This is a genomic window from Enemella dayhoffiae (assembly GCF_002250625.1).
Classification (GTDB): Bacteria; Actinomycetota; Actinomycetes; order Propionibacteriales; family Propionibacteriaceae; genus Enemella; species Enemella dayhoffiae.
This window is the reverse complement of sequence record NZ_NMVQ01000023.1, coordinates 227944-284284: the sequence shown is the minus strand read 5'-3', so window position 1 is coordinate 284284 and position 56341 is coordinate 227944. Positions and strand designations below refer to the sequence as shown.

The 56341-nt window shown below is 69.9% G+C and carries 51 protein-coding genes and 2 tRNA genes (2 of these 53 running past the window's edge); 23 read left to right on the top strand and 30 right to left on the bottom strand.

What is annotated here, in order from left to right; translation table 11 throughout:
* A protein-coding gene (locus CGZ93_RS12275) for an NAD-dependent malic enzyme (protein WP_094364423.1) crosses the window boundary here: on the top strand, positions 1-1406 show its 3' portion. It extends 337 nt beyond the left edge of the window; 1406 of the gene's 1743 nt are visible here — the last part of the coding sequence; the start codon falls outside the window, past its left edge; its stop codon occupies positions 1404-1406.
* 17 nt (positions 1407-1423) lie between these two features.
* Here CGZ93_RS12275 and CGZ93_RS12270 read toward each other — a convergent pair whose 3' ends face one another.
* The 6 genes from CGZ93_RS12270 to CGZ93_RS12245 all read right to left on the bottom strand — a co-directional run bounded on the left by CGZ93_RS12270 (position 1424) and on the right by CGZ93_RS12245 (position 8879).
* A complete protein-coding gene (locus CGZ93_RS12270) occupies positions 1424-3424 on the bottom strand; it encodes an AAA family ATPase (RefSeq protein ID WP_094364421.1) in 2001 nt (666 codons plus the stop codon).
* 65 nt (positions 3425-3489) lie between these two features.
* Positions 3490-5463 carry a TIGR03960 family B12-binding radical SAM protein gene (locus tag CGZ93_RS12265; protein ID WP_094364419.1) on the bottom strand — a complete coding sequence of 658 codons (1974 nt, stop codon included), beginning with the start codon at positions 5461-5463 and terminating at the stop codon, positions 3490-3492.
* Positions 5464-5476: 13 nt separating this feature from the next.
* Positions 5477-6640 (bottom strand): CPBP family intramembrane glutamic endopeptidase, encoded by a 1164-nt coding sequence (locus CGZ93_RS12260; protein WP_094364417.1) that lies wholly within the window; start codon positions 6638-6640, stop codon positions 5477-5479.
* Between the two features lies 1 nt (position 6641).
* The gene (gene ndk / locus CGZ93_RS12255; RefSeq protein WP_094364415.1) at positions 6642-7064 is read right to left on the bottom strand and encodes a nucleoside-diphosphate kinase; all 423 of its coding nucleotides are present in this window, start codon (positions 7062-7064) and stop codon (positions 6642-6644) included.
* Positions 7065-7098: 34 nt separating this feature from the next.
* A complete protein-coding gene (locus CGZ93_RS12250; RefSeq protein ID WP_229117407.1) occupies positions 7099-7443 on the bottom strand; it encodes a DUF4233 domain-containing protein in 345 nt (114 codons plus the stop codon).
* Complete coding sequence (locus tag CGZ93_RS12245; protein ID WP_229117406.1) at positions 7443-8879, bottom strand: bifunctional folylpolyglutamate synthase/dihydrofolate synthase; 1437 nt, start codon at positions 8877-8879, stop codon at positions 7443-7445. Before CGZ93_RS12245 ends, CGZ93_RS12250 begins: the two co-directional genes overlap by 1 nt.
* Positions 8880-8905: 26 nt before the next feature.
* Between CGZ93_RS12245 and CGZ93_RS12240 the strand changes: the two genes are divergently transcribed.
* The 5 genes from CGZ93_RS12240 (at position 8906) to CGZ93_RS12220 (ending at position 14996) form a co-directional block, all read left to right on the top strand.
* Positions 8906-9475, top strand: a complete 570-nt coding sequence (locus CGZ93_RS12240; RefSeq protein ID WP_094364411.1) for a MauE/DoxX family redox-associated membrane protein — start codon at positions 8906-8908, stop codon at positions 9473-9475.
* Positions 9472-10239 (top strand): DsbA family protein, encoded by a 768-nt coding sequence (locus CGZ93_RS12235; RefSeq protein WP_094364410.1) that lies wholly within the window; start codon positions 9472-9474, stop codon positions 10237-10239. The genes CGZ93_RS12240 and CGZ93_RS12235 overlap by 4 nt, the downstream gene beginning before the upstream one ends.
* Before the next feature lie 54 nt (positions 10240-10293).
* Positions 10294-11058 (top strand): DedA family protein, encoded by a 765-nt coding sequence (locus tag CGZ93_RS12230; protein WP_094364408.1) that lies wholly within the window; start codon positions 10294-10296, stop codon positions 11056-11058.
* Between the two features lie 193 nt (positions 11059-11251).
* Positions 11252-13807 carry a valine--tRNA ligase gene (gene valS / locus CGZ93_RS12225; protein WP_094364406.1) on the top strand — a complete coding sequence of 852 codons (2556 nt, stop codon included), beginning with the start codon at positions 11252-11254 and terminating at the stop codon, positions 13805-13807.
* 172 nt (positions 13808-13979) lie between these two features.
* Positions 13980-14996, top strand: coding sequence for a zinc-binding dehydrogenase (locus CGZ93_RS12220; RefSeq protein WP_094364404.1), 1017 nt, complete (start codon positions 13980-13982; stop codon positions 14994-14996).
* Between the two features lie 11 nt (positions 14997-15007).
* Here CGZ93_RS12220 and CGZ93_RS12215 read toward each other — a convergent pair whose 3' ends face one another.
* The 7 genes from CGZ93_RS12215 to CGZ93_RS12185 form a co-directional block, all read right to left on the bottom strand.
* Positions 15008-16351, bottom strand: a complete 1344-nt coding sequence (locus CGZ93_RS12215) for an MFS transporter (RefSeq protein ID WP_094364403.1) — start codon at positions 16349-16351, stop codon at positions 15008-15010.
* 190 nt (positions 16352-16541) lie between these two features.
* Positions 16542-17834, bottom strand: a complete 1293-nt coding sequence (gene clpX / locus CGZ93_RS12210; RefSeq protein ID WP_094364402.1) for an ATP-dependent Clp protease ATP-binding subunit ClpX — start codon at positions 17832-17834, stop codon at positions 16542-16544.
* Positions 17835-17989: 155 nt separating this feature from the next.
* Positions 17990-18685, bottom strand: a complete 696-nt coding sequence (locus tag CGZ93_RS18450) for a glycoside hydrolase family protein (protein ID WP_141211197.1) — start codon at positions 18683-18685, stop codon at positions 17990-17992.
* Positions 18686-18916: 231 nt separating this feature from the next.
* On the bottom strand, positions 18917-19147 hold the full coding sequence (locus CGZ93_RS12200; protein ID WP_141211196.1) for a hypothetical protein: 231 nt from the start codon (positions 19145-19147) through the stop codon (positions 18917-18919).
* 140 nt (positions 19148-19287) lie between these two features.
* The gene (locus tag CGZ93_RS12195; RefSeq protein WP_094364398.1) at positions 19288-19989 is read right to left on the bottom strand and encodes an ATP-dependent Clp protease proteolytic subunit; all 702 of its coding nucleotides are present in this window, start codon (positions 19987-19989) and stop codon (positions 19288-19290) included.
* 17 nt (positions 19990-20006) lie between these two features.
* Positions 20007-20576 (bottom strand): ATP-dependent Clp protease proteolytic subunit, encoded by a 570-nt coding sequence (locus CGZ93_RS12190; protein WP_094364504.1) that lies wholly within the window; start codon positions 20574-20576, stop codon positions 20007-20009.
* A 140-nt stretch (positions 20577-20716) separates the two neighbouring features.
* Positions 20717-21619, bottom strand: a complete 903-nt coding sequence (locus CGZ93_RS12185) for a LysR family transcriptional regulator (RefSeq protein ID WP_176451745.1) — start codon at positions 21617-21619, stop codon at positions 20717-20719.
* A 94-nt stretch (positions 21620-21713) separates the two neighbouring features.
* On the opposite strand from CGZ93_RS12185, the gene CGZ93_RS12180 reads away from it, so the two are divergent.
* Both CGZ93_RS12180 and fgd read left to right on the top strand, forming a co-directional pair.
* Positions 21714-22652: a DMT family transporter gene (locus CGZ93_RS12180; protein WP_229117405.1), complete on the top strand. Its 939-nt coding sequence runs from the start codon at positions 21714-21716 to the stop codon at positions 22650-22652.
* Positions 22653-22709: 57 nt separating this feature from the next.
* Positions 22710-23711: a glucose-6-phosphate dehydrogenase (coenzyme-F420) gene (gene fgd / locus CGZ93_RS12175; RefSeq protein ID WP_094364394.1), complete on the top strand. Its 1002-nt coding sequence runs from the start codon at positions 22710-22712 to the stop codon at positions 23709-23711.
* A gap of 131 nt (positions 23712-23842) precedes the next feature.
* Here the strand turns inward: fgd and tig are convergent, their stop codons facing one another.
* The 4 genes from tig to CGZ93_RS12155 all read right to left on the bottom strand — a co-directional run bounded on the left by tig (position 23843) and on the right by CGZ93_RS12155 (position 26607).
* Positions 23843-25267 carry a trigger factor gene (gene tig / locus CGZ93_RS12170; protein WP_094364392.1) on the bottom strand — a complete coding sequence of 475 codons (1425 nt, stop codon included), beginning with the start codon at positions 25265-25267 and terminating at the stop codon, positions 23843-23845.
* 161 nt (positions 25268-25428) lie between these two features.
* A tRNA-Pro gene (locus CGZ93_RS12165) sits at positions 25429-25501 on the bottom strand.
* A gap of 80 nt (positions 25502-25581) precedes the next feature.
* On the bottom strand, positions 25582-26337 hold the full coding sequence (locus CGZ93_RS19495; protein WP_171196907.1) for a class F sortase: 756 nt from the start codon (positions 26335-26337) through the stop codon (positions 25582-25584).
* A 199-nt stretch (positions 26338-26536) separates the two neighbouring features.
* Positions 26537-26607 (bottom strand) — tRNA-Gly (locus CGZ93_RS12155).
* 58 nt (positions 26608-26665) lie between these two features.
* On the opposite strand from CGZ93_RS12155, the gene CGZ93_RS12150 reads away from it, so the two are divergent.
* Entirely contained in the window at positions 26666-27046 is a 381-nt protein-coding gene (locus CGZ93_RS12150; protein WP_229117404.1) for a YidH family protein, read from the top strand.
* Between the two features lie 3 nt (positions 27047-27049).
* A complete protein-coding gene (locus CGZ93_RS12145; RefSeq protein WP_094364389.1) occupies positions 27050-27376 on the top strand; it encodes a DUF202 domain-containing protein in 327 nt (108 codons plus the stop codon).
* Between the two features lie 79 nt (positions 27377-27455).
* On the opposite strand, the gene CGZ93_RS12140 is transcribed toward CGZ93_RS12145, so the two are convergent.
* The 4 genes from CGZ93_RS12140 to CGZ93_RS12125 form a co-directional block, all read right to left on the bottom strand.
* Positions 27456-28289 carry an alpha/beta fold hydrolase gene (locus CGZ93_RS12140; protein WP_094364387.1) on the bottom strand — a complete coding sequence of 278 codons (834 nt, stop codon included), beginning with the start codon at positions 28287-28289 and terminating at the stop codon, positions 27456-27458.
* Positions 28289-31543 (bottom strand): bifunctional lysylphosphatidylglycerol synthetase/lysine--tRNA ligase LysX, encoded by a 3255-nt coding sequence (gene lysX, locus CGZ93_RS12135; protein ID WP_229117403.1) that lies wholly within the window; start codon positions 31541-31543, stop codon positions 28289-28291. The genes CGZ93_RS12140 and lysX overlap by 1 nt, the downstream gene beginning before the upstream one ends.
* A gap of 147 nt (positions 31544-31690) precedes the next feature.
* Complete coding sequence (locus CGZ93_RS12130; protein ID WP_141211195.1) at positions 31691-33133, bottom strand: hypothetical protein; 1443 nt, start codon at positions 33131-33133, stop codon at positions 31691-31693.
* Positions 33106-33912, bottom strand: a complete 807-nt coding sequence (locus CGZ93_RS12125; RefSeq protein WP_094364385.1) for an Fpg/Nei family DNA glycosylase — start codon at positions 33910-33912, stop codon at positions 33106-33108. Before CGZ93_RS12125 ends, CGZ93_RS12130 begins: the two co-directional genes overlap by 28 nt.
* A gap of 47 nt (positions 33913-33959) precedes the next feature.
* On the opposite strand from CGZ93_RS12125, the gene CGZ93_RS12120 reads away from it, so the two are divergent.
* The gene (locus CGZ93_RS12120; RefSeq protein WP_094364383.1) at positions 33960-34970 is read left to right on the top strand and encodes an NAD(P)H-dependent flavin oxidoreductase; all 1011 of its coding nucleotides are present in this window, start codon (positions 33960-33962) and stop codon (positions 34968-34970) included.
* Between the two features lie 26 nt (positions 34971-34996).
* Here the strand turns inward: CGZ93_RS12120 and CGZ93_RS12115 are convergent, their stop codons facing one another.
* Positions 34997-35617 (bottom strand): mycothiol-dependent nitroreductase Rv2466c family protein, encoded by a 621-nt coding sequence (locus CGZ93_RS12115; RefSeq protein WP_094364382.1) that lies wholly within the window; start codon positions 35615-35617, stop codon positions 34997-34999.
* A 126-nt stretch (positions 35618-35743) separates the two neighbouring features.
* On the opposite strand from CGZ93_RS12115, the gene pepN reads away from it, so the two are divergent.
* Genes pepN through CGZ93_RS12100 form a run of 3 tightly spaced genes read left to right on the top strand, consistent with a single transcriptional unit; the run spans position 35744 to position 40383 of the window.
* Positions 35744-38329, top strand: coding sequence for an aminopeptidase N (gene pepN, locus CGZ93_RS12110; protein WP_094364380.1), 2586 nt, complete (start codon positions 35744-35746; stop codon positions 38327-38329).
* A 24-nt stretch (positions 38330-38353) separates the two neighbouring features.
* Positions 38354-39484 (top strand): Nif3-like dinuclear metal center hexameric protein, encoded by a 1131-nt coding sequence (locus tag CGZ93_RS12105; RefSeq protein WP_094364378.1) that lies wholly within the window; start codon positions 38354-38356, stop codon positions 39482-39484.
* Positions 39481-40383 (top strand): DNA-3-methyladenine glycosylase family protein, encoded by a 903-nt coding sequence (locus CGZ93_RS12100; protein WP_176451744.1) that lies wholly within the window; start codon positions 39481-39483, stop codon positions 40381-40383. Before CGZ93_RS12105 ends, CGZ93_RS12100 begins: the two co-directional genes overlap by 4 nt.
* On the opposite strand, the gene CGZ93_RS12095 is transcribed toward CGZ93_RS12100, so the two are convergent.
* From CGZ93_RS12095 to CGZ93_RS12080, 4 genes are read right to left on the bottom strand one after another with little or no spacing between them, the layout of a single operon-like run.
* Positions 40367-41023, bottom strand: coding sequence for a GntR family transcriptional regulator (locus CGZ93_RS12095; RefSeq protein WP_094364375.1), 657 nt, complete (start codon positions 41021-41023; stop codon positions 40367-40369). The genes CGZ93_RS12100 and CGZ93_RS12095 overlap by 17 nt on opposite strands.
* Positions 41020-42294, bottom strand: coding sequence for an aminotransferase-like domain-containing protein (locus CGZ93_RS12090; RefSeq protein WP_229117402.1), 1275 nt, complete (start codon positions 42292-42294; stop codon positions 41020-41022). Before CGZ93_RS12090 ends, CGZ93_RS12095 begins: the two co-directional genes overlap by 4 nt.
* A complete protein-coding gene (locus CGZ93_RS12085; protein WP_094364371.1) occupies positions 42287-43741 on the bottom strand; it encodes an NAD-dependent succinate-semialdehyde dehydrogenase in 1455 nt (484 codons plus the stop codon). The genes CGZ93_RS12090 and CGZ93_RS12085 overlap by 8 nt, the downstream gene beginning before the upstream one ends.
* 34 nt (positions 43742-43775) lie before the next feature.
* Positions 43776-45029, bottom strand: coding sequence for an aspartate aminotransferase family protein (locus tag CGZ93_RS12080; RefSeq protein ID WP_094364369.1), 1254 nt, complete (start codon positions 45027-45029; stop codon positions 43776-43778).
* A gap of 62 nt (positions 45030-45091) precedes the next feature.
* Here CGZ93_RS12080 and CGZ93_RS12075 point away from each other — a divergent pair, with 62 nt between their 5' ends.
* Positions 45092-46051 (top strand): D-2-hydroxyacid dehydrogenase, encoded by a 960-nt coding sequence (locus CGZ93_RS12075; protein ID WP_094364368.1) that lies wholly within the window; start codon positions 45092-45094, stop codon positions 46049-46051.
* 73 nt (positions 46052-46124) lie between these two features.
* Here the strand turns inward: CGZ93_RS12075 and CGZ93_RS12070 are convergent, their stop codons facing one another.
* Together CGZ93_RS12070 and CGZ93_RS12065 are read right to left on the bottom strand one after the other, a co-directional pair.
* Positions 46125-46514 (bottom strand): DUF5130 family protein, encoded by a 390-nt coding sequence (locus tag CGZ93_RS12070; RefSeq protein ID WP_094364366.1) that lies wholly within the window; start codon positions 46512-46514, stop codon positions 46125-46127.
* Positions 46501-46809: a hypothetical protein gene (locus tag CGZ93_RS12065; protein ID WP_141211194.1), complete on the bottom strand. Its 309-nt coding sequence runs from the start codon at positions 46807-46809 to the stop codon at positions 46501-46503. Before CGZ93_RS12065 ends, CGZ93_RS12070 begins: the two co-directional genes overlap by 14 nt.
* 71 nt (positions 46810-46880) lie before the next feature.
* On the opposite strand from CGZ93_RS12065, the gene pyrR reads away from it, so the two are divergent.
* From pyrR to CGZ93_RS12035, 6 genes are all read left to right on the top strand, one after another.
* The gene (pyrR, locus tag CGZ93_RS12060) at positions 46881-47462 is read left to right on the top strand and encodes a bifunctional pyr operon transcriptional regulator/uracil phosphoribosyltransferase PyrR (RefSeq protein ID WP_094364362.1); all 582 of its coding nucleotides are present in this window, start codon (positions 46881-46883) and stop codon (positions 47460-47462) included.
* Positions 47459-48409, top strand: a complete 951-nt coding sequence (locus tag CGZ93_RS12055; protein WP_094364361.1) for an aspartate carbamoyltransferase catalytic subunit — start codon at positions 47459-47461, stop codon at positions 48407-48409. Before pyrR ends, CGZ93_RS12055 begins: the two co-directional genes overlap by 4 nt.
* Entirely contained in the window at positions 48406-49671 is a 1266-nt protein-coding gene (locus CGZ93_RS12050) for a dihydroorotase (RefSeq protein ID WP_094364360.1), read from the top strand. Before CGZ93_RS12055 ends, CGZ93_RS12050 begins: the two co-directional genes overlap by 4 nt.
* The gene (locus tag CGZ93_RS12045; protein WP_094364359.1) at positions 49668-50393 is read left to right on the top strand and encodes a mechanosensitive ion channel family protein; all 726 of its coding nucleotides are present in this window, start codon (positions 49668-49670) and stop codon (positions 50391-50393) included. Before CGZ93_RS12050 ends, CGZ93_RS12045 begins: the two co-directional genes overlap by 4 nt.
* A 104-nt stretch (positions 50394-50497) precedes the next feature.
* Positions 50498-50902: a globin gene (locus CGZ93_RS12040; RefSeq protein ID WP_094364358.1), complete on the top strand. Its 405-nt coding sequence runs from the start codon at positions 50498-50500 to the stop codon at positions 50900-50902.
* Positions 50903-50997: 95 nt separating this feature from the next.
* Positions 50998-52719, top strand: a complete 1722-nt coding sequence (locus tag CGZ93_RS12035; protein WP_229117401.1) for a glycoside hydrolase family 13 protein — start codon at positions 50998-51000, stop codon at positions 52717-52719.
* Between the two features lie 27 nt (positions 52720-52746).
* On the opposite strand, the gene CGZ93_RS12030 is transcribed toward CGZ93_RS12035, so the two are convergent.
* Positions 52747-53619: an acyl-CoA thioesterase gene (locus tag CGZ93_RS12030; protein ID WP_141211193.1), complete on the bottom strand. Its 873-nt coding sequence runs from the start codon at positions 53617-53619 to the stop codon at positions 52747-52749.
* Between the two features lie 3 nt (positions 53620-53622).
* Entirely contained in the window at positions 53623-55485 is a 1863-nt protein-coding gene (locus CGZ93_RS12025) for an AMP-dependent synthetase/ligase (RefSeq protein ID WP_094364356.1), read from the bottom strand.
* A gap of 196 nt (positions 55486-55681) precedes the next feature.
* On the opposite strand from CGZ93_RS12025, the gene CGZ93_RS12020 reads away from it, so the two are divergent.
* Both CGZ93_RS12020 and CGZ93_RS12015 read left to right on the top strand, forming a co-directional pair.
* The gene (locus CGZ93_RS12020; protein WP_094364355.1) at positions 55682-56143 is read left to right on the top strand and encodes a MarR family winged helix-turn-helix transcriptional regulator; all 462 of its coding nucleotides are present in this window, start codon (positions 55682-55684) and stop codon (positions 56141-56143) included.
* Positions 56144-56235: 92 nt separating this feature from the next.
* On the top strand, positions 56236-56341 hold the start of the coding sequence (locus tag CGZ93_RS12015; RefSeq protein WP_094364354.1) for an FAD-binding and (Fe-S)-binding domain-containing protein. Its footprint extends 2717 nt past the window's final position; only the first 106 of its 2823 coding nucleotides appear in the window; the start codon lies at positions 56236-56238; its stop codon lies beyond the right edge, outside the window.

The following is a 56341-nucleotide window of genomic DNA, read 5'->3' as shown; positions in this document are numbered from 1 at the left end:
CCATCGGTGAGGCGATCCAGCAGTTCTCCAACTGGTTCGCCCGTCCGCGCGGGGTGTTCCTGTCAATCGACGCCCCCGACGGCATCGAGCAGGCGCTGGACGCGTTCGGCCAGGGTCCCGACGACGTCGACCTGATCGTGGTCACCGACTCCGAGGGCATCCTCGGCATCGGCGACCAGGGCGTGGGCGGGATCCGGATCTGCGTCGGCAAGCTGTCGGTCTACACCGCCGCGGCCGGGGTGCACCCGCTGCGGGTGATGCCGGTGGTGCTCGACGTCGGCACCGACAACCTCGAGCTGCTGAACGACCCGGGTTATCTGGGCGTCCGCCACGCCCGGGTCCGCGGCCAGGCGTACGACGACTTCGTGGAGAAGTTCGTGCACACCGCGACCCGGATGTTCCCGAAGGCCGTGCTGCACTGGGAGGATTTCGGTGCCTCGAACGCGCACCGCATCCTGCAGCAGTATCGCGAGGAGTGCCTCACCTTCAACGACGACATCCAGGGCACCGCCGCGGTGGTGGTGGCCGCGCTGCTGGCGTCGGTGAAGGCGAAGGGCGAGACCCTCTCGGAGCAGAAGATCGTGATCCACGGCGCCGGCACCGCCGGGATCGGGGTGGCCGACCTGATCGTGGACATCATGGTCCGCGAGGGGTTGAGCGAGCAGGAGGCGCGCAAGCGGTTCTGGTGCCTCGGCTCGCGCGGACTGATCCACACCGGTGCGACGATGCGCCCGTTCCAGGAGCCGTACGCCCGCGACGAGGCCGAGCTGGCCGACTGGCCGCTGCGCTCGGGCACCGCCGACCTGGCGACGGTGGTCGGCCGGGTGAATCCGACCGTGCTGATCGGCACCTCGGCCCAGCCGGGCAGTTTCACCGAGGCGATCGTGCGCAGCATGTACGCCCACTGCTCGCGCCCGATAATCCTGCCGCTTTCCAACCCCACCAAGAAATCCGAGGCGCTGCCGGTCGACCTGCTCAACTGGACCGAGGGCAACGCGCTGATGGCGACCGGGTCGCCGTTCAAGCCGGTCACCTTCCAGGGCACCACCTACGACATAGCCCAGGCCAACAATGCGCTCGTCTTCCCCGGCATCGGGCTGGGCGCGATCGCGGTCGAGGCGAGCCGGATCACCGATCACATGATCGCCGCGGCGGCCGAGGCGGTCGCCGACCTGACCGACGCGTCGCGGCGTGGTTCGGCGGTGCTGCCGTCGATGGCGCACCTGCGCACCGTCTCGGCGACGGTCGCGGTGAAGGTGGCCGAGGCCGCCGTCGCCGACGGGGTCGCCGGCAAGGCGTTGGACAACCCGATCCAGGACATCTACGCCCAGATGTGGAAGCCGGAATATCCGAAGGTCAAGGTCGTCACCAACGAATACACCCCGACCCGGAACCGGACGGCCTGATCCGGCGAGGGCCGGGCTCAGAGGTAGTTGCCGTAGTGCATCGGCTGTTCGGTCCGCGGGCCCTCGGGAAGGTCCTCCGGTAGCAGCGTGCACACCTGTTCCTGGCTGGGCGCGCTCATTCCGACCAGGCGTACGCCCTGCTTGGAGATGGCCTCCTCGAACAGGTTGCGGACGAACCGGCCATTGCCGAAACCGGCCGGACGGGGTTGCGGGAAGTGGCTGCGGACGGCGTCCGCCAGACCCGGCCCGGCGACGAAACTGGCCGCGGTCAGCTGCCGGGTGAAGATCTCCATCAGCTCGTCGTCGCTGTAACCGGGGAAGGTGATGGTCACCGGGAATCGGCTGGCCAGCCCGGAGTTGGCCTTCAGGAAGTGCTGCATCTCCATCGGATAACCGGCCACGATCACGACCACCTCGTCACGGTGGTCCTCCATCAGTTTCAACAAGGTGGCGACAGCCTCGTGGCCGAAGTCCTTGCCCGAATCGCGCGGCACCAGGGCGTACGCCTCGTCGATGAACAACACCCCTCCGCGGGCCTGCTCGAAGACCGACTCCACCTTGGGCGCGGTCTGCCCGATGTACTCCCCGACCAGATCGGTTCGGGTGGCCTCGACCAGGTGCCCACGCTCCAGGACCCCGAGGTCGGCATAGATCCGGGCCAGGATCCGCGCCACCGTCGTCTTGGCCGTGCCGGGATCACCCAGGAAAACCATGTGCCGGGAGCGGGCGGGCACCTGCATCCCTGCCTCGGAGCGGATCCGGTCGGCCTGGATCTCGGCCACCAGCCGCTGCACCCGCTCCTTGACCGCGCCCAGCCCGACCAGGTTGGCCAACTCCGTCCGCGGATCGACCTCGGCGAGCGAATCCACCCGGGCACTGGCCCGCGGAGCGTCCGGGTCCCCCTCGGCGCGAAGCGGCTGCGGGGGGCCCTGGGCCGCCCGCCGACGCCAGGCCGAGTCCCGGTTGCGCCGGGTCGCACCGGCCTTGAACACCGAGGCGAAGTCCTCCAGGAAGCCCTTGGTGACGGAGGCGGTGGCGAAGTCCAGCCGGTCGTCCTTGGCGCTGGCGGCATCCAGCGCCGAATAGGCCGCCACCCAGCCCCGGCAGGCGTCCACCTGTCCGTTCACCATGCCGCGCACCAACCAGCGGCGCAGCCGCGAGGACCAGGTCGATCCGTCGTACGCCGGCAGAGCGGCCAGGCGGTCATCGGCCTCGGTGACCAGCGCCGCACCGCCGGCACCGAGAAAGGCCGCACTCAGGTGGGATCGGCCGTGGGACTTGGCGAGGGTGGCCAGCACCTCCGTGGCCTCAGGAGCCCCCTCGACCTGATCGGCCAGGTGATCGTGCACGTCGTCGAAGCGGTGCCAGATGTCGGCCACCACATACGGGTGCAGGAAGTCGGGCATGGCCTGGTTGTCCTCGGCACTCAGCAGGGTGTTGGCGAACCACACGCCGCGCCGCTCACCGAACACCCGCTCATCGGCCAGGGCCCGATCCAGGTGCCCGCGGGCGAGGTGCATGCGCTCGGTCAACTGGGGCAGCCCGGCAAAGATGTCGAGCACGGCCCGGGTGATGTCGCTCGCTTGCCGGAACTCCTCCGGTCCCGGCTCCCCGCTGATCCAGGCCCAGTTCGACAGCGGCCAGGACTGGTAGTTGGTGCTCACGTAGTTCAGGTGGTTGTGCGGGGCGGGACGCTTGCCGGGCTGCACCCAGTCGGCCACCAGCTCGTGACGCAGCAGTCGCAACGGCCCGGTCCACACCGAATAGGCCCCCGCCGCGAACCCCTGCAGGTCGAACAGGGTGCGTATCACCAGGGGCACCGGTCCCGGGCCGAGCACCTCGGAGCTGGTCGACACCAGATGCGGGTGCAGCTCCCGGGCCATCGTCGCCAACCGTTCCCGGGTGTCCTCCAGCCAACGGGGCGGCAGCGGCCACGGGTCGTGGTCACCGAGGATGTCGATGTACGGGTCGTCGGTGAGCAGCACCTTCAGGTGATCGGGCAGCTCCAACTGGCTCACTGATCCCTCCTTGCAGCGTTTCGGGTCCGGGCCACGCTAGATGCTGACGAGGCCATCGGCGTCACTCAGGCGTCGTCGGCGAGCACGCTGGGGCGTACCGTCGGCAGCGGCAGCAGCACCTGGCCGGTGGGGCCGATCTGGATCTCGGTGTCCAGCTGCTGACACACCCCGCAGTCGAAGCAGGGGGTCCAGCGGCAGTCGTCGACCTCGACCTCGTCGAGGGCGTCCTGCCAGTCCTCCCAAAGCCAGTCCCGGTCGAGACCGGAGTCGAGGTGGTCCCAGGGCAGCACCTCGTCATAGTCGCGCTCGCGGGTGGTGTACCAGTCGACGTCCACCCCGAGCGGGGCCAATTCCTTGTCCGCGCAGGACATCCAGCGGTCATAGGAGAAGTGCTCCGACCAGCCGTCGAAGCGACCGCCGTCGCGCCAGACCGCCTCCAGCACCCGGCCGATCCGCCGGTCACCGCGCGACAGCAGACCTTCGACGATGCCCGGCTTTCCATCGTGGTAACGGAATCCGATCGCCTTGCCGTATTGCCGGTCGGAGCGGATCGCGTCGCGCAGCTTCGCCAGCCGGGCGTCGGTGGTCTCGGTGTCCAGCTGCGCCGCCCACTGGAAGGGGGTGTGCGGCTTCGGCACGAAGCCGCCGATCGACACGGTGCAACGGATGTCGCGGGTGCCGGCCTCGCGGCGTCCGGTCTCGATCACCCGTTTGGCCAGGTCGGCGATCGCCAGCACGTCCTCGTCGGTCTCGGTCGGCAGGCCGCACATGAAATAGAGCTTCACCTGGCGCCAGCCGTTGGCGTAGGCCGTCGCGACCGTGCGGATCAGGTCTTCCTCGTCGACGGTCTTGTTGATCACCCGGCGCATCCGCTCCGAACCGCCCTCGGGGGCGAAGGTGAGCCCGGACCGCCGCCCGTTGCGGGTCAGTTCGTTGGCCAGGGTGATGTTGAACGCGTCGACCCGGGTTGACGGCAGCGAGAGCGAGACATTGCTGCCCTCATAGCGATCCGCGAGCTGCTTGGCCACCTCGGAGATCTCGCTGTGATCGGCGCTGGACAGCGACAGCAGCCCGACCTCCTCGAGACCGGTCGCCTTCAGCCCACCCTCGACCATCTCGCCGATGGTGTTGATGTTGCGTTCGCGCACCGGCCGGGTGATCATCCCGGCCTGGCAGAACCGGCAACCGCGCGTACACCCGCGGAAGATCTCCACCGAATAGCGCTCGTGCACGGTCTCGGCGAGCGGCACCAGCGGCTTCTTCGGATAGGGCCAGGAGTCCAGGTCCATCACGGTGTGCTTGGCGATCCGGAACGGTACGCCGGACCGGTTCGGCGCGACCCGCTGGATCCGCCCGTCGGGCAGGTATTCCACGTCGTAGAACTTCGGCACGTAGACCCCACCCGAGGCTGCCAGCCGCAGCAGCAGCCCGTCGCGACCACCGGGACGTCCCTCGGCCTTCCATTCGCGGACCACCTCCGAGATCGCCAGCGAGATCTCCTCCCCGTCGCCGAGCACCGCACAGTCGACGAAGTCGGCGATCGGCTCGGGGTTGAACGCGGCGTGCCCGCCGGCGATCACCACCGGGTCGAACTCGCGCCGTTCCGCGGCGTGCAGCGGCAACCCGGCCAGGTCGAGCGCGTTCAGCAGGTTGGTGTAGCCGAGCTCGGTGGAGAACGACACCCCGAACAGGTCGAAGGCGCCGACCGGCCGGTGCGCGTCCAGGGTGAACTGCGGCAGGTCGTGCTCGCGCAGCACCCGCTCCATGTCCGGCCAGACCGAATAGGTGCGCTCGGCGAGGATCCAGTCGCGCTCGTTGAGCACCTCATAGAGGATCGCCACGCCCTGGTTGGGCTGGCCCACCTCGTAGGCGTCGGGATACATCAGGCACCAGCGCACCTCGGTGGCGTCCCACTGCTTCACCACGCTGTTGTGCTCGCCACCGACGTACTGGATCGGTTTGCTCACCTGCGACAGCAGGGGTTCGAGGCGGTCGAAGATGCTTTCGGGCGAGGGTGCGGTCAGCTGCTCAGCGCTCATAAGAGCACCAAGCCTACGGGCCGGGCGGCGGGCCTCCAAGTGGTCCGGGCGGTCCGGGGTGGTGCGGCGGCGGTGGTACGCCCGGCTGCGGCGGGTGCGGAGAGGGACCCGGGCCGTACGCCGCGGGCGGCGGCGTGACCGGCTGCATCGACGGCTGGGCGGCGATCAGCTCGCGGCCCGGGGCGCCCGTGCGCTGGAGCTTGAGCGTGCGGCGTACCAGCTCGAGAATCGCCACCACGACCAGGCCCAGCAACGGCGCGATGATCATCGTCCAGTCACCGGTCACCCCCGACATCTGCATCGGTTCGTCGATCTGGCCGTAATAAACGGCGGCCAAGAAGGAGATCAGGTTGTTCACGGTGTGCAGGGCGATGGACGCCTCCAGCCCGCCGGTGCGCCAGGCGAGCAGCGCCAGCACCACGCCCAGCCCGAAATAGAACGAGTTGGCCCACAGGTCGGTGGACCCGTGCGCGAACGCGAACAGCGCCGAGGAGACCAGGGTGCCGGCGACCAGCCCGGCCTTGTCGCTGCGGAAGAAGCCGGCCACGCCGCGGTTCACCAGCCCGCGGAAGCCGTATTCCTCCCCCGCGCACTGCAGCGGGGTGGTGATCAGGATGATCGCCAGATAGAGCTGCCACCGCGCCGACGGCCCGCCCGTCGTGTCCTCGGTCAGCCCCTCGCCGCCGAGCAGCCCCTGCACGGTGAGCACGCCAAACCAGAGTGGGATCAGCAACGCCAGGCTGATCCCCAGCCAGCCCCAGCGGAAGCGGCCAACCACCGAGTGGATCCAGCGCGGCCGCTGCCGGAAGAAGGCCCACTGGCCGAACATGGCGATCGGAATCATCGCGGCCAGCGACAGGTTGGTGCCGAGCAGCACCCACGGGGTCATCAGGATCTTGCCGGCGGTGAGGTCCTCCGGCTTCATCCGCCCGGCGGCGATCTCGGTGATCATCGGGATGCTGCCGATCAGGCTGGCACCGAGCCACAGCGCGGCACCGACCAGGATCGCCACGATCGGCTGCCAGAAGGCGAACGCGGGCGTGCGCAGGAAATGGTGGTACGCCGACTCCTCCACCGGCAGCGGGACCGGTCTGGGCACCGGCTGGTATGCCTGCGGCGGCGGTCCTTGTGGGTACGCCGGCTGCGGCTGAGCCGGATCCGGGGGTGGGTAGCTCATCTCAGACCGAGGGGCTCACGTCGGGGAACCAGATCGTCAGCTCCCGGGCCGCCGACTCGGCCGAATCGGAGCCGTGCACCAGGTTTTCCCGGTTGGACAGCGCCAGGTCGCCGCGGATCGACCCCGCCTCGGCCACCCGGCCGTCGGTCTTGCCGTTGAGCAGGCGTACGCACTCGATCGCGTTGTCGCCCTCCAGCACCAGCGCCACCAGTGGGCCGGAGAGGATGAACTTGCGCAGCGGCGGATAGAAGTCCTTGCTGGTGTGCTCGGCGTAGTGCTCGTCGGCCAGCGCGCCGGTGGCGGTGCGGTGCTCCAGCGCGACCAGGGTCAGCCCCTTGCGCTCGTAGCGGGACAGGATCTCCCCGACCAGCCCCCGGCGTACGCCGTCGGGCTTGATCAGGACCAGGGTGCGCTCGATGCTCATGCCCGCCAGCCTATTGGGTCTGCGGGGTCCCTCTTCAGCGACCGGCGTGCTGGGCTTCGAGCCGGCGGCCGAGCACGAAGCAGACCACCCAGAGCGCGGCGAACATCCCGCCCACCGCATACATCCCGTAGGTGAGCACGCCGAGCGCGATCCCGACCATCTGGGTCAACCAGCCCAGCGGATAGCCGACCGCCGGGCGGCGCATCAGCGCCGCAGCCAGCACCGCCAGCAGGGCCGCCCCGCCACCGGCCAGCGCGGCCACCACGGGCGACACCTCGTGGATCATGATCATCACCGGGATGGCCAGGCCGAATGCGATCACCTGCAGAAAGAGCATCGCCATCATCACCCGACCCATCGGGTTGCCCACGGGCAGCATCAGTAGTCCTCCGGATCCGCGGTGCGGTCCGCGGACAGCTCGTCGAGGGGGCCGCCGTGGTCCTCGGCCTCCCAGTCGACCTCCTCGCGCTCGGTCGCGCCGGCGTCGGCGACCAGCAGCGCCCGCGCCTCACCGGCGGCGATCACCGAACCGGTGACGAGTACGCCGGGGTTGCCGGAGTCGTCGTCGGCGAGCTGGGTGGCCCATTCGAGGGCGTCGTCGAGACGCGGGCGGACGTGCACCCGCTCGGCGCCGAAGATGCCGGCGGCCACCTCGGCGAGTTCCTCGGCGGGCAGCCCGCGCCCGGTCGAGGACACCTGGCTGCACACGATCGAGGTCATCAGCGGCTCCCACACACGCAGGATCTGCTCGACGTCCTTGTCCCGCATCACCGCGAGGACGCCGACGAGCGGGTTGAAGGCGTACGCCTCCGCCACGGCCTCGGCACTGGCCGTGGCAGCGTGCGGGTTGTGCGCCCCGTCGAGCACGATCGGCGGGGACTGGCGTACGGCCTCGAGCCGGCCGGGTGCGGTGACCTCGGCGAACCCGTCGCGCACCACCTCGGGGTTCATCGCCTGGAAGCCGAGGAACGCCTCGGCGGCGGCCAGCGCGACGGCGGCGTTGCGCGCCATGTGCGCCCCGTGCAGCGGCAGGTGGATGTCGTCGACCGGTCCCCCGGCGGCGTTGAGCCGGATCAGCTGGCCGCCGACCGCCAGCCGGCGGTCCAGCAGCCCGAAGTCGATCCCCTCGCGCAGCGGCAGCGCCCCGACCTCGGCGCAGCGGGCGAGCAGCACGTCGGCCGCCTCGCGCGGCTGTCCGGCCAGCACGGCCTGGGCGCCCGGTTTGATGATCCCGTCCTTCTCGGCGGCGATCTCGGCGACAGTGGAGCCGAGCAGGTGGGTGTGGTCCAGGTCGATCGGCATCAGCACCGCGACCGTGCCGTCGGCGACGTTGGTGGCGTCCCAGCCGCCGCCCAGCCCGACCTCGACGACGGCGACGTCGACCGGGGCGTCGGCGAAGGCGGCGTACGCCATCCCGGTCAGCACCTCGAAGAAGGTCATCGGTACGCCGTCGTGGGCCTGCTCGTCGACCAGGCGGACGTAGGGCTCGATGTCGGACCACACCTCGCCGAACCGCTCGGCGCTGATCGGCTGCCCGTCGATCGCGATCCGTTCGGTGACGTCGACCAGGTGGGGTGAGGAGTAGCGCCCGGTCCGCAGCCCGGCCGCGCGCAGCAGCGACTCGATCATGATCGCGGTGGAGCCCTTGCCGTTGGTGCCGCCGACGTGGATCACCGGATAGGCCCGCTGCGGGTCGCCGAGCAGCTCCGTCAGCGCACGGATCCGGGTCAGGCTGGGCGCCACCCGGTGCTCCGGCCAGCGGGATGTGAGTTCGCCCACCAATCGCTGGTGTGCGGCGTTCTGATCAGTTGGCATTTCAATCGCCATTCTATGCTGAGGGCATGGATGAGGCTGAGGCTCCGACCGCCCCGCGCGCCCGGCGGTCGATCAGCGGCTGGATCGGCCTGGCCGCCCGGGTGGTGCTGGCGGTCGTCTGGCTCTGGGCCAGCCTCGCGAAACTACCGCACCTGGAGGAATCGGTGCTGGCCGTGCGCGGCTATCAGCTCCTGCCCTATCCCGTGGCGGTGCTGGTCGGCTATCTGCTGCCGATGCTCGAGCTGGTGGTCGGGATCCTGCTGATCCTGGGTCTGTTCACCCGGTTTGCCGGGATCATGAGCGCGCTGCTGATGCTGGCGTTCGTGATCGGGATCGCCCAGGCCTGGGCGCGCGGCCTGGCCATCGACTGTGGTTGTTTCGGCGGCGGTGGGGAGATCGCTCTGGCCGAGGCCCAGGCGAAGTATCCTTGGGAACTGGCCCGCGACGCCGCACTGATGCTGCTCGGCCTGTGGCTGGCGTGGCGTCCGCGGACGCCGTTCAGCCTGGACGACAAGCTGTTCGGTGAGCCGGCGTACGCCACCGACGATGCCGACTTCGACGACACCGCCGAACTGGAAGAGGAACACCTGCGATGAGCAAAGCCAAGCCCGCCCGTCCGGACAGCCGGCGGGCTCAACTTCGGGCCGCCCAGATCGCCGAGGCCAAGCGCGCCCGGAACAAGCGGATCGCGATCATCGCGGTCAGCGCGGCCGTGGCGGCGATCCTGATCACCGCAGTGGTGCTGGTCGCCATCCGCTTCAAGCCGGACCCCAACAAGACCTATCCGCCCAACGCCAACGCCCAGCGCAGCGCCATCCGGGTGCACCCGGACAAGGCCAAGCAGGGTGCCCCGGTGGTCACGCTCTATGCCGACTATCAGTGCCCGGCCTGCGCCAGCTTCGAGAAGGCGTACGGTCAGCAGCTCGAGGGGCTCGCCAGCAGCGGTGACATCCAGCTCGAATATCACCTGATGACCTTTCTGGACACCAACCTGCGCAACGACGCGTCCAACCGGGCCGCCAACGCCGCGGCCTGCGCCGACCTGGCCGGGCACTACGCCGAGTATCACAACACCGTCTTCGCCAATCAGCCGGCGGATGAGGGTCGCGGCTACAGCGACGCCCAGCTGACCACCGACTTCCCGCAGAAGGCCGGGCTGTCCGGGGCGGCGCTGGACACGTTCAAGAAGTGCTACAGCGACAAGCAGTACAACGCGTTCGTCAAGGGGGCCGACAACTCCGCCGGTGAGGCGGGGGTGACCTCCACCCCGACGCTCCGGGTGAACGGGAAGACCTTGGACACCAAGAACCTGACCCAGGACCCGAACTCGCTGCGCACCGAGATCATGAAACTCAAGTGAGGTCGTGACATCAGTCACGGGGGTCCTCGCCCGAACGGCGGCGAGACTGGGGACATGACGAACACCGAGCAGAACGATGTGACCGTCACCGGGACCGCCGGTACGAACGACGCCGCGGCCGACAAGCCGCAGGCGCCCACCTGGCGTGACGCGCTGCCCTGGGAGGGCAAGCCCTCACGCGGGGACAAGGTGTTGTTGGGGTCGATGTTCGCGATCACCGGGTTCTATCTGGCGATGCTGCCGGTGAAGCCGTTCCTGATCGCCAACCACCCGATCCTGCTGGAGTTCGTCACCGGCTCCAAGGCCGCCGTTGGAGCCGGTGCGGCGTTCGCCAGGATCGGCCAGGCGCCGTTGTGGCTGGTGATCGTCGCCGGGGTGGTCGGGGCGGCCAAGTTCGACTGGCTGTTCTGGTTGATGGGACGCCGCTGGGGCGGGCGCGTCGTGCGGATGTTCGCGCCCAACGATCGCGCCCGGGCCCGGATCGACAAGGCGGAGCAGCTGCCGCGCTGGGTGGGCCCGCTGGCGGTCTGCCTGGCGGTGCTGCCCGGCATCCCGGCGGCCATGGCGTACGCCTTCGCCGGCTGGCAGAAGCTGCGGCTCGGCTGGTTCATCGCGCTCAACGTGCTGAGCACCGCCGTGATCGTCGGGGTGGTCGCCGGACTCGGCTATTCGGCTGGTCAGGCCGCCGTCGACCTGGTGCTGCTGGTCGACAAGTATGCCCTGTGGGTGTCCTTGGCGCTGATCGTCGGCGCCGCGTTCTGGAGTTCTTGGAAGCAGGCCCGCAAGCAGAAGGCCAACGGAGCCGATCGATCTGAGTGAGCGAGGCCCCATCAGACCCAGTGCGGTGCAGGCTCGCCAACGACTGACCCACCTCAAGCCTGACCCACCCGAAGCTGCCCGGAGAACCCCGCTCTCCGGGCAGCTTCGCTCACTCATCGGAACACCGCCCAGAACCGACTCTGACTCCTCCCTCGATGTGCGCCGCACGGCGCGGCTCAATAGGATTCAGCGCATGACTGCTGAGCCCGAGCTGACCACCCGCGTCCCCGACAAGCCGGCCCTGGAGGGTCTGGAGGACAAGTGGTCGCGGGCATGGGCCGAGCAGGACACCTACGCCTTCGTCCGGCCCGAGTCGCGCGACGAGGTGTTCTCGATCGACACTCCCCCGCCGACGGTGTCCGGGTCGCTGCACGTGGGTCACGTGTTCTCCTACACCCACACCGATCTGGTCGCCCGCTATCAGCGGATGCGCGGCAAGCACGTGTTCTATCCCATCGGCTGGGACGACAACGGTCTGCCCACCGAACGCCGGGTGCAGAACTACTACGGGGTGCGCTGCGACCCGTCGGTCCCCTACGACCCCGAGTTCACCCCGCCGGCCAAGCCCGACCCGAAGCGCCAGCTGCCCATCAGCCGTCGCAACTTCGTCGAGCTGTGCCACGAACTGACCGCGGTCGACGAGCAGGTGTTCGAGGCGCTGTGGCGCCAGGTCGGCCTCTCGGTCGACTGGAGCACCCTCTATGAGACCATCTCCGACGACTCGCAATCCGTTGCCCAGAAGGCTTTCCTGCACAACCACAGCCGCGGGGAGGCGTACCTGTCCGAAGCCCCCACCCTGTGGGACGTCACCTTCCAGACCGCCGTCGCCCAGGCCGAGCTGGAGGCCCGCGACTATCCCGGGCACTACCACCGCGTCGCCTTCCACGGCGCTGACGGCCCAGTGCACATCGAAACAACACGCCCCGAGCTGATCCCGGCGGTCGTCGCCCTGATCGCGCACCCCGACGACGAGCGCTATCAGCCGCTGTTCGGCCAGAGCGTCACTTCGCCGGTGTTCGGGGTGGAGATCCCGGTGCTCGCCCACCCGGGTGCGGAGAAGGACAAGGGCGCCGGTATCGCCATGTGCTGCACCTTCGGCGACCTGACCGACGTGCAGTGGTGGCGCGAGCTGCGGCTGCCCACCCGCACCGTGATCGGCCGGGACGGCCGGCTGCTGCGCGACACCCCCGACTGGATCGCCAACGCCGAGGCGTACGCCGAACTGGCCGGCAAGACCACCTTCTCCGCCCGCGAGGCAATGGTCGCGATGCTGCGCGACTCCGGCGACCTCGACGGGGAGCCGAAGCCGACCCAGCGGATGGCGAACTTCTATGAGAAGGGCGACAAGCCGCTGGAGATCGTCTCCACCCGGCAGTGGTACATCCGCAACGGCGGCCGCGACGACGACCTCAAGGCCGCCCTGCTGCGCCGCGGCGAAGAGATTGTCTGGGTGCCCGAGCACATGAAGCACCGCTACAGCAACTGGGTGAACGGGCTCAACGGTGACTGGCTGATCTCGCGGCAACGGTTCTTCGGCGTCCCGTTCCCGGTCTGGTACGCCCTGGACGACGAGGGTCAGCCCGACTACGAGCACCCGATCCTCGCCGCCGAGGACACCCTGCCGGTCGACCCGTCCTCGGACTGCCCGCCCACCTACGCCGAGGACCAGCGCGGGGTGCCCGGCGGGTTCATCGGCGACCCGGACGTGATGGACACCTGGGCGACCAGTTCGCTCAGCCCGCAGGTGACCACCGGCTGGACCCGCGATGAGGAGCTGTTCCGGCTCACCTTCCCGATGGACCTGGCCCCGCAGGCGCACGACATCATCCGCACCTGGCTGTTCTCGCGGGTGGTTCGTTCGCACTTCGAGTTCGACTGCGTGCCGTGGGCGCGGGCCACCATCTCCGGCTTCGTGGTCGACCCGGACCGCAAGAAGATGTCCAAGTCCAAGGGCAACACGGTGGTGCCCAGCGAGATCCTGGAGAAGTACGGCTCGGACGCGGTCCGCTGGCGCGCGGCGATGGCGCGACCGGGGCTGGACTCCCCGTTCGACGAGTCGCAGATGAAGGTCGGTCGGCGGCTGGCGATGAAGGTGCTGAACGCCTCCAAGTTCGTCCTCGGCATGGGCCCCGCCGACGGTGAGCCCACCGAGGCCGTCGACCTGGCCCAGCTGGCGCGGCTGCGCGAGGTGGTGCAGCAGGCCACCGACGCCTTCGACCGGTTCGACTACACCAGTGCGCTGGAGACCGCCGAGACCTTCTTCTGGTCCTTCTGCGACGACTACCTGGAGCTGGTGAAGGAGCGCGCGTACGGCGTGGAGAACGCCGATCCGGCCGGCACCGCGTCGACGCGCGCCGCCCTGCAGCAGGCTCTCGGCGTACAACTGCGGCTGCTCGCACCGTTCCTGCCGTTCGTCACCGAGGAGGTGTGGAGCTGGTGGCAGGAGGGGTCGATCCACCACGCCGACTGGCCGGGTGTCGACGAACTGCCCGCCGGCGACTCGGCCCTGGTCGATGACGTCGCCGCCGCGTTGATCGAGATCCGGGGTACCAAGTCGAACGCCAAGGTGAGCATGAAGACCCCGATCCTGGCGGCCACGATCACCGCCCCCGCCGAGTCGCTGACCCGGCTGCGGGCCGCCGAGACCGACCTGCGCGCCGTGGGCCGGATCACCGGCGAGATCACCTTGGCCGAAGGCGAGCATATCGGCGTGACCGCTGAGCTGGGTGAGCCGCCAGCCAAGCGCTGAGGCTGCTCGGGCCGCTCTCTGTTGGTGACGTCTGACCTGCAGTCTCCAGGGACAGGGTCGGTGAAACCCAGTCCCACTGGGTTTGATCATGGACAGTTTTGGAGACTGCAGGTCAGACGTCACGGCCAGTCCCAACCCGCGGGGAGCGGGTGGTGGGTGCAAGAATGGGGCAATGCGCGCAACCCTGTTGAACGGACCCGGTGACATCTCGGTGGCCGAGGTCGAGGACCCGAGGATCGTGGAGCCCACCGACGCGGTGGTGCGGCTTTCACTCAGCTGCGTCTGCGGGTCCGACCTGCACAACTATCGCGGCCGGCGCCAGTTCAAGGCGCCGCAGCGGATCGGGCACGAGTTCTGCGGCGTGGTCAGCGAGGTCGGCGACCGGGTGACGCAGGTCAAGGTCGGTGACTTCGTGGTCGGCCCGTTCTTCTCCTGCTGCAACAAATGCGACAACTGCCGGGCCGGATTCCAGTCGGCCTGTCGCACTGTGCAGATGTTCGCCGATGGCTGCCAGGCCGAGTCGCTGCGTGTCCCGCAGGCCGACGGCACCCTGGTCACGGTCGCCGACCCCGCGCCGGAGCTGATCCCCTCCCTGCTCGCCTGCTCCGATGTGATGGGCACCGGCTGGCACGCCGCCAAGATGGCCAACGTGGGCCCGGGCCAGACCGTGGCCGTGGTCGGCGACGGCGCGGTCGGGCTGTGCGGGGTGATCGCCGCCAAGCAGCTGGGCGCCGAGCGCATCATCATCTCCAGCCGGTACGCCGACCGCTCGGCCCTCGCGCGCGACTTCGGGGCCACCGACGTGCTGACCGAACGCGGTGAAGAGTTCGCCGACAGGGTGCGCGAGCTCACCGACGGCCGCGGCGCCGACGCGGTGCTGGAGTGCGTCGGCACCGAGCAGGCCCTGCTGCAGGCCTGCGCGACCGCCCGACCCGGCAGCATCGTCGGCTTCGTCGGCGTACCCGTCGGGGTGAAGGTCGAGCTCGAACCGTTCTTTCGCCGCAACATCGGCCTGCGCGGCGGGATGGCCCCGGTCCGGGAATATCTGCCCGAGCTGATCGAGCTGGTGCGGGCCGGCACCATCGACCCGGGCCGGGTGTTCGACGTGACGATGCCGCTGGCCGAGGTCGCCGAGGCGTACAAGGCGATGGACGAACGCCGGGCGATCAAGGTCGCCCTCACCGTCTGAGGGTGTACGCCTCAGCGCAGCGTGGCGTGGTCCTGATCGGGGTTGGTAAGCCGCGGGAAGTGGCTGTGCACCCGCTTCAGGGAGATGAAGATGCCCAGCGCCGAGAGCAGACCGCCGAGCATCACATAGAGCGAGATCGGGGTGCTGCTGCCGAACTGGCGCAGCAGCGCGGTGGCGATGAACGACGACAGGCCACCACCCAGCACCGCGCCCAGGTTGTAGGAGAGCGCGACGCCGGAATAGCGGTGCGAGGGGGCGAAGAGGCTGGAATAGTACGCCGCCATCGGCCCGAAGATGAACGCCAGCCCGGACATGCCGACGATCATCGCCAGATAGACCATGCCCGGCTGTTTCGTGTTCAGCAGCAGGAAATACGGGAAGGCCCACAGCACCTGGAAGATCGCGCCGCCGAGCATCACCTTGTTGAGCCCGACCCGGTCGGCCAGCTTTGCGGCGACGAAGCAGAACACCAACTGTCCGAGTGAGGCGAAGAGGCCGGCCATCAGGAAGACGTTGCGGTCCATCTTGAGGACCGTGGTGCCGTAGGCGTTGGTGAAGGTGATGATCACGAACACGAACAGGTTGAAGCCGAGGTTGACCAGCACGCCGGCGATCATCATCGGTCCGGCCTTGGCGAAGGCGGCCCCGAGCGGCACCCGCGGGGTGGCCTTGACCTCCTGCTTGAGCTCGGTGAACACCGGGCTCTCCTCCAGTCCGAGGCGGACATAGACGCCCAGGATGATCAGGATCGCCGAGGCGAGGAACGGGATCCGCCAGCCCCAGTCGGTGAACGCCGGACCGGTCGCGGCGGCGGTGATCTGGAAGGCGAGGATGCCGAGCACCGAGCCCATCGGCGAGCCGGCGGTGGCGGCGGCGCCAAAGAACGCCTTCTTGCCGACCGGGGCGTGCTCGGTGACCATCAGGAAGGCGCCGGACTGCTCACCGCCCATGAAGAATCCCTGGAGCGTACGCAGGGCGACCAGCAGCACCGGGGCCACCGGGCCGACGGTCTGATAGGTCGGCAGCAGGCCCATCGCGACGGTGCAGATGCCGGTGGCGACCAGGCAGATCACCAGCATCAGCCGCCGGGAGACCCGGTCGCCGAAGTGTCCGAAGACGAGCCCGCCGAGCGGCCGCGGCACGAAGCCGACACCGAAGGTGAGGAAGGACAGCAGTACGCCCACCAGCGGGTCGGACTGCGGGAAGAACAGCTTGGGGAAGACCAGACCGGCGGCGAGCCCGAAGATCAGGAAGTCGTACAGCTCGATGCCGGTGCCGAAGCTGCTGGCCACCGCCACCTTCCGGACCTGCCGGGCGTCCGAACTGACCCGGTGGTCCAGCGCGTGCTCACTCATGGGCTTCCCTTCTTGCCCCCCACCGTTGGAGGGCCTGCCCATATTGGCCCAAAATGTATACGTCGGTAAACACGATGGGATCGCGATTTGGTCTCGATCAGGACGCGGTCGGTCGTGCGTGTCAAGCGAAGGCCCCTGAGCGTGTCGAAGGTCCCTGAGCGTGTCGAAAGTCCCTGAGCGTGTCGAAGGGTCAGGCGCTCTTCTCGCGGCGCTCCCGTTTGCTGAACTCCGCGCGCGGCACGAGGGTTGGCAGCACCGAGTCGGTGACCACCTCGCCGGTGATCACTACCTGGGCGACGTCCTCGGCGGAGGGCACGTCATACATCACGTTGAGCAGCACCTCCTCGAGGATGGCGCGCAGGCCGCGGGCGCCGGTGCCCCGGGCGAGCGCCAGGTCGGCCACGGCCTCGATCGCCTCGGGGGTGAACTCCAGGTCGACCCCGTCGAGCTCGAACAGCTTGCGGAACTGCTTGATCAGCGCGTTCCGCGGCTCGATCAGGATCCGGATCAGCGCCTCGCGGTCCAGCGGGGTGACCGTGGAGATCATCGGCAGCCGACCGATGAACTCCGGGATCAGGCCGTACTTGACCAGGTCTTCGGGGCGGACCGCGGCGAACGGATCGTCGGACTCGGGCTGGCGGGCCTCGGCGTCGTTGTTGAACCCGATCGGCCGCTTGCCGATCCGGGAGTCGATGATGTGGTCCAGCCCGGCGAACGCCCCGCCGACGATGAACAGCACGTTCGTGGTGTCGATCTGAATGAAGTCCTGGTGCGGATGCTTGCGCCCACCCTGCGGCGGGACCGATGCGGTGGTGCCCTCAAGGATCTTCAGCAGCGCCTGCTGCACGCCCTCACCGGACACGTCGCGGGTGATCGACGGGTTCTCGCTCTTGCGGGCGACCTTGTCGATCTCGTCGATGTAGATGATGCCGGTCTCGGCCTTCTTCACATCGAAGTCGGCGGCCTGGATCAGCTTGAGCAGGATGTTCTCGACGTCCTCACCGACGTAACCCGCCTCGGTCAGCGCCGTCGCGTCGGCCATCGCGAAGGGCACGTTCAGCATCTTCGCCAGCGTCTGGGCCAGGTAGGTCTTGCCGCAGCCGGTCGGGCCGATCAGCAGGATGTTGGACTTGCCGAGCTCCACCCCGTCGTCCTCGGCGGCCCGCCGGGCCGGGGTGGCCGCCTGGGCCTGGACACGCTTGTAGTGGTTGTAGACCGCCACCGCCAGCGCCTTCTTCGCGGCGGACTGCCCGATCACGTAGGCGTCCAGGAATTCGCGGATCTGGCGGGGCTTGGGCAGTTCGTCGAGCAGACCGACGTCGGAGCCCTCGGAGAACTCCTCCTCGATGATCTCGTTGCACAGGTCGATGCACTCGTCACAGATGTAGACGCCGGGACCGGCGATCAACTTCTTGACCTGCTTCTGACTCTTGCCGCAGAAATTGCACTTGAGCAGGTCGCCGCTCTCACCGATGCGTGCCATTTCTCCAACCCTTCGTGCGACGTGTGCCCCACCCTAACCCGGCCCCGGTCAGGCTCCCGGTGGAAATGGAGCCGGTGGACGAACTGTTGTGGGGTGGCACAGACGCTACCCGCCGGGACTGACAAACCCGAGACCTGCTCGGGGCATGTTCGCTGTCAGCGCATTGCGCCGTCGCCGGTGGCGGCCAGTCCGCCGGTGCTCTCCGGCGGCGTATGCTCCACGGCACCGCTACCCGGGGCCTTTTCATCGGCACCGGCCCGGGTCTCCCCCGGCTCGGTCTCCCCCGGCTCGGTCTCCCCCGGTTCCGTGGCGGGCGGTTCGCTGGGCGGCGAGGTCGGCTGCGGCGTCACCCGGGGCGTCACGGGCGCGCTGGGACCGCCCGAGGGCGGCGGGGTCGGCTGCGGCGTGACCCGAGGCGTCTGCTTCGGGCCGGTAGTTTCCTTCGGGCCAGGCGTGGCCTTCGGGCTCGCGGTCGCCTTCGGGCTGGCGGTGGCCTTCGGCGTACGCGGGGTCGGCGGCGGGGTCGGCCTGGGAGTCGGCTTCGGCCCGGGCGCGTCATCACCCGGTTCGATCCAGCCCTTCAGCTGCGGGGTCGCCCCGTCCGCACCCCACCCCAGCCGGGCGGCGTACAACACCCGGCGCCGGTTCTTGTCGGTGACCACCCCGGGGCCCTTGCACGGGTCGTTGGAGGCCGAGCAGACCCAGCCGTGCAGCAGCAGATGGTCCTGCCCGCCCAGTCCGGGCATCACGTCGGCCCCACCGGGGCCGCAGATCCCGGTGTTCCGCTGCTCGGTGAGCACGTGCTCGTGCTTGTCGGCGAACGACCAGATGTCGTTGCTGCGCCGCCACACGGTAGCGGCACTGGTCCCACCAGTTCGCGGAGGCGAACAGCACGAACTGCTTGCCGCGCTGCACGATGGTCGGGTTCTCGATGCTGTCGGAGTGCCGGACCAGTTCGCGGCTGCGGCCCTTGACGTGCAGGCCGGCGTCGTCCATCGCGATCAACCGGATCGTCCCGGGAGCCCGGTTTGTCTTGTAGAGCAGGAATCGGCCCTGGTCGGTCTGCACCGGCGACGGGTGGATCACCCCCGAGGAGCCCTGCGGCTGGCCGGGCACCTCGTCCTCACCCCGGCGGTCAGATAGGCGCGATAGCCGTCGTCGGTGGCGACGACCCCCGGGTCGGCGTGGTGCCCGGGCGGTCCGAAGACCGGCTTCGGGGCGCGCGGCCCGGCCTGGGCGGACAGGGTGCCGACGCCGATCAGCACCGCGCCCACGGCCCCCACGAGCAACGCCGTCCATCGACCCGGTCTCATGTCTCATACTGTGACGCTGGGCCGCGCGTGGGCCGACGGGGAGGGGTTGGGGTGCGAAAGGATCCGCCGGGTGGACGGCGCCGCACACGGCACGGCCCCGCACCCTGGTCGGGTGCGGGGCCGCTGCGGCGTACGCCTGCTCAGGCGTCCTTGAGCGAGAGCAGCACGTCGTCGATGATCCCGTATTCCTTCGCCTGCTCGGCGGTGAGGTACTTGTCCCGGTCGACGTCGGAGCTGATCTGCTCCACCGGCTGACCGGTGGCGTCGGCCAGCATCTGCTCCATCAGCGAGCGGATGCGCAGGATCTCGTTGGCCTGGATCTCCAGGTCGGAGGACTGGCCATAGGTGCCCTGCCCCATCGACGGCTGGTGGATCAGGATCGTGGAGTTGGGCAGCGCCAGCCGCTTGCCCTTGGTGCCGGCCGCCAGCAGCACCGCGGCCGCCGACGCCGCCATGCCCAGGCAGATCGTCTGGATGTCGGGCTTGATGTAGCGCATCGTGTCGTAGATCGCCGTCATCGCGGTGAACGAGCCACCGGGAGAGTTGATGTACATGCTGATCGGACGATCCGGGTCCATCGACTGCAGGCAGAGCAGCTCGGCCATGATCGCGTTGGCCAGATCGTCGCTGACCGGGTCGCCCAGGAAGATGATCCGGTCCTCGAACAGCTTGGCGAACGGGTCGACCCGTCGGAAGCCGTAGGAGGTGCGCTCCTCCCACTGCGGGATGTAGTGGTTGGCGCCCGGCTGTGCCGGAGCCATGCCGCTGGGGCGTACACCGCCGCGGGCCTGCACCTTCTGTGCCTGCTCGGAGTTGAACCGGGCGAGGTTCTCGTAGTTCATGGGTTCCTCCCTCGGTGTCACTGGTTGGGGGCGTCGTCGCCGCTGATCTGGGACGCCTTCTCATAGACGTGGTCGATGAAGCCGTATTCCAGCGCCTGCGAGGCGGTGAACCAGCGGTCGCGATCGGAGTCGGCGTTGATCTGCTCCACCGACTGCCCGGTGTGCTGGGCGATCAGCTCGGCCATCACCTTCTTGATGTGCAGCGACTGCTCGGCCTGGATCCGGATGTCGGAGGCGGTGCCGCCGAGACCACCGGAGGGCTGGTGCATCATGATCCGGCTGTGCGGCAGGGCGTACCGCTTGCCGGGGGTGCCGGCAGACAGCAGGAACTGGCCCATCGAGGCGGCCAGGCCCATGGCCACGGTGGCGACGTCGTTGGAGATCCACTGCATGGTGTCGAAGATCGCCATGCCGGAGTCGACCGAGCCGCCCGGGGAGTTGATGTAGAGGTAGATGTCCTTCTCGGGGTCCTCGGCGTTCAGCAGCAGCATCTGCGCGCAGATCGCGTTGGCGTTGTCGTCGCGGACCTCGGAGCCCAGGAAGATGATCCGGTTGGCCAGCAGGGACTGATAGACGTTGTCGGTCATGCTCGGACCCCCGCCACTGGCGGCCGCCCGAATGGTCGACGGATTCACTGGGATGTTGTTCACGAGCCCGACGCTACCCGTCGGCACCGGCAAACCTGAGCGATCCCGGCGCATGTTCGCTGTGGGCGCACCGGGTGGGGTCAGGCCTGCCGGGCGTCCGGCGCCGGCTGCAATCGGTCCGCCACCTCGCCCAGCACGCGCCGCAGCAGCTCCAGCTGGGGACCGCCCGGGTGGTCACGCCGGGTCAGCCAGGCCAGCTCTCGGCCCGGGGCGGCGGCCAGCTGGACCGCGACCAGGCCGGGCGGCAGCGCGGCACACAGCAGCCCGGGCACCAGCGCCACGCCCAGCCCGGCGGCCACGTAGCCGAGCTTGGCCGCGTGGTCGGGGGCTCGGCGTACCCGGGTGGGCACGAAACCGGACTGGGCCGCCGCCTCGACCAGGATCCGTTCGGAACGCCCCTCCCCCTCGATCCAGGTGGCCTCGGCCAGTTGGGCCAGTTCGATCCGGGTACGCCCGGCCAGCGGGTGTCCGGCGGGCAGCACCACCCGCAGCTCGTCGGTGGCCAGCGGCTCGCGGAGCAGGCCGGGGCGGTCGGCCCCCGAGCCCATCACCACCGCGGCGTCCAGCTCACGGGCGGCCACCGCGGCGATCAGCACCCGGCCCGGCGCCTGCCGGACGGTGACGGTCAGATCGCTCGCGCTGGTCTCCACCCCGGCCAGGGCCGGTGCGAGCAGGGCCGGGGTGGCCGAGGGGATGCAGCCGATCCGCAGGCGTACGCCCTCGGGCTCGGCCTCGGCGACCTCGGCGCGGGCCAGTTCGGCGCTGCGCAGCATGTCCTGGGCGTGCGGCAGCAGCGCCGCACCGGCGGCGCTGAGGCGTACCCCGCGGGCGCCGCGGTGCAGCAACGCCGCGGACAGGTCGGTCTCGAGCGCCTGCAACTGTCGGGAGACCGCCGACTGGGAATAGCCGAGCGAGGCCGCCGTCGCCGAGATCGAGCCGAGGCGGGCCACCTCGGCGAAGGTCCGCAGCTGCACCAGGTCCACGGCCCCCAGCCTAGGACACTCCATGCGTGGTACGCATGGCTCGACTGACAAACTTGCGCTTGTCGCGAGGGCTGGAGCGCAGCAGACTCGCACGGTGAGTTCCGTCATCCGCGACCGCACCTGGCTGGTCGCCCTCGCCGCCTCGCTGTGGGGCTTCTCAGGGCTGCTCCGCGCGCCGCTGTCGAAGGAGTTCCCCTCGGTCTCCATCGTGCTCGGTGAGCACGTGCTGCTGGTGCTGCTGACCAGCCCACTGCTGATCGGCGCCCTGCGCGCCTGGTGGCGCGCCGGGACGCGGACGAAGGTCGCCACCGTGGTGATCGGGGCCGGTTCCTCAGCCCTGGCCACCGTGCTGTTCACCCTCGCCTTCCGGTTCGGCGACCCGGTCACCCCGCAGGTGCTGCAGAAGCTGCAGCCGCTGATCGCGATCACGCTGGCCGCGCTGCTGCTCGGGGAGCGGATGCGGCCGCGATTCTGGCTGTTCGTGCTGCCGGCCCTGGCCGGGGCGTGGCTGCTCGCCTTCCCCAACCCGTTGGCGGTCGGGGTGAAGGCGCTGGTGCCGGCTCTGCTCGGCGTCGGGTCGGCGGCGATGTGGGCCCTCGGCACGGTGCTGGGCCGGATGGTCAGCAGCGAACTGAAGTTCTTCCACGTCACGGCCCTGCGCTTTCTCTTCGGCATGCTCACCCTGCTGGTGGTGGCGCTGGGCACCGGGTCCCCGCTCACTCTGCCGCTGGCCACCTGGCCCCGGCTGCTGTCGCTGGCGCTGGTCCCGGGGTTGCTGGCGCTGGTGCTCTATTATTTCGGGCTGCGCAGCACCGCCGCCTCCCGGGCCACCCTGGCCGAGCTTGCGTTCCCGCTCACCGCGGCCGCGGTCGGCGTGCTGATCCAGCACGCCCGCCTCGCCCCCACCCAGTGGGTCGGATTCGTGGTCGTGCTGGCCACGGTGGTGGCGCTGGCGTGGCATGAGCGTTCGGGGCGTACCCCGGCGGTGGCCGAACCGGATCCGGCGGTGCGGGAACCGGCCACCACCCGCTGAACCGCTGGGGCGTACGCCTAGGGTGAGCGGGAGAACAGGCGACGACGAGGGGAAGCGATGATCAAGATCGGGTACAAGGCGTCGGCCGAGCAGTTCGCGCCGCGCGAACTGGCGGACTTCGCGGTGCAGGCCGAGCAGCTCGGCTTCGACTCGGTGACCATCTCGGATCACTTCCAGCCGTGGCGGCACAAGGGCGGCCACGCCCCGAATTCCCTTGCCTGGTTGAGCCACGTGGGTGCGCGCACCGAGCGGGTGCTGCTCGGCACCTCGGTGCTCACCCCCACCTTCCGCTACAACCCGGCCGTGTTGGCGCAGCTGTTCGCCACCATGGGGTGTCTCTATCCGGGGCGGGTGATGCTCGGGGTCGGCACGGGCGAGGCGTTGAACGAGATCGCCGTCGGTCAGCAGGGCTGGCCCGACTTCAAGGAGCGGTTCGCTCGGCTCCGCGAGAGCGTACGCCTGATGCGCCAGCTCTGGACCGAGGACCAGGTCACCTTCGAGGGCGACTACTACCGGACCGTGGACGCCATGGTCTATGACCGGCCCGACGAGCCGATCGCGGTCTACATCGCCGCCGGCGGGCCGACCGTGGCGAAATACGCCGGACGTCAGGGCGACGGGTTCATCTGCACCTCCGGCAAGGGCGAGGAGCTCTATCGCGATCAGCTGCTGCCGGCGGTGCGCGAGGGGGCCGAGCTGAACAAACGCGACTTCGACAGCATCGACAAGATGATCGAGATCAAGCTGTCCTATGACCCGGATCCCGAACGAGCGTTGGAGAATTGCCGGTTCTGGGCGCCGCTGTCGCTGTCCAAGGAGCAGAAGCACGACATCACCGACCCGATCCAGATGGAGCAGGCCGCCGACGCGCTGCCGATCGAGCAGGTGGCCAGGCGCTGGATCGTCGCCTCCACCCCCGAGCAGGCGATCGACGGGATTCGCTTCTATACCGAGCTGGGGTTCAACCACCTGGTGCTGCACGGCCCCGGCCACGACCAGAGCCGCTTCCTGACCAGCTTCGCCGAGCAGGTGATGGACGGGGTACGCGAGCTGGGCTGATCCCCGGTCAGGGCTCGCGCCATGGGTGGGTTGAACGGGAGGCGCCCCCTGCATTCCCAGTCTGCCCTGTCAAAACAGACGCAGCGGCCCGCACCCGGGAGGGTGCGGGCCGCTGAGGCGTACGCCGGGACTCAGGACTTGGACTCGGCCTCGTTCGGGGTCTCCGCGGACTCGTCCTCGTCCTCGCTGCCGGCGGACTCGGCATCCTCGGCCTCGGGATCGGCGTAGGTGCCGTCGCCGCGCAGGTTCTTCAGGTTGAGGTCGTTGCCGTCGGTGTCGGTGACTGTGGCCGACTCGACCATCAGCGCCAGCGCCTTGCCGCGGCGGATCTCGGTCATCCACTCGGCCATGTGATTGTGCTCCATCATGTGCTGGGCCTCCTGCTCGGGGGAGGTCCCGCTCTGCTGGGCCTTGCGGATGATGTGCTGGGTCAGGTCGTTCTGATCGACCCCGACCTCACGGTCGTCGGCCACCTTGTCCAGGACCAGCTGGGCCTTGAGGGCGTCCCGGGAGCGGGTGTCGACCTCGGCCCAGAACTCCTCGGCGGTCTGGTCGGTGTCGCCGTCCTCGAGGTATTGATCCAGGGTCAGCCCGGCCTGCGCCAGCTGGCCGTTGATCTGCTCGTGCCGGGCCTGCACCTCCGCCTCGACCAGCTTCTCCGGCAGCTCCAGGTCCACCTTGGCGATGACGGCCTCGAGCACCTTGTCGCGGGCGGCGCCGGCCTGCTCCAGACGGCCCATCCGGGTCACGTTCTCGGCCAGGTCGGCCTTCATCTCGTCGACGGTGTCGAACTCCGAGACCAGCTGGGCGAACTCGTCGTCGATCTCGGGCAGCTCCTGCTGCTGCACCTTCTGCACGGTGACCTTGATGTCGGCCTGCTCCCCGCGCAGCGGGCCACCGACCAGCTCGGAGGTGAAGCTGGTCTCGTCCCCGGCCGACAGACCGGTGACGGCCTCGTCCAGTCCGTCCAGCATGCCACCGGAGCCGAGCTTGTAGGTGATGCCCTCGGCGGTCGCCTCCGGAAGTTCCTCACCATTCTTGGAGCCGGCAAGGTCGAGGGTGACCACGTCGCCCTCGGCGGCGGCGCGGTCGACGTCGATGGTGGTGGCGAAGCGCTCGCGCAGCATCTCCAACTGCTGATCCACCGCGTCCTCGTCGGTCTCCGGCTTGTCCACCTCGACGGTGATCGAATCGAAGTCCGGGACGTCGAACTCGGGGCGTACGTCGAGCTCGGCGGTGAACTCCACCAGCTCGTTGTCCTCGAGCTTGGTCACCTCGACCTCCGGCTCACCCAGGGGGTTCAGGTTGTTCTCGGTGACCGCCTTGCCATAGAGCTCGGGCAGCGCCTTGTTGATCGCCTCCTGCAGCACCACGCCGCGGCCGAACCGCTGGTCGATCACCATCGGCGGCACCTTGCCGGCCCGGAAGCCCGGGATGTTCACCTGGCCGGCGATGTCCCGGTACGCCTGGTCGAGTGCGGGCTTCAGCTCGGCGAAGGGCACCTCAACGGTGATCTTGACCCGGGACGGGCTCAGCTGCTCAACGGTGCTTGGCAAGGTCTACTCCTGGTGAGTTCTCGTTAGGCCCGCACATGCGGGAGGTTGCTCGCGGTGCCCGCGGGCACACCTGGGCAATCCTAGCCCCCACCGGCGCAGCCTGTTCAAACTCGCTGCGGCGTACCGGTGCACCGACGGTCTTCTTCCAACGGCCACTGCGGTCGGGGCGACAGGACTCGAACCTGCGATCTCCTGCTCCCAAAGCAGGCGCGCTAGCCACTACGCTACGCCCCGGCGTACGCCTTGCGGCGAACGCGGCAAGTGTAGCCGCCCGACCGCCGAACTCGGCAACCGGATTCGAACCGGTGACCGGCTCAGGCGCCCTTGGGGATGCGTGGGGCATAGAAGATGATCCGGGAATCCCAGTCGTCACGGGACTTGTCGTAGTCCCAGCAGATCATGATGGCGAGCTGGGCCGGGCCGGTGGGGTTGAAGAAGACGCCCGAGGCGGGATCGTAGGTCTTCACCCACACCTTGGTGTTGCGGGTGTAGCGGTAGCAGACCTGCTTGCCGGCGCCATCGGAGATCTTGATGATGTCGCCGTCCTTGAGGCCCTTGTCGCTGTAGAGCTGGTTACCGAGGGCGCCACCGGCGTGGTAGGTGTGAATGGTCAGGATGACGTTGCCCTTGTCCGAGCCGACCTCGGGGCTGCCGTTGTACCAGGCGGTGGTGTTCGCCTGGTTCTTCGGCGGGGCGCCGGGGTTGCCGTCGGAGTCCTTGCCCACGGTCATCATCGGGGAGTTCACCCCGATCCGCTCGACGGTCAGCTTCTTCGGGTCGTCGATCTGCTCGTCGGTGTTGGTGCACGACTGGTTTCCGGCCGGGGTTCGGCTGGCCGGAGGCGGCGCTGCGGCGCTGCTCGGTGCGGGGGCGGGTGTCGGCGTGGGCGACTCGCTGGGCGTGGGCGTCTCGGTCGCGGTTTCCGACGGCGCGGCGAAGGTCTGGTCGGCCGCGGGCTCGGCGGTGGTCGACTTCGGACCGAAGGCGAAGATCGACCCCACCACGACCAGAGCGACGACCAACAACCCCAGGACGACCTGGACCACACGGTTCTTCAGAAACTGAGGCATTTCTCCACTTCCCCCGCCACACCGACTCGCTGGAAGGCTAGTCGCTGAACCGGTCACATCCAATCCGCTGGCCCTGCTCACGCTTATCGCCCTGTTTCACGCGCACCCAATTGGGGACGCAGGACAATTGACCGATGAGCGTGAGCGGAGGGGGCGGAGAGTAAGAGGCAGGGCACGGAAACCGCGCCCTGCCTCACCGAGCGGATGACGGGAATCGAACCCGCGTAGCCAGTTTGGAAGACTGGGGCTCTACCATTGAGCTACATCCGCGTGCGGCGTACAGCATAGCCCACGCGACGCCCTCCCGAAGATGCGGCAGACTGGCCCGGTGCCGACCCCAGACGAACGCTCCGCGCTGGCGCGTCGACTGCTGCCCGGCGGCAAGGAGCCGGATGCCCGGTTCACCCTGGCCAACGAGCGCACCTTTCTTGCCTGGATCCGCACCTCACTGGCCCTGCTCGGCGGCGGTGTCGCACTGGAGGCGTTCGCCGCAAACCTGTTCCATCCGGGCCTGCGCCGCGCGGCCTCGCTGATGCTGGTGGTGGTCGGGCTGGTGATGGCCGGGGCGGCGATCATCCGCTGGGTGCGGGTGGAGCGGGCGATGCGGGAGTCGCGGCCACTGCCGGTGCCGACCCTGGTCCCGGTGCTCGGCGTGGGGGTTGCCCTGGCCGCGGCGGTGCTGCTGTTCCTGATCGCCGGCGGGCGCTGAACCGTGACCGTCCAGCTGCACCAGGATCCCGGGCTGCAGCCCGAACGGACCAACTTCGCGTGGAGCCGAACCGGGATGGCGCTGGTGCTGGTCGGGCTGTTGCACCTGCGCTTCGTCGGGCATTTCGGACCCGTCGTGCTGCCGGTGCTCGGCATCGTCGGGGTGGTCGCGTTGGTCACCTCGATGACCGGGCGGCGGCGCTACCGGCGCCGGGTCCGCGGGATCCGGGAGGAGTCGCTGCAGCCCGCCGCCCGCTCGGTGCTGCTGTTGGGCGGCAGCGTGCTGCTGCTGGGCACCTGCACCCTGCTGATCATCCTGCTCCGCGGCTGAGGTCGCCCCCCCTTCGACAGGCTCAGGGAACTGCGACAGGCTCAGGGAACTTCGACGGGCTCAGGGAACTGCGACAGGCTCAGCGCAGCAGCGCCTCGACCGCGTCGCTGATCGCGTCGGGGCGGTCGATCATCATCAGGTGCCGGGAGTGCTCGACGACCAGATGCCGGCCCTCGAGCAGGCGCGCCAGCCGACGCTGCCGCGACAACCAGTCCCGCTCCCCGCCCGGATCGGCGGCGGTGAGCACCAGCACCGGAATCTCCGGCAGGGGTCGTTCCGCGCGCAGCTGCAGCAGATCCCACGCCTGTTGCCAGTAGGCCACCGATTCGGCCGCTCCCATCGCCACCGCGTCGGGATCGTCGTAGAACTGGGAAAAGCGGTCGTCCCAGTCGTGACCGAGGTTGCGCTGGTAGCTCTGCCAGGTGGCACCCACCCGATGCACCAAGGTGCCCAGGTGCAAGGCCGGCAGTGCGGCGGCCAACCGGCGTACGCCCAGAGCCAGCGCAGGCCCACGCTGCCGAGGCGCCCGAGTCAGAAACTCCACCGACCCGTCGACGAGCACCAGCCCCGCCGCCAGCTCCGGGTGCACCCGCGCCAGCGCCTCCGCATGGAAGGCGGCCATCGAGTGCGCCACCAGCAGTGCGGGAGCCCCCACCGCGGCGATCAGCTCGGCGAGACTGGCCACCTCCTCGGCGAGGGTGGGGAGGGTTTCCGGCCACCGAGTGCCACCCATACCGGGCCGATCGAACCGCACCACCTGGCGGCCCGGCAGCAACCGGACCACCTCGGACCAGTGCTCGGAGGCGAGGCCGCAACCGTTCACCAGGACCACCGCCGGGCCGGCCCCGGGGTTCTCCCGCCAGCGGATCGGCCGGCCGCCGAAGTCGCTCACCTGCGCCACGGTGGCGGCCATCAGCGCCGGTCCAGACGACGGGGGCGGACCAGGGGGAAGGTGATGGCATCGCGGATCGAAGTCGCGGTGATCATCATCACCAATCTATCGATCCCCATCCCCAGCCCACCGCTGGGCGGCATCCCGTGCTCCAGCGCCACCAGGAAGTCCTCGTCCAGTTCCATCGCCTCGGGGTCACCGCCGGCGGCCTGCAACGACTGCTCGGTGAGCCGCTGACGCTGCAGCACCGGGTCGACCAGTTCGGAGTACGCCGTGCCGATCTCGGCTCCGAAGGCGACCAGGTCCCAGCGTTCGGCCAGCCGATCGTCCTCGCGGTGCTGGCGGGTCAGCGGCGACACGTCGGCCGGGAAGTCGCAATAGAAGGTCGGCCGCACCGTCCGATCCTCGACCAGGTGCTCGTACAACTCCAGCAGCACGTTACCGCGGGGCCAGCGGGCGTCGATCTCGATATCCAGGCGTCGGGCCAGCGCGGCCAGCTCCTCGCGGCCGGTGTCGGCGGTGACGTGCTCCCCGCAGGCCGCCGAGATCGCGTCGTTCACCGTCACCACTGGCCACGGCTCGGCCAGGTCCACCTCGTGCCGCTCACCGGTGTGATCGAGCCCGTGCAGCACGCTACCTCCGGTGCCCGCCTGCACGGCCGCCAGGATCAGGTCGGTGGTCAGGTGCCGCATCGTGGTGTAGTCGGCGTAGGACTGATAGGCCTCGAGCATCGTGAACTCGGGGTTGTGGGTGGCGTCGGCGCCCTCGTTGCGGAAATTGCGGCCCAGCTCGAACACCCGGTCCACCCCGCCGACCATCAGCCGCTTCAGGTACAGCTCCGGCGCGATCCGCAGATAGAGGTCCAGGTCGTAGGCCTTGATGTGGGTGCGGAACGGTCGGGCGTTCGCACCGCCGTGGATGGTCTGCAGGATCGGGGTCTCGACCTCCAGATAACCGCGTTCCAGCAGCGTACGCCGGACCGCCGAGATCGCCTCCGACCGCGTCCGCAGCCGCCGCGCGGCCGACCGGTTGATGGTCAGTTCGAGGTAGCGCTGGCGGACCCGCGCCTCGGGATCGGACAACCCGCCGCGCTTGTCCGGCAGCGGCCGCAACGACTTCGCGGTCAACTGCCAGCCGGTCCCCAGCAGCGAGCGGGTGCCGGTGCGGGACTCCCCGATCACCCCGGTGACCCCCAGGTGGTCACCGAGGTCGAGGTCGCGCGCCAGCCTGGGAAGGTCCGCCACGGCGTCGGCGGAGAACAACACCTGCAGCTCACCGGACCAGTCCTGCAGGTCGCAGAACAGTACGCTGCCGTGGTCGCGCAGCCGCAGCACCCGGCCGGCGACGGTGCACTCCCCCGTCGCCTCGGCGCAGCTGGTCGAGGGCTGGAACGACGGCGGATAGGGGTCGACCCCCTCGGCGAGCATCCGGTCGCGCTTGGCGGCGCGCACCCGCAGCTGTTCGGGGCGCCGGTCGACCTGTTCGGGTGGCGGGGGTTGGAGCACCCGCACCGCCTCCAGGGTGGGAGCCGGAGCCAGCGTGGGCCGGCCGACGATGAAGTCGGGCAGGTCGAGGAAACCCTCGGCGACCCCGGAGGCGACGCCGACCAGGGCGACGTCACCGCCGTCGACGAAGCAGAGGAAGCGCGGCACCCAGTCGGGGCGGTATTTCACGTTGGCGCGATAGAGCGATTCGATCTGCCACCAGCGCGAGGCGAGCAGCAGCAGCCGGCGCCACAGGCGTACCAGCGGTCCGGCACCCAGCTGCGCGCCCTCCTCGAAGGCGGAGCGGAACACCGCGAAGTTGAGCGAGACCCGGCGGACGCCCGATCCCATCAGCTCCGCCACCATCAGCTCGTTCACCCCGTTGTCGGCCTCGGGGTTGCGCCGCATCACGTCCAGCGAATAGCCGTCGCGACCCCACGGCACGAAGGAGAGCAGGCCGGCCACCTCGGTGCCGCCGCGCTCCTCGCCGGCGGGGAACAGCGCCTCGACCATCAGGCAGTCGCCGTCCAGCGGATCGCCGAGCCGGCCGAGCGCCATCGAGAAGCCGCGCTCGGTCTCGGTGTCGCGCCACTTGTCGGAGAGGGCGACCAGCTGGTCGAGCTCGGAGTCGTCGATGGCGTCGTGCTGGCGGATCCGCACCCGATAGCCGGAGCGCTGCAGACGCTCGGCGGCCTGCCGGACGGCGCGCAGCTCGGGGTTGTCCAGGTGGAAGGTGCGCGCCTCCAGCACGGCCTCGTCGCCGAGCCGCATCACGCGCAGGCCGGCGTGCTCGGCGTACGCCTGGGCGCCGGCCTCGGAGGCGCCGACGACCGCCGGGGTCCAGCCGTATTCGCGCGCGGTCTTCTGCCACGCCTTGATCGCCGCGGGCCAGCGGTTGCGAGGGCCGATCGGGTCGGAGGCGGCCAGGCAGCAGCCGAGGACCACCCGATAGGAGACCGCGGCGCTGCCGTCCGGGGAGAAGCACCACGCCTTGTCGCGGCGGGTGGCGAAATAGGCGAGGGAGTCGTCGGGGGATTCGGCGACCAGCGCCCGGATCAGCGGCTCGTCGTCGGCGCTGTGCGCGACGGCGCTCATCTGGGAGCGCAGCAGCACCCAGAACGCCGACAGCAGGCTGACCACCTGCAGGAAGCCGAGCAGCGCGGCGACCCAGCGCGGCATGCCGAGCACCGGCCCGGCGGAGTCGTTCAGCAGCTGGTGCAGCAGCCACTCGAAGCGCGGCATCGGGCGACGGGTGTTGGCGGGCACGGTGACCACCAGGATCGCGCCGACCGCGGCGGTGACGGTGAGCCCGGCGAGCAGCACCAGGAACGCCTTGAAGATGTTGCCCCGCGGGCTGCGCGCCGGGAACTGCCTGCGGGTCAGGAAGAGCCAGACCAGATAGAGGACCGTGGCCACCGAGGCGGTGCTGGCCTGGGCGAAGATCCGCGCATAGCCGGGCTCGTGCGGCGACTCGTCGAGGCTCAGCGCGATCACCAGCAGGATGTTGACCAGGCCCTGCAGCACGAGCAGCACGGTGAGGATGACCCAGGCGATCCGCTTGCGCAGCGACACCCCGGCACCCAACAGCACCATGAACGCCGCATAGCCGAGCGAGGCCCCGGAGACGTCGAAGAAGAACGACGAATAGATCCCCACCACCCGGCGTACCCACGGCACGTGGGAGAACAGCAGGAGCACCACCTGCAGGATCGCGCCCAGATACAGCAGCCGGGAGAACACCCATGGGGTGCGCTCACTGATCGCGGGCAGGACTCGCCGTACTGCGGTCACCCGGGATACTGTGCCATCTCGAAGTCGATCATGGGACTTGAACGTCGCAGAACCCGTCGAAGTCGGGGTTCGATGGGCCTCGGGAAGGGGTACGCCGACGGTTCGCCTCCTCCCGTGGTCGGGGATTCGCCCCCGCCGCGGGTCCGATCAGTCGCGCAGCGCCAGCCAGCCGAGCACGGCCGCGGAGTCGAGCGGGCCGGGGCTCGCCTCGGCCCGGGCCAGCAGCCGGTTGAGCAGGGCGGTGTGCTCGTGCTCGGCCAGCGCCCGGATGCTGACCAGCTGCGCGAGCCGTTCGTCGGCGTACGCCGGCCACGCCTCGGCCGGCCGCAGCAGGCAGAGCAGGTCCGCCACCCGGGAGCCCCGCCGAATGGTCGGCTGGCGTTGCTGCTGCGGGCCGAGCAGTTGGGCCAGTTCGCGAATGATCAGCGGGTCCTGGCCGGGCTGGGCGAGCCACTCGGCGATCCGGCGCTGGGCCTCGCCGAGGCTCGGCTCGATCCCGAGCAGTTGCTGCTGGACCCACAGGTTCAGCCAGGCCAGGGCATATCCGGGCTGGACGGGCAGCTCGGCCAGAACGGCCGCGGCCCGCTCGACCAGGGCCGCCTCGCCGGTGGTGGCGGCCATCCGCAGCCACACCAGCACCTGCCGGGTGTCCGCCGGGTCCGGGGTCCGCTCGGCATATTCGGCGAGAAGGGCGGTGGTCTCGTCGGTCGAGATCAGCTGCAGCAGCTCGGCGCGCTGCAGGGCCAACGCCTCTGCGGCGTGGGCGATCAGGCCGCGCCGCTGGATCGCCCCGACCAGGCGCCCGTACGCCGCCTCCTCGTCGGCGAACGCCACCGACAGTCGGGTCACCCCTTCGGCGGCGGCCACGGTGAGCTCGCGCAGCGGGCCATCCTCGGAGTCCCAGCTCAGCGCCACGTCGGGGTCGTTCAGCTCGAGCTCGTCGTCGGCGGCGGTCAGGTCGAGCAGCGGCGGGAACCAGTCCGGTTGCCGCTGCTGCAGCTCGAAACTGCTGGCGTACCAGTCGCCGTGCAGGATCAGCGTGTACGCCTCCCCCGGCCCGAGCCGCAGCGGCGGCGTACGCAACTCGTCGCCGGCACGGATCAGGTCGCCGCGGGACAGCCGCATGCCGAGGCACTCGACCCCGTCGGAGGGGGCGAGCCGGTGCCAGCCGAGCTGGGTGCACGGGCCGGCCGGGGTGACCAGCAGCAGGGCGTCCCGCCCGGGGGCCGCGTGCAGCACCAGCCCGTCCAGCGCGACCGGCTGCTCGGTGTCGTTGGTCAGGGTGATCCGCAGGTGCCAGGTGAAGTCCAGGTTGTGCCGCACCCGCAGCCGCAGGCCGGCGCAGCGCCCGCGGGCCTCGACCTCATCCGCCTCGAGCCGGGCGGTGTCCGGCAGCCACGGGTGCAGTTCGCCGTCGCGTCGGACCCCGAGCACCGCCAGTCCGCCGATGAGTTGTTGCCCACCGGCGGTCAGCGAGTGCAGGTTTCCCGCGGGGTCGAACTCCAGCTGGCAGCCGAGCCGATGGTGGTCACCGGCGAGGCCCCAGCTGAGCACCTCTCGCCTCATCGGCGTCGCTGACAGGTCGCGCACCAGAACAGGTTGCGGCCCTCGAGCAGTTGGGTGCGGACCTCGCGGCCGCAGACCAGACAGGGCATCCCGTTGCGGCGGTACACGTACACCTCGCCGCCGTGGTCGTCGACCCGCGGTGGTCGCCCCATCGCGTCGGGGGTGTGCTCGTGGCGGACGGTGTCGATCCGGTTGTCGCGGACCCCGATCGGCATCAGCTCGACCAGGTCGGACCAGATCGCCTTCCACGACCTGGCCTGCAGCCGGTTGCCGGGGGTCATCGGCGCCAGCCGGTTCCGGAACAGCACCTCGGCGCGATAGACGTTGCCCACCCCCGACAGCACCGACTGGTCCATCAGCAGGGCCGCGATCGGCTTGCCGGAGCGGTGGATCCGCTGCCAGGCGCGATCGGGGTCGGCATCGGCACGCAGCGGGTCGGGCCCGAGCCTGGCCACCTGGGCGGACACCTCGGCCGGCGTGCGCAACGCGCACAACTGCGGGCCGCGCAGGTCGGCGGCGGTCCGCTCGTCGGCCAGCCGCAGCCGCACCTGCCCGGTCGGCGGGGCGAACGGGGCGAGGGTGAACCTGCCGATCAGCCCGAGGTGCACGTGGATCACCCGGTCGCCGGCGAAGTCGAGGAACAGGTGCTTGCCGTGGGCGCTGGCCTGCTCGAGCACGCTGCCGTCGACCAGTGCGGCGGACTCGGCCATCCGCCCCTGGGGTGAGCTGACCCGCGGCGCGGTCCCGGCGAAGGCGGCGGACAGGTCGTTCGCCAGCCGGTGCAGGGTGTGGCCCTCGGGCACGGGTCCTCCTCGGGTTCGGGCGTGGTCGACCAGCCTAGTGTGGAGCCATGACAGCGCTGCCGAAGCATGAGCATCCGATCGTCCTGGCGCCGATGGCCGGCGGCGCCGGTACGCCCGAGCTGGTCGCCGCGGTTGGCGGGGCCGGCGGCTTCGGTTACCTGCCGGGTGGCTACCTGAGCGCCGACGCGCTGGCCGAAAAACTGGCGCGGACCCGGACGCTGACCCGCGCGCCGTTCGGGGTGAACCTGTTCGTGCCCGAGCCGGTTTCGCCGGTCGACCTCACGGCGTACGCCGCCGCGCTGCGTCCGGAGGCGGAGCGGCTCGGGGTGCAGCTGGGCGCGCCGGACTGGGCCGATACCGACCACTGGGCGGAGAAGGTCGAGCTGCTGGTGACCGACCCGGTGCCGGTGGTGTCGTTCACCTTCGGGCTACCGTCGGCCGCGGAGGTGGAGCGGTTGCACGCGGCCGGGTCGGCGCTGGTCGGCACCGCGACCACCGTCGCCGAGGCGGTCGCGGTGGTGGAGCGGGGGTTGGACGCGGTGTGCGTGCAGGGTCCGGAGGCGGGTGGGCACCGCGGCACGCACCGGTTGCTCGACGAGCCGTCGGAGCTGCCGCTGCTGGAGTTGCTCGGGGCGGTGCGCGGGGCGGTGGCGGTGCCGCTGCTGGCGGCCGGCGGGATCGCCACCGCGGCCCAGGTGCGGGACGTGCTGGCCGCTGGGGCGTACGCCGCGCAGCTCGGCACGCTGTTCCTGCGCTGCCCCGAGTCCGGCGCCAGCCCCACCCACAAGAAGGCGCTGACCCGGCGGCGGGACACGGTGGTCACCCGCGCCTTCTCGGGGCGTCCGGCCCGCGGCCAGCGGAACCGGTTCATCGACACCCACGACGCCGCCGCCCCCGCGGCGTACCCGCAGGTGCACCAGCTCACCTCACCGCTGCGCCGCGCGGCGGCCGCCGCCGGGGACCCGGAGTGGATGCACCTGTGGGCCGGTACCGGCTATCGCCGTGCCCCCGACCTCCCCGCCGCCGACATCATCGCCGCCCTCGTCGCCGAGTTGTAGGTCGTCTCGCGCTGCGCGCGAGCGGCTCAGAAGATCGGCTCGCGGGTGCGGGTGCGCTTGGCCTCGAAGAAGCCGTCGTATTCGGTGAGCAGTTGGAAGCCGTCGAAGAGGCGGCCGGCCTGCTCGCCGGTGGGTGCCGGGGAGATCACCGGGCCGAACAGCGCCATGCCGTTGATGTGCATGACCGGGGTGCCGACCTCGTCGCCGACGGGGTCCATGCCCTCGTGGTGGGACTTCTTCAGCGCCTCGTCGTTGGCGTCGGTCCAGCCGGCTTCGGCGAGCTCGGTGGGCAGCCCGACCTCGGCCAGGGCGGACTCGATGGTGGCCCGCTCGGCGCCGTCCTCGCCGCCGGGGTGGATCCGGGTGCCGATCGCGGTGTAGTACTCGCGCAGCTTGTCCGAGCCGAACTGCTCCTCGACCGCCAGGGCGACGCGTACACCGTGCCAGCCGCGATCCAACCGCTCGCGGTACTGCTCGGGCAGGTCGCGGCCGTCGTTCAGCACCGACAGGCTCATCACGTGGAACACGGTCCGCACCGGGCGTACCTTCTCCACCTCGAGCATCCAACGGGAGGTCATCCAGGCCCAGGGGCACAGGGGGTCGAACCAGAAGTCGACGGTGGTGACGCTGTTCTCGGTCTGTGTCATGAACAGCAGTCTAGGGAGCGGCTCCGGGCCCGTCGGAAGGGGCCGAGCAGTTTGGGCACCCCACTACTCGCCAGTAGGGTTTACCGTCGACTGATTGCCCTTCTCGATCGCACCGAAAGCAGAAACGTGTACCCAGCGAACATCACCCGGCAGGACACCCGGGCCCGGGCCGCGCTGGTCCAGACCGAGGCCTACCAGCTGCTCATCGACCTGACCGGCCGGGCGCCGGACGGTGCCGCACTGGCCCATCCCGAGCAGAACTTCGTCACCACCAGCACGCTGCGGTTCTCCTCCCGTGCCGGGATGACCTGTGTCGACGCCATCGCCGATGAGCTGCTGTCGGCCGAGTTGGACGGCAAGCCGCTGGACACGACCGCCTTCAATGGTGAGCGGCTGCCGATCGAGTTGACCGATGGTCCGCACGTGCTGACCATCGTCGGCCTGCACCGCTACAGCCGCAGCGGACAGGGCCTGCACCGGTTCGTCGACCCGGCCGATGGCGGGGTCTACCTCTACACCCAGTTCGAGCCCGCCGACGCCCGGCGGGTGTACGCCAACTTCGAGCAGCCCGATGCGAAGGCGCGCTTCACCACCTCGGTGCTGGCGCCGGCCGACTGGGTGGTGCTGTCGAACTCCCCCGACGCCGACCCAACACCGATCGGCGACGGGTTCGCCCGCTGGGATTTCCAACCCACCAAGAAGATCTCGACCTACCTGACCGCGATCGTGGCCGGCGACTACCACCGCGAGAAGACGTCGATCACCTCGCAGGCGGGCACCATCCCGGCCTCGGTGCTGTGCCGTCGCTCGCTCGCCGACAAACTGGACACCGACCGGATCATGGCCACCACCCAGGGCGGCTTCGAGGTGTTCGAGGAGAGCTTCGGTACGCCGTACCCGTTCGAGTCCTACGACCAGGCGTTCGTGCCGGAATACAACATGGGCGCGATGGAGAACGTCGGCCTGGTCACCTTCCGCGACGACCTGATCTTCCGCTCCCGAGCCACCTCGGCGCAGTACGAGTCGCGGGACAACACGATCCTGCACGAGCTGGCGCACATGTGGTTCGGCGACCTGGTCACCATGCGCTGGTGGGATGACCTGTGGCTGAAGGAGTCCTTCGCCGAATGGGCCTCCCACTTCGCCCAGTCGCGACTGCACACCGACCGCAACCACGCGTGGGCGTCGTTCAGCAACGCCCGCAAGACCTGGGCGTACCGGGCCGATCAGTTGCCCTCCACCCACCCGATCGCCGCCGACATGGTCGACCTGGAGGCGGTCGAACTCAACTTCGACGGCATCACCTATGCCAAGGGCGCCTCGACGCTGCGTCAGCTGGTCGCCTTCGTCGGCGAGGACGCTTTCCTGGCCGGCGCGAAGCAGTACTTCGCCCGGCACGCGTACGGCAACACCGAGCTCGCCGACCTGCTGGCGGTGCTGCAGGAGGCCTCGGGACGCGACCTGTCCGACTGGTCGCGGCAGTGGCTGGAGTCGACCGGGGTGAACACCCTGTCGGCGGAGTTCACCACCGACAAGTGCGGGGTGATGACCGAGTTCGCGATCCGTCAGACGTCCGCGGCAGCGCACCCGACCCTGCGCACGCATCGGGTGGCGATCGGGCTCTATGAGCTGGTGGACGGCCGGTTGCGCCGGGCGCACCGGGTGGAGACCGACATCGCCGGCGAACTCACCCAGGTCAAGCAGCTGGTCGGCAAGCACCAGCCCGACCTGGTGCTGGTCAACGACGACGACCTGACCTTCGCGAAGGTACGCCTCGACCCGCGTTCCCGCAGGGCCGCGATCGAACACCTCAACCTGATCGACGACGAGCTGGCGCGGGCGCTGGTGTGGGGCTCGGCCTGGGACATGTGTCGCGACGCCGAGCTGCCGGTGGCCGACTATCTCCAGCTGGTGCTGACCGGGGTGGGCAGCGAGACCGATCTCACCGCGGTGTCCCGGGTGCTGGGCCAGGTGCAGACGGCGATCTCCCGCTATGTTCCCGCCGAGGCGCAGGCGGGTCTGCGATCGCAGCTGATCACCGGGCTGGCCGGGCTGCTGCGCGATGCCGAGCCGGGGTCGGACCACCAGCTGGCGTTCACCCGCGCCCTCGCCTCCACCATCGACGGTCCGGCCGGGGTGACCCTGCTGGACGGCTGGCTGAAGGGCGAGGAGGTCCCCGACGGACTGGAGGTGGACGCCGAGCTGCGCTGGCACCTGCTGACCCAGCTGACCCGACTGGGCGTTGCCGATGACGCCCTGATCGACGCCGAGCTGGAGCGGGACAACACCAGCTCGGGAGCCGAGCACGCCGCCGGCGCCCGGGCCGCCATGCCGACCGAGGCCGCCAAGGCCGCGGCCTGGCAGCTCGCCACCGCGACGGCCGGGATCCCCAACGAGACCCACCGCAGCATCTGCGCGCACTTCAACCAGCCGGGCCAGGCCGAGGTGCTCGCACCGTACGCCGAGCGCTACCTGGACCTGGCCGAACTGATCTCCGGCCGCAAGGGGGTCTGGGCGGAGAACGGCACGGTGCTGGCGCAGGCCGCGCTGACCCACCTGTTCCCGTGGCCAACCGCCGACGAGGAGTTCCTGAAGCGGTTGGACGAGTGGCTCGCCGAGGCGCAGCTGGAGGACTCGGCCCGACGGATCATCGGCGAGTGCCGCGACGACGCCCAACGCGCCCTGCGCGCCCGGGAGTTCAACGCCGGCTGAGCGCCCTCGCGTAGGGTCGCTGAGGTGACGACTCTCGCCGAGGTGCAGCAGCTGCTCGACCGCCACTATCCCCCGCGGACCGCGGAGGCGTGGGACAAGGTGGGGGTGGTCTGCGGAGATCCGAGCTGGCCGGTGACCTCGGTGCTGCTCACCGTGGACATCACCGGTGAGGTGGTGCGGCAGGCGGTCGAGCTGGGTGCGGACCTGGTGATCACGCACCATCCCCTGCTGCTGAAGGGAATTCACGGCATCGACGGCCGCCACCCGAAGGGGGCGCTGCTGCTGGAACTGGCCGGCCACCGGATCGGCTGCATCGCCGCCCACACCAACGCCGACATTCCCCCCGACGGGGTGTGCGAGGCGCTGGCCGACGCGATCGGGCTGCGCGAGCAGCGACCGCTGGACCCCCGCGACACCTCCGCAGCGCTGGACCAGCTGGTCTGCTTCGTCCCCACCGAGCACACCCGGGCCGTGGTGGACGCGCTGTCGACCGCGGGGGCCGGCGCGATCGGCGACTATGACCGCTGCCACTTCACCAGTCCCGGTACCGGTTCCTTCCGTCCGCTGGAGGGCGCGAATCCTCAGCTGGGCAGGGTTGGCGAGGTCGAGCGGGTGAGTGAGGACCGGTTGGAGATGGTGCTCCCCCGCTCCCGCCGCGGCGCGGTGGTGGCGGCCCTGCTGGCGGCCCACCCCTATGAGGAGCCGGCCTTCCACGTCATCGAGCTGGCCCGCACCGACTCCCCCACCGCCGGGATCGGCCGGGTCGGCACACTCGAGCCCGAACGTACCGCCGGCGAGTTCGCCCAGCAGGTCGCGAACGCGTTGCCCGCAACGGTTTCCGGGGTACGCCTGGGCGGCGACCCGCAGCGGGTGGTGCGTACCGTCGCGGTGCTCGCCGGCGCCGGCGACTCGCACCTGGACGCCGCGCGCGCGGCCGGGGCAGACCTGTATCTGACCTCCGACCTGCGCCATCACCCGGCCACCGAGGCGCTGGAGTGGACCGACGCGCCGGTGCTGCTCGACGTGGCCCACTGGGCCGCCGAGTGGACCTGGCTCCCGGTGCTCGCGGGGTTGATCACCGCCGCCGAGCCGGAGCTGCGGGTGCGGGTGAGCGAGCACAACACCGACGCCTGGGCCGCGGCCTATCACCGGTGAAGGCGCACACCGAACGGCTGGAAACCCTGGCCCCGTTCGACTTCGGTGGTCTGCTCGCCTTCCTCGGTGGGCGGACCGTGACCGGGTTGGAGTTTGCCGACACCGACACCTTCGCCCGGACGGTACGCCTGCCCGGAGGCCCCGCGGTGCTGGCGATACGCGGCCAGTCCGCGGAGGTTGGGCGGACCGCCGGGGTCGAGCTGACCGGCTGGCTCACCGACGCGGACGATCTGCCCGCGCTGCGGCGGCGGGTGATCGCGCTGCTCGACCTTGGGTGTGATCCGGCCCTGGTGGACTCCCGGCTGAGCGCCGTCCCGGAGCTCGCCATCCTGGTCACCAACCGCCCGGGCATTCGGATCCCGGGCAGCGTCGAGCCGGCCGAAACCGCGGTGCGCGGGCTGCTCGGCCAGCAGATCTCGCTGATCGGAGCCACCCGGGCCGCCGAACGGCTGGTCCGTGAGCACGGTGATCCGCTGCCGGCGCCGCTGCTGAAGGCCGGGGCGGCGTACGGTCTCACCTCGCTGTTCCCCACCCCGGCCCGGCTGGCCACGGTGGACCCGAGCCGGTTCGCGATGCCGGCGTCGCGGCAGCAGGCGCTGCACACGCTGGCCCAGGCGCTGGCCGAGGGAACCGTCGACCTCGGCGGGCCGGACCTGCACCGGGTCCGGGAATCCCTGCTGTCGTTGAAGGGAATCGGTCCCTGGACCGCCGGGTATGTGCTGCTGCGCGGCTGCGGGGACCGGGACGTGTGGCTGGAATCGGACCTGGTGCTGCGCCGCGAGGCGGCCCGGCGCGGAATCACCGCGCAGACGCTGCGGCCGGCCCTCGGCGTCCGCTCCCATGCCTCGCTGCACCTGTGGCGGGCCGCCGCCGAACGCAGGATCACGCCCAGCCGTTGACCTCGAGCACCCGCCGCTGGCCGTCCCGCATGTGCGCCACCAGCAACCGGTCGGCCAGCTCGAGGTCACCGGCAACCACGGCACGGAAGAGATCTCCGTGTTCCTTCACCCGGTGCTCGCTGGAGTCGTAGGTCGGCTGCATCGCGGTCAGGCACAACCGCAGCTGGAGCAGCAGGCTGTCGTGCATCCGGATCAGTCGTGGGCTCTCGGTCAGCCCGACCAGCAACCGGTGATACTCCAGGTCGGTGTCGGAGATGGCCGGGTCGGTCGATTCCAGCTGCGCCATCCGCCGCTCCAGGGGTGCCAGGGCGTCGGCCGAGGCGGATCGGCCGGTCTCGATCAGATGGGCCACCGCCTGCCGCTCGATCGCCGTGCGGGCCAGATAGATGTCGCGCACCGCTGCGGCGTCCAGCTCCATCACGAACAGCCCGCGATTGCGCTGCCCGGTCAGCAACCCCTCCTGGGTGAGCCGCTGCATCGCCTCCCGCAGCGGTCCACGGCTCACCCCCAGTCGTTCGGCCAAGGCCTGCTCCGACACCTGCTGGCCGGGGGCGTACTCTCCGGTGGCGATCGCCTCGCGCAGCTGCCCGGCGATCAGTTCGGCGGTCGATACCTGCTGGATCGGACCCAGGACGGTCATCGCGCCTCCAGTTCGTCCAGCGCCGCCGCCAACCGGCGGACACCCACGTCGATCCGCCCGGGATCCTCGGTCGCATAACAGATCCGCAGGGCGTCACCGAAGCGACCGCTCGGGGACAGCGCCGGTCCGGGGATGAAGGCGACCCCGCGGCCGAGGGCGACCTCGAACAGCTCATGGGCCGAGACCGCGCCGTCGCCCAGCAGGGTGACCCAACAGAACATCCCACCCTCGGGGACGGTGCTGCGCACTCGGTCGCCCAGGTGGGCGGCCAAGGAGCGCAGCAGGGCGTCGCGCCGCAGCCGATAGGTGTCGCGCAACCCGGTCAGATGCTCCTGCAACCCGCCACCGCGCAGGAACCCGTCGATCAGGTGCTGGTTGGGCACGTTGGTGCAGGTGTCCATCGCCTGCTTCGCCGAGATCAGCAACGGCCGCAACCGGTGATCGGCGTCCACCCAACCGACCCGCAGCCCGGGGGCGAGCACCTTCGAGAAGGTGCGCACCGAGAACACGTGCGGGTCCCCCGGCGACAGTTCGGCAAAACCGGGCAGGTCGTCACCGACGAAGCGGAGCAGCCCGTAGGGGTCGTCGTCCAGGATCACCGCACCCCACCGATGGGCCAGCTCCAGCAGTCGTTGCCGGCGTTCGGCGGACAGCGTCACCCCCGACGGGTTCTGGAAGTTGCAGATGGTGTAGATCAGCTTCGGCGTACGCCCGCTGGCCGCCACCTGCTCCACCAGTTCGTCGATCACCATGCCCGAGTCGTCGATGGGGATCTCGAGCAGCTCCGCGCCATAGCTCAGCGCCGTGGCCGAGCCGTTGGTATAGGTGGGGCTCTCCACCACCACCAGGTCACCGGGGTCGATGAACAGTTTGCAGGCGAGGTCCAGTCCCTGCATGCCCCCCGAGGTGATGACCACCCGCTCCGCGCTGGTGCCGCGGGTGTCGGCGTAGCCGTCGGCGATGGCGGCGAGCAGTCCGGGCTCGCCCTCGCTGGCGCCGTAGGTGAACGACCCCGCATCCAGCGCACCACCAGCCAGCTCGCGCAACGCCTGGACGGGAATCGCCTCGGGTGCCGGCGCCCCCATCGCGAACCGCACCACGTCGTGCTCGATGCCGGCCAGCAGGGAGGTGCTGGAGTCGATCACCGAGCCGACGAGACCGTCGGCGAGCCGGGCCAGCGGCAGGCCGTTTTCGGCGAAGCCTCCCCGGATTCCCTGCGTGGGCAGGGGATCCAGGGAACCGATGGTGGTCGTGCCGCGGGGATCAGTCACGGGGCAGCGCGAAGTATTTCGTCTCGAGGAACTCATCGATCCCGATCCGGCCGCCCTCGCGGCCCAACCCGGACGCCTTCACGCCGCCGAACGGGGCGACCGGGTTGGACACCAGCCCGGTGTTCAGACCGACCATGCCCGCCTCGATCCGTTCCCCGACCCGGAAGGCGCGCTGCACGTCGGAGGTGAACAGATAGCCGACCAGTCCCCAGGCCGTGCCGTTGGCGAGCTCGACCGCCTCCTCCTCGGTGTCGAACGGGACCACCGGCGCGACGGGACCGAAGATCTCGTTCGCCAGCAGGGCGGAATCGGGGTCGACGTTGCTGAGCACGGTCGGGTTGTAGAAGAACCCCTTCCCCTCGGGCGCATCGCCACCGCACATCACGGTGGCGCCGCGGGAGACCGCCTCCTCGACGAACTGCTGCACCTTGTCCAGCGCCTTGCGCTCCACCAGCGGGCCGACCTGGGTGCCCTCGGCGGCCCCGTCACCGACCTTCAGCGCGCCCATCTGCTCGCTCAGCTTCTTTGCGAACTCCTCGGCCACCGGCGCCTCCACATAGAGCCGGTTGGCGGCGGTGCACGCCTCGCCCATGTTGCGCATCTTGGCGACCATCGCACCGGCGACCGCCTTGTCCAGGTCGGCGTCGGCGAAGACGATGAACGGGGCGTTGCCACCAAGCTCCATGGACGACTTCATCACGTGCTCCGACGCCTGCTGCAGCAGCTTCACCCCGACCGGGGTGGAGCCGGTGAACGACACCTTGCGGGCGATCCCGCTGGCCATCCACGGCTCGACCACCGAGCCGGGGTCGGTGGTGGTGACCACGTTCAGCACACCGCCGGGAAGTCCTGCCTCGGTGAGGATTCCGGCCAGCGCCAGCGAGGTGAGCGGGGTGAGCTCGGCCGGCTTGAACACCATGGTGCAGCCGGCGGCGATGGCCGGGCCGATCTTGCGGGTGCCCATGGCCAGCGGGAAGTTCCACGGGGTGATCAGCACGCACGGCCCGACCGGTTCGTGGGTGACCATGATCCGGGTCTTCCCGTCCCCGGTCAGGGTCACGTCACCGCCGATCCGCACGGCCTCCTCGGAGAACCAACGCAGGAACTCGGCGCCGTAGGCGACCTCGCCCCTGGCCTCGGCCAATGGCTTGCCCATCTCGGCGGTCATGATCGCGGCGAGCTCGTCGGTGCGTTCAATCACCAGGTCGTAGGCCCGGCGCAGGATCTCGCTGCGCTCACGCGGCGGCGTACGCCCCCACTCGGCCTGCTTCTGGCCGGCCACCTCGATGGCGCGTCGGGCGTCGTCGCCGTTGCCGTCGGCGACCTGGGCGAGCACCTCCTCGGTGGCCGGGTTGATCACGTCGAAGGTGCGTCCGGAGGCTGCGGGGCCCCACTGCCCGTCGATGAACAGACCGGTGTTGACCTGCGAGATCGGATCGTTTGCCATGATGTCCTCCTCGGTGGCGGGTCCGGGACCGGGCTCAGTCGGCGACATCGGCTAGGGCGGCGCCGAAGCGCTCCAGCCCCAGGTCGATCTCGTCGGCGGAGACCACCAGTGCCGGGATCAGGCGCACCACGTTACCCAGCGGCCCGCAGGTCAACGACAGCAGCCCGTGGCCGGTGGTGGCCTGCTGCACGGCGGTGGCCAGCTCCCCGCCGCCGCGGCCACCGGTCTCGGTGAACTCGATCCCCTGCATCAGCCCGCGGCCGCGGACGTCGGTGATCATCGGATATTTCTCGGCGAGCCGACGCAGCCCCTCCGCGAGCTGCTCGCCGCGGACCCGGGCGTTCTCGACCAGGCCCTCCTCGGAGATCACGTCGATGGTCGCGCAGGCGGCCGCAGCGGCGACCGCGTTGCCGCCGTAGGTGCCGCCCTGGGAGCCCGGCCACGCCTTGCCCATCAGCTCGGCCGAGGCGGCGATGGCGGAGATCGGGAAACCCGAGGCCAGGCCCTTGGCGGTGATCAGCACGTCGGGGCGTACGCCGGAGAACTCGTGTCCCCAGAACTTGCCGGTACGCCCGAAGCCGGCCTGCACCTCATCGATCACCAGCACGATCCCGTGCTTGTCGGCGCGCTCGCGCAGCCCGCGCAGGAAGGCGTCCGGGGTCGGGAGGTAGCCGCCGTCGCCGAGCACCGGCTCGATCAGGAAGGCCGCGGTGTCGTTGGGGGCGACCCGGGTGGCGAACAGGTAGTCGAGCTCGGCCAGGGCGAAGTCGACGGCCTGCTGCTCGCTCCAGCCGTAGCGCTTGGCGTACGGGAACGGGGCCATCTGCACCCCGCCCATCAGCGGGGAGAAGCCGGCGGAGAAGCGGGTGCCGGCGGTGGTCAGGGTGGCGGCGGCGACGGTGCGGCCGTGGAACCCGCCCTGGAAGACGATGATGTTGGGCCGCCCGGTGGCCATCCGGGTCAGCCGGACCGCGGCCTCGACCGCCTCGGAGCCGGAGTTGGCGAAGAACAGCGAGTCGAGCCCGGTGGGCAGCACCCCGCCCAGCTTGTCCACCAACTCCAGGAGCGGCTTGTGCATCACCGTCGTGTACTGGGCGTGGATGATCGAGCCGACCTGCTCGCGGGCGGCCTCGACCACCTGCGGGTGACAGTGGCCGGTGCTGGTGACGCCGATGCCGGTGGTGAAGTCGAGGTAGTCCCGGCCGTCGGTGCCGTGGATCCAGCACCCTTTCGCGTGGTCGACAACCACGGGGGTGGCCTGCTTGAGGATCGGGCTGAGGGCAGTCATGAGCCGACGAAATCAGACCCGACCAAGATTGTCAACAATCTGCAATCGCCTAGGGTTGGGCCATGACCACGGTGGTGATCCTGACCCGCGACGACCTCGGGCCCCCGAGCAACCTGGCCCGCCTGGAGCGGCTCGCCGAGGTGCGCGTGTGCACGGCTGCGGGGCTTGCCGACGCGCTGCCGGGGGCCGACGTGCTGTTGTGGTGGGACTACTTCAGCCCCGCGCTGGCGCAGGCGTGGGGGTACGCCGACCGGTTGCGCTGGGTGCACGTCGCCTCGGCCGGGGTGGACGCCGTGCTGTTCGACGAGCTGCGCGACTCCGATGTGCTGCTCAGCAACGCCCGGGGCGTGTTCGACCAGCCGATCGCCGAGTTCGTGCTCGCCTCGGTGCTGGCGCACCTCAAGGACCTGCCACGGCTGTACCGCCGCCAGCAGGAGCGTCACTGGGAGCACGCCGAGACGCTGCGCGCCGCCGGGCGTACCGCGCTGGTGGTGGGTACCGGTGGGATCGGCCGGGCCACCGCGCGACTGCTGAAGGCGGTGGGGTTCGAGGTGCGCGGGGTGGGGCGTACGCCCAGGGTGACCGACCCGGACTTCGGCCAGGTGGTCCCCAGTGCCGAGCTGGCCGAGCACGTCGGCTGGGCGGACCACGTGGTCCTGGCGGCACCGCTGACCGACCAGACCCGCGGGCTGGTCGAGCGCCGGGTGCTGGCCGCGATGCGGCCGACCGCGCAGCTGGTGAACGTGGGGCGCGGGCCCCTGGTGGTCGAGGCCGATCTGATCGCGGCGCTGGAGTCCGGCGGGATCGCGGCGGCCGCCCTCGACGTGTTCGAGACCGAGCCGCTGCCGAACGACTCTCCCCTGTGGTCGTTGCCCGGGGTGCAGGTCAGCGCTCACCTGTCCGGAGACGTGGTCGGCTGGCGGGATTCGCTGGCCGAGCAGTTCGAGCAGAACCTGCGTCGCTGGGTCGCCGGGGAGGAGTTGCCGTCGGTGGTGGACAAGCAGCGCGGCTACGCCAGCTGACGTTCCCCGAGCGAGGAGCGCAGCGCACTCCCGCACGTTCCCTGAGCGAGGAGCGCAGCGACGAGTCGAAGGGTCAGGAGTTCTCGGTGACGTGCAGCACCCGCGCCTTGCGGGCGTACCCGCCGAGCTGGGCGAGGCCGTGGGTGAGCCCGCCGACCAGGTCGCCGGCGATGAAGTTGGACTGCATGCTGGCGGCGGCCATCCGGCACTCGCCGTCGGTGAGGGTACGCCGGGCCTCGACCCCGGTGACGATCTCCAACGCCCGCTGGCCCGGGTCGCAGAGCACCAGAACGGAGTCGGCGGGGTCCTCCAGCCGGGCGTGCAACTGCTGGGCGTGCCGACGCGGATCCCCCTCCGCGTCACCGAGGAAGAGCGAGAACTTCAACCCGGACAGGGTTTCGGCGCGATGCACCGCCTCCTTGAGGCGGGCGGAGTCGGTGCCGCTGAGCTCACCACCGGACACTGGTGCCTCCCAGGTTCTTGTCGTTGGAGTTGTCGTCGCCCTTCGGCTGCCCGCCGCCGTCGGTCAACTCGCCCTGCCCGTTGCCCGAGGCGACCGCGGACTGGCCGTACCAGACCGGCTGGTTGAGCTGCCGCTCACCGCGGCCCCGGCGGGCCAGCGCGCCGGCGCCGACCACGACGGCGATCACGACCGCGACCAGCACCGGGATGCCGAGCACGACGAAGAGCCACAGGGCCACCGACGGCTGCTCGGCCGTGGGCCAACCGGGAAACGTGCCGGTCAGGGGGATTAGCATGCAGGACAGTTCGCTCACCTGCCCTACGGTAGTGGAGATGGCTCGCGGCAGCACGCCGGCAAGGAGTATTGATGGCACAGCAGGGACCCCGGAGCAGGGTCGTTCTGGACTCCGGTGAGGTGGCCCGGGCGATCACCCGGATGGCACACGAGGTCATCGAGGCGAACCACGGCGCCAACGGGCTGATGCTGTTGGGGATCCCCACCCGCGGGGTTCCGCTGGCCGAACGGCTGGCCACGGCGATCCAACGCGCCGGCGAGGGGCCGGTGTCGGTGGGACGACTCGACATCACCATGTATCGCGACGACCTGCGCCAACAGCCCACCCGCCAGGTCGGCCGGACCAGCCTGCCTGGCTCGGTCGACGAGGCGACCGTGGTGCTGGTCGACGACGTGCTGTTCTCCGGGCGCAGCGTGGCGGCGGCCCTGGACGCGCTGAAGGAGCTCGGCCGGCCGCACGCGGTACGCCTGGCGGTGCTGGTCGATCGCGGACACCGCCAGCTGCCCATCCGGGCCGACCACGTCGGCAAGAACCTGCCCACCGCCGCGAACGAGCGGGTCGGCGTACGCCTGGACGAGGTGGACGGGGTCACCGAGGTGACCATCAGCAGCGCCCCCGGTGCCGAGGATTCCGAGCAGGGAGACGGTGAATGAAGCACCTGTTGTCGGCCGCCGACCTGAGCCGGTCGGAGATCGACTCGATCTGCGACCTGGCCGAGGAGATGTCGGAGGTGCAGCGGCGCGAGGTGAAGAAACTGCCCACGCTGCGCGGCCGCACGGTGGTGAACCTGTTCTTCGAGGACTCCACCCGGACCCGCTCCTCCTTCGAGATCGCCGGCAAGTGGTTGAGCGCCGACGTGATCAACGTGTCGGCCAAGGGATCCTCGGTGAGCAAGGGGGAATCGTTGCGCGACACGGTGCAGGTGATCGCGGCGATGGGGGTGGACGCCCTGGTCATCCGGCACAGCTCCTCGGGCGCCCCCGCGCAGGCCGCCAACTGGGTGGACGCGTCGGTGGTGAACGCCGGCGACGGCACCCACGAGCACCCCACCCAGGCGCTGCTGGACGCGTTCACGATGCGCCGGCACTTCCGCCTCGTGGATCCGGGCTTTGCCGACTGGTCGGGGAAGACGGTGGCGATCACCGGCGACCTGACCCACTCGCGGGTGGTGCGCAGCAACGTGCTGCTGCTGCACACCCTCGGCGCCCGGGTGCTGCTGGTCGCGCCACCGACCCTGCTGCCGTCGGGGGTGGACAGCTGGCCGGCCGAGGTGCACACCGACTTCGACGAGGTGATCGACCAGGTGGACATCGCGATGATGCTGCGGGTGCAGCGGGAGCGGATGAGCGGGGGTTACTTCCCCACGGCGCGGGAATACACCATCGGCTATGGGCTGACCCCGGAGCGGCTCGCGCGGATGCGGCCCGAGGCCGCGGTGATGCACCCGGGACCGATGAACCGCGGACTGGAGATCTCCGCGGCGGCCGCCGACGCCGCGGCCTCCCGGGTGCTGGACCAGGTGGCGGCCGGGGTGGCGGTGCGGATGAGTGTGCTCTATCACCTGCTGGGTGGGGCGAACGAGACGGGAGCGACGGCGTGAGCGAGATCCTGATCACCGGGGCACGGATCCTGGGCGGGGAGCCGCAGGACCTGTTGATCCGCGACGGGCGGTTCGCCGATCCCGCCGGGGCTGACGATCCGGAGCGGGTCGACGCCGACGGGTTGATCGCGCTGCCGGGGCTGGTGGACACCCACTGCCACCTGCGCGAACCGGGCCGTGAGGACGCCGAGACGATCGCCACCGGCACCCGCGCGGCGGCCCGCGGCGGGTTCACCGCGGTGCTGGCGATGGCGAACACCAACCCGGTCACCGACACCGCCGAGGCGGCGCGGCACATCCGCGAGGTCGCGGCGGAGACCGCCAGCGCCGAGGTGTTCCCGGTCGGGGCGGTGACCCGATCGCTGGCCGGCCAGGAGCTGGCCGAGCTGGGGTTGATGGCGCGGGCCGGGGTGCGGGTGTTCTCCGACGACGGGCACTGCGTCGCGGACCCGTTGCTGATGCGGCGGGCGCTGGAATATGTGCGGGCGTTCGACGGGGTGATCGCCCAGCACGCCCAGGACCCGCGGCTGGCCGGCTCCGGAGCCTGCTGCCACGAGGGCGAGATCTCCGGGCGGCTGGGCCTGGGCGGATGGCCGGCGGCCGCGGAGTCGGTGATCGTCGCCCGGGACGTGGAGCTGGCCCGGTTGACCCGGTCGCGGGTGCACGTGTGCCACGTGTCCACCGCCGAATCGGTGGACATCATCCGCTGGGCGAAGCAGCGCGGGGTGCGGGTCACCGCGGAGGTGACACCGCACCACCTGCTGCTGACCACCGACGAGGTGGTCGGCTATGACCCCACCTTCAAGGTGAATCCACCGTTGCGGCCCGATGAGCATGTGACGGCCCTGCGCGAAGGTCTCGCCGACGGCACGATCGACTGCGTCGGTACCGACCATGCGCCGCACGCGGCCCAGGACAAGGACCACGCCTTCGGTGACGCGGCCTTCGGGATGCTCGGCCTGGAGGCCGCGCTCGGCGTGGTGCTGGAGACGATGGTCAGCACCGGACGGCTGGACTGGGCGCAGCTGGTCGAGCGGATGGCGTACGCCCCGGCCCGGATCGCCGGGCTGACCGCGCAGGGTCGCCCGCTGGAGGTCGGCGGGCCGGCCAACCTGGTGCTGGTCGACCCGGATCGGCGAAGGGTGGTGGATCGCGCCGACTCGGCCTCACTGTCGCGCAACAATCCCTATCACGGCAGGGATCTGCCGGATCCGGTGGAGTTGACGATGTGGCGCGGCCAGGTGACCTGGAGCCGCCGATGAAGGGGAGCTGGGAATTTCCGCGCACCTTCGAGGCGGTGATGACCTGGGCTCCGGTCCGGATCGTCTTCCTGCTGCTGATGGCGGTGATCCTGCGCGCCGTGGCGCACAAGTTGATCGACCTGGGCGTACGCCGACTGGTGCAGGGAAAGGCGAACCGTCGGGCGTCGACCCCGGCCGTCGGCGTGCAGCGCCGCGAGCAGCGGATCACCGCCCTGGGGTCGATGGCCCGCGGTTTCGCCACCGCGATCATCTGTTTCGTGATCCTTATGATGATCTTCGACGAACTGGGCTTCAACATCACCACCATCGTCGCCGGCACCTCGGTGATCGGCGTGGCGGTCGCCTTCGGCGTGCAGTCGATCATCAAGGATCTGCTGTCCGGAATCTTCATGCTGGTTGAGGATCAGCTCGGTGTCGGTGACTACGTGGACATGGACAAGGCGTCGGGGACCGTGGAGTCGGTGGGTCTGCGGGTGACGGTCCTGCGCGACGACAACGGCAACACCTGGTATGTCCGCAACGGCGAGGTGATGCGGGTCGGCAACTTCTCCCAGGGCGGTTCGGATCGACCGGTGGTGCCGGAGGCCGGTGCCTGGACGCTGTCCTGGTCACCGGGCAAGGCGAAGCCGGACACCACCGTGGTGAAGCCGCCCGAGCCGGCCGACGGCGCGCGTGAGGTGGACGACAAGCCCGGCCGGCGTCCGGTTGACGGTGACGCCTGACCTGCAGTCTCCGTCGCAAGGCGCCGTGAAACCCAGTCCCACTGCGTTTGATCATGGACCGTTTCGGAGACTGCAGGTCAGGCGTCACGGCGTAGGATGCCCGGGTGAGTGCCGAGCCCCCTGACCCGCAGCAGACGTTCTATCAGCGCGTCGGAGGCCATGACACCTTCGACCGGCTGACCCGCGGCTTCTATGACCGCGTGGCCGAGGACGCCACCTTCCGCGCGATGTATCCGGAGCAGGACCTCGAACCGGCGCGCGTGCGGTTGATGATGTTCCTCGAGCAGTACTGGGGTGGGCCCACCACCTATTCCGAGCAGCGGGGGCACCCGCGGCTGCGGATGCGGCACTTCCCCTTCCAGATCTCCTCGGTCGAACGGGACACCTGGCTGCGGCACATGCGCGGCGCCCTGGACGACGTGGGGCTGTCCGCCGAGGACGACGCGATCCTGTGGGACTATCTGACCCGCGCGGCCGACTCCCTGCGCAACACCCCGGACGCTCCCTGAGCGAGCTCCGCGGCCAACGCCCGGGTGGTACTGACATGGTGGTCAGGAGTTCTGGCAGGATGGGTGAAACCCGTCCAGAGTTCTGAGGAAGAGGCGTGACCGAGCAGCCGCAGACCAGCACGACGCAGTCCACCGACTGGTGGCGCAGCGCGGTGGTGTATCAGATCTATCCGCGTTCCTTCGCCGACGCCAACGGCGACGGCACGGGCGACCTCCGCGGGATCATCGACCGGCTGCCGCACCTGGCCGAGCTCGGGGTCGACGCCATCTGGGTGTCCCCGTGGTATCCCTCCCCGCTCGCCGACGGCGGCTATGACGTGTCCGACTATCGCGACATCCACCCCGACTTCGGCACCCTCGCCGATGCCGACGAGTTCATCGCCGCCGCGCACGCCCTGGGGATGCGGGTGTTGATCGACCTGGTCCCCAACCACTGCTCCGACCAGCACCCGTGGTTCCAGCAGGCGGTCGCCGCCGGCCGCGGGTCGGCCGAGCGGGACCTGTTCTGGTTCCGCGACGGCCGTGGCCCGAACGGTGACGAGCCACCCAACAACTACGAGGCGATGTTCGGCGGTTCCGCCTGGCAGCGGGTCACCGAGCCGGACGGCAGCCCCGGGCAGTGGTACCTGCACATGTTCGCCCCCGAGCAGCCGGACTGGAACTGGGACAACCCCAAGGTGGTCGAGGAGTTCGACGACATCCTGCGCTTCTGGTTCGACCGTGGCGTCGACGGATTCCGGGTGGACGTCGCCGACTCGATGGCCAAGGACGCCACCCTGCCCGACCTGCCGGTCGACCCGGAGACCGGCTACGGAGCCAGCAAGGAGAAGCACCCCGGCTCCCCGCTGTGGGACGTGCAACCGCAGCTGGAGGAGATCCACCGCCGCTGGCGTACCGTGGCCGACGAATATGCCGACACCCCGCAGGGACCACGGGTGTTCGTCTCCGAGGCCTATCTCGACCCGTTGCCGCGGCTGGTGGCCTACGTGCAGCCGGACCGGTTGCACACCACCTTCAACTTCGATCACCTGCTGTGCGAGTGGACGATCGACTCGCAGCGCCACGTGATCGACGCCTCGCGCCGCGAGCACGCCGCGGCCGGCGCGCCCTGCACCTGGGTGCTGTCCAACCACGACACCCCGCGGGTGGCCACCCGTTATGGCAAGCCGGAGACCGGGGTGCGGTTCTCCTCGGCCGGGATGGTCCCCGAGCACGGGGGCCGCGAATGGCACCACTACGCGGGCATGCCGGTCGACCTGGAGCTGGGTCGGCGCCGCGCCCGCGCCGCCGCCCTGCTGGAGTTTGCCCTGCCCGGTGGCTGCTACGTCTATCAAGGTGACGAACTCGGGCTCGAGGAGGTGGAGGATCTGCCGGAGGAGGCGCTGCAGGACCCCACCTGGTTCCGTTCCGGTCGCACCATCCGCGGACGCGACGGCTGCCGCGTACCACTCCCGTGGTCGGGATCTCGATCACCGTTCGGTTTCGGACCGTCCGGCGTGCCGTGGCTACCGCAACCGGCGCGCTGGGCCGGGCAGACCGTGGCCGACCAGGCGAACGACCCGACCAGCCACCTGAGCCTCTATCGCGCGGCGCTGGCCGAGCGTCGCCGCAACCCGGCGCTGGGGGATGGCGACCTGAGCTGGGTGGAAGGGCCGCACGATGAGGTGCTGGCGTTCGACCGCGAGCCCGGATTCCGTTGTGTGGTGAACTTCGGGGACCCGATCGAGCTGCCGGCCGACGCCCGCGTGCTGGTGCACAGCGGCGATGCGACGACCGGGCGACTGGGCACCGACGAAGCGGTCTGGCTCGCCCGCTGACCCGCTCATTCCAGGCAGGCCGGTGAATCAGAGCACGTAGGGCGCCATGGCGTGCCGGATCCGGTCGTCGATCGGCAACGGTCGACCGTCGGGTCCGGTGTGGACCAACACCGTGCGCGCGGTGGCAAACTGCTCGCCGGTCTCCTCGTCGAGCAGCCGCAGCCGCAGCATCATCGAGGAACCACCGAGCCGCTCCAGCACGGTCAGCACGCTGTAGGGCTCGCGGCGGAACCGCACCTGACCCAGGTAGTCGACGTCCTGGCGGACCACCAGCCACATGTTCTCGGACGGTTCGGTGCTCTCGAACGCCGCGCGCGCGGTGCTCATCATGGTGATCCGGGCTTCCTGCGCATAGTCATAGAAGCGGACGTTGTTCACGTGGCGGTACTGGTCGATGTCGGACCAGCGCACCTTCAACGGACCGCGGAATGCCTTCTGCACCTCGAAATCCGGCGGCTTCGGCAATTCTCGTAGCGGCTCGACCGACTCGATCCGCTCGCTGAACCAGGCGCGTTCCTCTGGCGTGAAACGGCGGATCCGCTGCGCCCGGCGATCGAAGACGCAGAGCACGGTCCGGGCGCGCGCGGCGACCTCACCGTCGGCGGTGACGTTGTACGCCACCTCGAACCGGGCCGCCCCGACCGACACCACCGACAGTTCGACCTGCACCCGCTGTCCGTGCACCACCGGGCGCCGGTACTCCACCTGGTGGCTGACCACCAGGATGGCGTCGTGCGCGTGCTCGGGATCGTCCTCCTCACCGAGCAGATAGCCGAACGGCCCCGAGTGCAGGAAGTCGACGCGGGCTTCCTGCAGGAAGTCGACGAACACGCCGTTGTTCAGATGGGCCTGAGCGTCCATGTCGCCCCACCGGGTGGGGACGTCGACGACATGGGGCAACGCTCAGTCCTCCTTGTCGTACAGGGAATCCAGGTCTGCGGCGTACCGCTTCTCCACCGCCACGCGGCGGATCTTCAGGCTGGGCGTGACCGACCCCTCATCGACGGTCAACTCGTGCTCGAGCAGCTTGAACCGCTTCACCGTCTCCCACCGCTCGAGCCGCTCGTTGCCGGTCTGCACGTAGTGATCGACCATCGCCTCGACCTCGGGATGCTTGACCAGGGCGGTGTAGTCGAGGCCCTTGAGGCTGCCGTCCCCGTGATTCTCGGCCCAGCCCTGCAACGATTCGGGGTCGAGTGCGATCAGCGCCGTGATGTACTTGCGTCCCTCGCCGTGCACCACGACCTGGGAGATGTAGGGGCAGTTCGCGACCAGCGCACCCTCGACCTTCTGCGGGGCAACGTATTTTCCGCCGGAGGTCTTGATCAGATCCTTCTTGCGGTCGGTGATCCTGAGGTTGTCCTCCTCGTCCAGCTCACCGATGTCACCGGTGTGCAACCAGCCGTCCTCGGTCAGCGACTCGGCCGTCTGCTCCGGCAGGTTGTGATAGCCGAGCATCACCGCCGGTCCCTTGATCAGCACCTCACCGTCCTCGGCGATCTTCAACCGGGTCCCGGGAAGCGGCGCACCCACGGTGCCCAGCCGCGGCGTACGCGGGTCGTTGACGCAGGTGACCGCGGAGGACTCGGTCATCCCATATCCCTCGATGACGAGGATTCCGGCGGCATAGAACCACTGCTGGACCTGGGCGTTGAGCTTGGCGGATCCCGAGATCATGAACCGAAGGTTGCCGCCGAGCCGCTCCTTGAGCTTGCTGAACACCAGCTTGTCGGCGACCTTGTACTGGGCGGCCAGACCGGCGGGCAGCTTGCGATTCTCAAGCCGGTAAGGGATCGACTGCTGACCGACGCTGAACGCCCAGCGGGCGATCTTGGACTTCAGGCCGGAGGCGGCGCCCATCATCACCTTGGCGCGCACCTTCTCGAAGATCCGCGGGGCGCCGCACATGAAGGTGGGCTTGACCGCACCGAGGCCGTCCACGATCTTGTCGATCCGTCCGTCCACCGCGGTCGGGAAACCGATCTGCACCTGCAGCGTGAGCAGCGCCTTGCCGAAGACGTGCGAGAGCGGCAGCCACAGATAGTGCAGGTCGTCGTAGTTGAGCAGGTCGAGCTGCTCGACACCGGCGCCCAGATAGCACCAGCAGTCGTGGGTCAGGCGTACGCCCTTGGGGCGGCCGGTGGTTCCGGAGGTGTAGATCAGCGTCGACAGGCTGTCCGGACCGGTCCGCGCGATCGCCTGATCGATCGCCTGCGGGTGGTCGTTGCGGTACGCCCGGCCGAGCTCGCTGAACTCCTTCCAGGAGTGCACCTTTTCCTGGGTGGACTCCCCGTCGATCAGCACCACGGCGAGCAGGTTGTCGAAGATGTCCTGGTGCTGGGCCACCTTGGCGAGCTGCTCGGCGTCCTCGACGATGGCGACCCGCGAACCCGAGTCGTCGAGGATGTAGCCCACATCGGAGTCCTGGGTCGTCGGATAGATCGTGGTGGTCGCGCCGCCGGCGCACATCACCGCCAGATCGGCCAGGATCCACTCCACCCGGGTGGTGGAGGCGAGCGCGACCCGGCCCTCCGGCTCGAGCCCGACGGCCAGCAGACCGCCGGCCAGATCGTGGATGATCTCCGCCGACTCCTGCCAGGTCAGGTCCTGCCAGTTCTCGTCCTTGTCCGGGTATTTGAAGGCGGTCCGCTGGGGGTCCTTGGCGATCCGTCGCTTCAGCATCTCGCCCACCGAGGGGGCGCGGTCGGCCAACTTCGCCTCGAGCTCGGGGGTGATCTCGGCGGTCTCTAGCCGGGTGCTGGTCATGGGTCCTCCCCTTCGTTCCGCCGAGGAGACTCCCCCGGCCGCCGTGGCCGTTGATCCTACCTGCCTGTGTGAACCCGATCTCATCCGGGCTGGCAACTCGCAGTAGGTTACTGGCAGGTATGCGCCGTGCCTAGAGGGCAATCAAGTGGTTCAAAGTGGGAAGATCAAGCATTGAACAACGGGGTATCATCTTCCCATGACCCAGGTGGCCGCCGCACCCCGATGGCTGGACGAGAACCAGCAGCAGATCTGGCGCGCCTATCTGCTCGGCTCCGCGCGGATCAACGAGCGGATGGACGCCGACCTGCGCCCGTTCGGCATCGACATCGGGGAGTACGAGATCCTCGTCGGCCTCGAGGAGTCGAAGGACCGCCAGCTGCGGATGAGTGACCTGGCCGCCCTGGTCCACCAGTCCCGTTCCCGGTTGACGCACACCATCTCGCGGATGGAGCAGGCGGGGCTGGTCACCCGCGAGGCCTGTCCCGAGGATCGCCGCGGGGTGCTGGCGAGACTGACCGACCGCGGACTGGCTCTGCTCGCCGAGGCCGCGCCCACCCACGTCGAGTCCGTGCGGCAGGCGTTCATCGACCTGATCGAACCCGACGACCTGGAGGCGCTGGGCAGGGTGTTCCGCGCCGTCGTCGTCGCGACCAGTTGAGCCCCGGGCGTACGCCTCCGCCGCAACGGCTGATCGTCCCTGATCGCGGTCACCGAGGGTCCACCGAGGCCTGAGTTGGCAGGATGGGCCCCATGTCCACCACGCTGACCCTTCCGTTCGCCGCGTCCCCGTTGTACGCCGAGCTGACCAGTCGCGGGTTGGCCGAGCTGGTCGACAGCAGCACCCTGGCGCGGGCCC

What these genes read in the sequence shown, in the direction of transcription:
- CGZ93_RS12045 (WP_094364359.1), top strand. Translation starts at nt 49,668, where the DNA reads ATGAAGGGGAGCTGGGAATTTCCGCGCACCTTCGAGGCGGTGATGACC.
- CGZ93_RS12020 (WP_094364355.1), top strand. Translation starts at nt 55,682, where the DNA reads ATGACCCAGGTGGCCGCCGCACCCCGATGGCTGGACGAGAACCAGCAG.
- CGZ93_RS12250 (WP_229117407.1), bottom strand. Translation starts at nt 7,443, where the DNA reads ATGCTGCCCGTGGGCAACCCGATGGGTCGGGTGATGATGGCGATGCTC.
- CGZ93_RS12230 (WP_094364408.1), top strand. Translation starts at nt 10,294, where the DNA reads ATGACGAACACCGAGCAGAACGATGTGACCGTCACCGGGACCGCCGGT.
- CGZ93_RS12265 (WP_094364419.1), bottom strand. Translation starts at nt 5,463, where the DNA reads ATGAGCGCTGAGCAGCTGACCGCACCCTCGCCCGAAAGCATCTTCGAC.
- CGZ93_RS19495 (WP_171196907.1), bottom strand. Translation starts at nt 26,337, where the DNA reads ATGCCTCAGTTTCTGAAGAACCGTGTGGTCCAGGTCGTCCTGGGGTTG.
- CGZ93_RS12260 (WP_094364417.1), bottom strand. Translation starts at nt 6,640, where the DNA reads ATGAGCTACCCACCCCCGGATCCGGCTCAGCCGCAGCCGGCGTACCCA.
- fgd (WP_094364394.1), top strand. Translation starts at nt 22,710, where the DNA reads ATGATCAAGATCGGGTACAAGGCGTCGGCCGAGCAGTTCGCGCCGCGC.
- valS (WP_094364406.1), top strand. Translation starts at nt 11,252, where the DNA reads ATGACTGCTGAGCCCGAGCTGACCACCCGCGTCCCCGACAAGCCGGCC.
- clpX (WP_094364402.1), bottom strand. Translation starts at nt 17,834, where the DNA reads ATGGCACGCATCGGTGAGAGCGGCGACCTGCTCAAGTGCAATTTCTGC.
- CGZ93_RS12215 (WP_094364403.1), bottom strand. Translation starts at nt 16,351, where the DNA reads ATGAGTGAGCACGCGCTGGACCACCGGGTCAGTTCGGACGCCCGGCAG.
- CGZ93_RS12235 (WP_094364410.1), top strand. Translation starts at nt 9,472, where the DNA reads ATGAGCAAAGCCAAGCCCGCCCGTCCGGACAGCCGGCGGGCTCAACTT.
- CGZ93_RS12095 (WP_094364375.1), bottom strand. Translation starts at nt 41,023, where the DNA reads ATGACCGTCCTGGGTCCGATCCAGCAGGTATCGACCGCCGAACTGATC.
- CGZ93_RS12245 (WP_229117406.1), bottom strand. Translation starts at nt 8,879, where the DNA reads ATGCCAACTGATCAGAACGCCGCACACCAGCGATTGGTGGGCGAACTC.
- CGZ93_RS12200 (WP_141211196.1), bottom strand. Translation starts at nt 19,147, where the DNA reads ATGAGACCGGGTCGATGGACGGCGTTGCTCGTGGGGGCCGTGGGCGCG.
- CGZ93_RS12140 (WP_094364387.1), bottom strand. Translation starts at nt 28,289, where the DNA reads ATGGCCGCCACCGTGGCGCAGGTGAGCGACTTCGGCGGCCGGCCGATC.
- CGZ93_RS12120 (WP_094364383.1), top strand. Translation starts at nt 33,960, where the DNA reads ATGACAGCGCTGCCGAAGCATGAGCATCCGATCGTCCTGGCGCCGATG.
- CGZ93_RS12055 (WP_094364361.1), top strand. Translation starts at nt 47,459, where the DNA reads ATGAAGCACCTGTTGTCGGCCGCCGACCTGAGCCGGTCGGAGATCGAC.
- CGZ93_RS12220 (WP_094364404.1), top strand. Translation starts at nt 13,980, where the DNA reads ATGCGCGCAACCCTGTTGAACGGACCCGGTGACATCTCGGTGGCCGAG.
- CGZ93_RS12080 (WP_094364369.1), bottom strand. Translation starts at nt 45,029, where the DNA reads ATGACTGCCCTCAGCCCGATCCTCAAGCAGGCCACCCCCGTGGTTGTC.
- CGZ93_RS12025 (WP_094364356.1), bottom strand. Translation starts at nt 55,485, where the DNA reads ATGACCAGCACCCGGCTAGAGACCGCCGAGATCACCCCCGAGCTCGAG.
- CGZ93_RS12085 (WP_094364371.1), bottom strand. Translation starts at nt 43,741, where the DNA reads ATGGCAAACGATCCGATCTCGCAGGTCAACACCGGTCTGTTCATCGAC.
- CGZ93_RS12115 (WP_094364382.1), bottom strand. Translation starts at nt 35,617, where the DNA reads ATGACACAGACCGAGAACAGCGTCACCACCGTCGACTTCTGGTTCGAC.
- CGZ93_RS12240 (WP_094364411.1), top strand. Translation starts at nt 8,906, where the DNA reads ATGGATGAGGCTGAGGCTCCGACCGCCCCGCGCGCCCGGCGGTCGATC.
- CGZ93_RS12075 (WP_094364368.1), top strand. Translation starts at nt 45,092, where the DNA reads ATGACCACGGTGGTGATCCTGACCCGCGACGACCTCGGGCCCCCGAGC.
- pyrR (WP_094364362.1), top strand. Translation starts at nt 46,881, where the DNA reads ATGGCACAGCAGGGACCCCGGAGCAGGGTCGTTCTGGACTCCGGTGAG.
- CGZ93_RS12065 (WP_141211194.1), bottom strand. Translation starts at nt 46,809, where the DNA reads ATGCTAATCCCCCTGACCGGCACGTTTCCCGGTTGGCCCACGGCCGAG.
- CGZ93_RS12195 (WP_094364398.1), bottom strand. Translation starts at nt 19,989, where the DNA reads ATGAACTACGAGAACCTCGCCCGGTTCAACTCCGAGCAGGCACAGAAG.
- CGZ93_RS12190 (WP_094364504.1), bottom strand. Translation starts at nt 20,576, where the DNA reads ATGACCGACAACGTCTATCAGTCCCTGCTGGCCAACCGGATCATCTTC.
- ndk (WP_094364415.1), bottom strand. Translation starts at nt 7,064, where the DNA reads ATGAGCATCGAGCGCACCCTGGTCCTGATCAAGCCCGACGGCGTACGC.